The sequence below is a fragment of the Pseudomonas sp. App30 genome (assembly GCF_047947025.1).
In the GTDB taxonomy this organism is placed as follows: domain Bacteria; phylum Pseudomonadota; class Gammaproteobacteria; order Pseudomonadales; family Pseudomonadaceae; genus Aquipseudomonas.
Genome location: NZ_CP133165.1, coordinates 4735344 through 4790348, shown reverse-complemented (window position 1 = coordinate 4790348; position 55005 = coordinate 4735344). Strand labels below are relative to the sequence as shown.

General features: G+C 64.9%; 58 protein-coding genes, 1 tRNA gene, 1 pseudogene and 1 riboswitch (2 of these 61 running past the window's edge). Of the genes and pseudogenes, 33 read left to right on the top strand and 27 right to left on the bottom strand.

All coding sequences use genetic code 11. From position 1 onward, the window contains the following. Positions 1 to 346, top strand: partial view of a sulfate transporter CysZ gene (gene cysZ, locus RAM80_RS22130; protein WP_416422558.1) — the end only. It extends 383 nt beyond the left edge of the window; the window shows 346 of its 729 coding nt (coding positions 384-729); its start codon lies beyond the left edge, outside the window; the stop codon is at positions 344 to 346. A gap of 80 nt (positions 347 to 426) precedes the next feature. On the opposite strand, the gene RAM80_RS22125 is transcribed toward cysZ, so the two are convergent. Next, entirely contained in the window at positions 427 to 1002 is a 576-nt protein-coding gene (locus RAM80_RS22125; protein ID WP_416422557.1) for a hypothetical protein, read from the bottom strand. Between the two features lie 124 nt (positions 1003 to 1126). On the opposite strand from RAM80_RS22125, the gene RAM80_RS22120 reads away from it, so the two are divergent. After that, entirely contained in the window at positions 1127 to 2329 is a 1203-nt protein-coding gene (locus RAM80_RS22120) for a glycosyltransferase family 4 protein (RefSeq protein WP_416422556.1), read from the top strand. Here RAM80_RS22120 and RAM80_RS22115 read toward each other — a convergent pair. The 3 genes from RAM80_RS22115 to RAM80_RS22105 all read right to left on the bottom strand — a co-directional run bounded on the left by RAM80_RS22115 (position 2298) and on the right by RAM80_RS22105 (position 4651). Next, positions 2298 to 3401: an NADH:flavin oxidoreductase gene (locus RAM80_RS22115; RefSeq protein WP_416422555.1), complete on the bottom strand. Its 1104-nt coding sequence runs from the start codon at positions 3399 to 3401 to the stop codon at positions 2298 to 2300. The two genes, RAM80_RS22120 and RAM80_RS22115, sit on opposite strands and share 32 nt — an antisense overlap. 125 nt (positions 3402 to 3526) lie before the next feature. Then, complete coding sequence (locus RAM80_RS22110; RefSeq protein WP_416422554.1) at positions 3527 to 4009, bottom strand: glutathione peroxidase; 483 nt, start codon at positions 4007 to 4009, stop codon at positions 3527 to 3529. Between the two features lie 156 nt (positions 4010 to 4165). After that, complete coding sequence (locus tag RAM80_RS22105; protein WP_268145453.1) at positions 4166 to 4651, bottom strand: FKBP-type peptidyl-prolyl cis-trans isomerase; 486 nt, start codon at positions 4649 to 4651, stop codon at positions 4166 to 4168. A gap of 14 nt (positions 4652 to 4665) precedes the next feature. Here RAM80_RS22105 and RAM80_RS22100 point away from each other — a divergent pair. The 3 genes and pseudogenes from RAM80_RS22100 (at position 4666) to RAM80_RS22090 (ending at position 8012) form a co-directional block, all read left to right on the top strand. Beyond that, positions 4666 to 4958 (top strand): annotated as a pseudogene (locus tag RAM80_RS22100) (DUF3565 domain-containing protein). 58 nt (positions 4959 to 5016) lie between these two features. Further along, the gene (gene pta, locus RAM80_RS22095; protein ID WP_416422553.1) at positions 5017 to 7128 is read left to right on the top strand and encodes a phosphate acetyltransferase; all 2112 of its coding nucleotides are present in this window, start codon (positions 5017 to 5019) and stop codon (positions 7126 to 7128) included. Continuing rightward, the gene (locus RAM80_RS22090) at positions 7125 to 8012 is read left to right on the top strand and encodes an acyltransferase (protein WP_416422552.1); all 888 of its coding nucleotides are present in this window, start codon (positions 7125 to 7127) and stop codon (positions 8010 to 8012) included. Before pta ends, RAM80_RS22090 begins: the two co-directional genes overlap by 4 nt. A 102-nt stretch (positions 8013 to 8114) precedes the next feature. Here RAM80_RS22090 and RAM80_RS22085 read toward each other — a convergent pair whose 3' ends face one another. From RAM80_RS22085 to RAM80_RS22050, 8 genes are all read right to left on the bottom strand, one after another. After that, positions 8115 to 8801: an OmpA family protein gene (locus RAM80_RS22085; RefSeq protein WP_416422551.1), complete on the bottom strand. Its 687-nt coding sequence runs from the start codon at positions 8799 to 8801 to the stop codon at positions 8115 to 8117. 104 nt (positions 8802 to 8905) lie between these two features. Beyond that, a complete protein-coding gene (locus RAM80_RS22080; RefSeq protein WP_416422550.1) occupies positions 8906 to 9550 on the bottom strand; it encodes an MBL fold metallo-hydrolase in 645 nt (214 codons plus the stop codon). A gap of 139 nt (positions 9551 to 9689) precedes the next feature. Next, positions 9690 to 10859, bottom strand: a complete 1170-nt coding sequence (locus RAM80_RS22075; protein ID WP_416422549.1) for a phospholipase effector Tle1 domain-containing protein — start codon at positions 10857 to 10859, stop codon at positions 9690 to 9692. A 126-nt stretch (positions 10860 to 10985) separates the two neighbouring features. Then, positions 10986 to 12668, bottom strand: coding sequence for a fatty acid--CoA ligase (locus tag RAM80_RS22070; RefSeq protein ID WP_416422548.1), 1683 nt, complete (start codon positions 12666 to 12668; stop codon positions 10986 to 10988). A 126-nt stretch (positions 12669 to 12794) separates the two neighbouring features. Further along, entirely contained in the window at positions 12795 to 13424 is a 630-nt protein-coding gene (locus tag RAM80_RS22065; RefSeq protein WP_416422547.1) for a LysE family translocator, read from the bottom strand. Between the two features lie 177 nt (positions 13425 to 13601). After that, entirely contained in the window at positions 13602 to 14948 is a 1347-nt protein-coding gene (locus RAM80_RS22060; RefSeq protein WP_416422546.1) for a glutamine synthetase family protein, read from the bottom strand. A 22-nt stretch (positions 14949 to 14970) separates the two neighbouring features. Continuing rightward, complete coding sequence (locus RAM80_RS22055) at positions 14971 to 15528, bottom strand: helix-turn-helix domain-containing protein (protein WP_416422545.1); 558 nt, start codon at positions 15526 to 15528, stop codon at positions 14971 to 14973. A gap of 12 nt (positions 15529 to 15540) precedes the next feature. Beyond that, positions 15541 to 16830 (bottom strand): NAD(P)/FAD-dependent oxidoreductase, encoded by a 1290-nt coding sequence (locus RAM80_RS22050; protein ID WP_416422544.1) that lies wholly within the window; start codon positions 16828 to 16830, stop codon positions 15541 to 15543. A 131-nt stretch (positions 16831 to 16961) separates the two neighbouring features. On the opposite strand from RAM80_RS22050, the gene RAM80_RS22045 reads away from it, so the two are divergent. The 3 genes from RAM80_RS22045 to RAM80_RS22035 all read left to right on the top strand — a co-directional run bounded on the left by RAM80_RS22045 (position 16962) and on the right by RAM80_RS22035 (position 19815). After that, positions 16962 to 17927, top strand: coding sequence for a 2-hydroxyacid dehydrogenase (locus RAM80_RS22045; RefSeq protein ID WP_416422543.1), 966 nt, complete (start codon positions 16962 to 16964; stop codon positions 17925 to 17927). A gap of 50 nt (positions 17928 to 17977) precedes the next feature. After that, positions 17978 to 18973 carry a methyltransferase gene (locus RAM80_RS22040; protein ID WP_416422542.1) on the top strand — a complete coding sequence of 332 codons (996 nt, stop codon included), beginning with the start codon at positions 17978 to 17980 and terminating at the stop codon, positions 18971 to 18973. A 43-nt stretch (positions 18974 to 19016) separates the two neighbouring features. Beyond that, a riboswitch (yybP-ykoY riboswitch) is annotated at positions 19017 to 19138 on the top strand. An 89-nt stretch (positions 19139 to 19227) separates the two neighbouring features. Then, a complete protein-coding gene (locus RAM80_RS22035) occupies positions 19228 to 19815 on the top strand; it encodes a TMEM165/GDT1 family protein (RefSeq protein WP_027979127.1) in 588 nt (195 codons plus the stop codon). 59 nt (positions 19816 to 19874) lie between these two features. Here the strand turns inward: RAM80_RS22035 and RAM80_RS22030 are convergent, their stop codons facing one another. From RAM80_RS22030 to RAM80_RS22020, 3 genes are read right to left on the bottom strand one after another with little or no spacing between them, the layout of a single operon-like run. Next, entirely contained in the window at positions 19875 to 20495 is a 621-nt protein-coding gene (locus RAM80_RS22030; protein ID WP_416422541.1) for an SOS response-associated peptidase, read from the bottom strand. A gap of 36 nt (positions 20496 to 20531) precedes the next feature. Beyond that, positions 20532 to 20792, bottom strand: a complete 261-nt coding sequence (locus RAM80_RS22025; protein WP_416422540.1) for a putative signal transducing protein — start codon at positions 20790 to 20792, stop codon at positions 20532 to 20534. Beyond that, positions 20792 to 20980 carry a CPXCG motif-containing cysteine-rich protein gene (locus tag RAM80_RS22020; protein WP_008371118.1) on the bottom strand — a complete coding sequence of 63 codons (189 nt, stop codon included), beginning with the start codon at positions 20978 to 20980 and terminating at the stop codon, positions 20792 to 20794. The genes RAM80_RS22025 and RAM80_RS22020 overlap by 1 nt, the downstream gene beginning before the upstream one ends. A gap of 102 nt (positions 20981 to 21082) precedes the next feature. Between RAM80_RS22020 and RAM80_RS22015 the strand changes: the two genes are divergently transcribed. Both RAM80_RS22015 and RAM80_RS22010 read left to right on the top strand, forming a co-directional pair. Next, entirely contained in the window at positions 21083 to 22249 is a 1167-nt protein-coding gene (locus RAM80_RS22015; protein WP_416422539.1) for a 1-acyl-sn-glycerol-3-phosphate acyltransferase, read from the top strand. 161 nt (positions 22250 to 22410) lie between these two features. Continuing rightward, positions 22411 to 22617, top strand: coding sequence for a hypothetical protein (locus tag RAM80_RS22010; RefSeq protein ID WP_416422538.1), 207 nt, complete (start codon positions 22411 to 22413; stop codon positions 22615 to 22617). A gap of 66 nt (positions 22618 to 22683) precedes the next feature. On the opposite strand, the gene RAM80_RS22005 is transcribed toward RAM80_RS22010, so the two are convergent. After that, the gene (locus tag RAM80_RS22005) at positions 22684 to 23268 is read right to left on the bottom strand and encodes a YajG family lipoprotein (protein ID WP_416422537.1); all 585 of its coding nucleotides are present in this window, start codon (positions 23266 to 23268) and stop codon (positions 22684 to 22686) included. A gap of 778 nt (positions 23269 to 24046) precedes the next feature. Here RAM80_RS22005 and mqo point away from each other — a divergent pair. Next, complete coding sequence (gene mqo / locus RAM80_RS22000) at positions 24047 to 25561, top strand: malate dehydrogenase (quinone) (protein ID WP_416422536.1); 1515 nt, start codon at positions 24047 to 24049, stop codon at positions 25559 to 25561. 53 nt (positions 25562 to 25614) lie between these two features. On the opposite strand, the gene RAM80_RS21995 is transcribed toward mqo, so the two are convergent. The 3 genes from RAM80_RS21995 to RAM80_RS21985 all read right to left on the bottom strand — a co-directional run bounded on the left by RAM80_RS21995 (position 25615) and on the right by RAM80_RS21985 (position 27199). Next, positions 25615 to 25902, bottom strand: coding sequence for a PA4642 family protein (locus tag RAM80_RS21995; protein WP_416422535.1), 288 nt, complete (start codon positions 25900 to 25902; stop codon positions 25615 to 25617). Positions 25903 to 25991: 89 nt separating this feature from the next. Beyond that, positions 25992 to 26462: a hypothetical protein gene (locus RAM80_RS21990; RefSeq protein ID WP_416422534.1), complete on the bottom strand. Its 471-nt coding sequence runs from the start codon at positions 26460 to 26462 to the stop codon at positions 25992 to 25994. 179 nt (positions 26463 to 26641) lie between these two features. Beyond that, positions 26642 to 27199, bottom strand: a complete 558-nt coding sequence (locus tag RAM80_RS21985) for a hypoxanthine-guanine phosphoribosyltransferase (protein WP_416422533.1) — start codon at positions 27197 to 27199, stop codon at positions 26642 to 26644. A 164-nt stretch (positions 27200 to 27363) separates the two neighbouring features. Between RAM80_RS21985 and upp the strand changes: the two genes are divergently transcribed. The 3 genes from upp to RAM80_RS21970 all read left to right on the top strand — a co-directional run bounded on the left by upp (position 27364) and on the right by RAM80_RS21970 (position 29940). Further along, complete coding sequence (upp, locus tag RAM80_RS21980; RefSeq protein WP_416422532.1) at positions 27364 to 28002, top strand: uracil phosphoribosyltransferase; 639 nt, start codon at positions 27364 to 27366, stop codon at positions 28000 to 28002. Between the two features lie 2 nt (positions 28003 to 28004). Next, positions 28005 to 29267, top strand: coding sequence for a uracil-xanthine permease family protein (locus tag RAM80_RS21975; protein ID WP_416422531.1), 1263 nt, complete (start codon positions 28005 to 28007; stop codon positions 29265 to 29267). Positions 29268 to 29454: 187 nt separating this feature from the next. Further along, positions 29455 to 29940, top strand: a complete 486-nt coding sequence (locus tag RAM80_RS21970) for a hypothetical protein (RefSeq protein ID WP_416422530.1) — start codon at positions 29455 to 29457, stop codon at positions 29938 to 29940. Positions 29941 to 30155: 215 nt separating this feature from the next. Here the strand turns inward: RAM80_RS21970 and hemH are convergent, their stop codons facing one another. Then, positions 30156 to 31178 (bottom strand): ferrochelatase, encoded by a 1023-nt coding sequence (gene hemH, locus RAM80_RS21965; protein WP_416422529.1) that lies wholly within the window; start codon positions 31176 to 31178, stop codon positions 30156 to 30158. Positions 31179 to 31192: 14 nt separating this feature from the next. After that, on the bottom strand, positions 31193 to 32095 hold the full coding sequence (locus RAM80_RS21960) for a TIGR01777 family oxidoreductase (protein ID WP_416422528.1): 903 nt from the start codon (positions 32093 to 32095) through the stop codon (positions 31193 to 31195). 192 nt (positions 32096 to 32287) lie between these two features. Here RAM80_RS21960 and RAM80_RS21955 point away from each other — a divergent pair, with 192 nt between their 5' ends. From RAM80_RS21955 to RAM80_RS21910, 10 genes are all read left to right on the top strand, one after another. Next, complete coding sequence (locus RAM80_RS21955; RefSeq protein WP_416422527.1) at positions 32288 to 33274, top strand: NAD(P)/FAD-dependent oxidoreductase; 987 nt, start codon at positions 32288 to 32290, stop codon at positions 33272 to 33274. An 8-nt stretch (positions 33275 to 33282) separates the two neighbouring features. Continuing rightward, positions 33283 to 33498: a TIGR02450 family Trp-rich protein gene (locus RAM80_RS21950; protein WP_416427536.1), complete on the top strand. Its 216-nt coding sequence runs from the start codon at positions 33283 to 33285 to the stop codon at positions 33496 to 33498. A 246-nt stretch (positions 33499 to 33744) separates the two neighbouring features. Then, positions 33745 to 34701, top strand: coding sequence for a YbgA family protein (locus RAM80_RS21945; protein ID WP_416422526.1), 957 nt, complete (start codon positions 33745 to 33747; stop codon positions 34699 to 34701). Positions 34702 to 34705: 4 nt separating this feature from the next. Continuing rightward, positions 34706 to 35635, top strand: coding sequence for a MerR family transcriptional regulator (locus tag RAM80_RS21940; RefSeq protein ID WP_416422525.1), 930 nt, complete (start codon positions 34706 to 34708; stop codon positions 35633 to 35635). Positions 35636 to 35657: 22 nt separating this feature from the next. Beyond that, positions 35658 to 37103, top strand: coding sequence for a deoxyribodipyrimidine photo-lyase (gene phrB / locus RAM80_RS21935; protein ID WP_416422524.1), 1446 nt, complete (start codon positions 35658 to 35660; stop codon positions 37101 to 37103). After that, positions 37096 to 37872 carry an SDR family NAD(P)-dependent oxidoreductase gene (locus RAM80_RS21930; RefSeq protein ID WP_416422523.1) on the top strand — a complete coding sequence of 259 codons (777 nt, stop codon included), beginning with the start codon at positions 37096 to 37098 and terminating at the stop codon, positions 37870 to 37872. The genes phrB and RAM80_RS21930 overlap by 8 nt, the downstream gene beginning before the upstream one ends. Continuing rightward, entirely contained in the window at positions 37872 to 39116 is a 1245-nt protein-coding gene (locus tag RAM80_RS21925) for an NAD(P)/FAD-dependent oxidoreductase (protein WP_416422522.1), read from the top strand. Before RAM80_RS21930 ends, RAM80_RS21925 begins: the two co-directional genes overlap by 1 nt. Beyond that, complete coding sequence (locus RAM80_RS21920) at positions 39113 to 39907, top strand: DUF1365 domain-containing protein (RefSeq protein WP_416422521.1); 795 nt, start codon at positions 39113 to 39115, stop codon at positions 39905 to 39907. The genes RAM80_RS21925 and RAM80_RS21920 overlap by 4 nt, the downstream gene beginning before the upstream one ends. Next, positions 39900 to 41165, top strand: a complete 1266-nt coding sequence (locus RAM80_RS21915; RefSeq protein WP_416422520.1) for a class I SAM-dependent methyltransferase — start codon at positions 39900 to 39902, stop codon at positions 41163 to 41165. Before RAM80_RS21920 ends, RAM80_RS21915 begins: the two co-directional genes overlap by 8 nt. Next, positions 41158 to 41628: a DUF2878 domain-containing protein gene (locus RAM80_RS21910; protein WP_416422519.1), complete on the top strand. Its 471-nt coding sequence runs from the start codon at positions 41158 to 41160 to the stop codon at positions 41626 to 41628. The genes RAM80_RS21915 and RAM80_RS21910 overlap by 8 nt, the downstream gene beginning before the upstream one ends. A gap of 68 nt (positions 41629 to 41696) precedes the next feature. On the opposite strand, the gene RAM80_RS21905 is transcribed toward RAM80_RS21910, so the two are convergent. The 6 genes from RAM80_RS21905 to hemA form a co-directional block, all read right to left on the bottom strand. Next, entirely contained in the window at positions 41697 to 42224 is a 528-nt protein-coding gene (locus tag RAM80_RS21905) for an acyloxyacyl hydrolase (protein ID WP_416422518.1), read from the bottom strand. A 116-nt stretch (positions 42225 to 42340) separates the two neighbouring features. Then, positions 42341 to 43132, bottom strand: a complete 792-nt coding sequence (gene murI, locus RAM80_RS21900) for a glutamate racemase (protein ID WP_416422517.1) — start codon at positions 43130 to 43132, stop codon at positions 42341 to 42343. Then, positions 43125 to 43880 (bottom strand): molybdopterin-synthase adenylyltransferase MoeB, encoded by a 756-nt coding sequence (locus RAM80_RS21895; RefSeq protein WP_416422516.1) that lies wholly within the window; start codon positions 43878 to 43880, stop codon positions 43125 to 43127. Before RAM80_RS21895 ends, murI begins: the two co-directional genes overlap by 8 nt. Further along, positions 43874 to 44704: a peptide chain release factor N(5)-glutamine methyltransferase gene (gene prmC, locus RAM80_RS21890; protein ID WP_416422515.1), complete on the bottom strand. Its 831-nt coding sequence runs from the start codon at positions 44702 to 44704 to the stop codon at positions 43874 to 43876. Before prmC ends, RAM80_RS21895 begins: the two co-directional genes overlap by 7 nt. Further along, on the bottom strand, positions 44705 to 45787 hold the full coding sequence (gene prfA, locus RAM80_RS21885) for a peptide chain release factor 1 (RefSeq protein ID WP_416422514.1): 1083 nt from the start codon (positions 45785 to 45787) through the stop codon (positions 44705 to 44707). It abuts the gene before it with no gap. Beyond that, positions 45784 to 47061, bottom strand: a complete 1278-nt coding sequence (gene hemA / locus RAM80_RS21880) for a glutamyl-tRNA reductase (protein ID WP_416422513.1) — start codon at positions 47059 to 47061, stop codon at positions 45784 to 45786. Before hemA ends, prfA begins: the two co-directional genes overlap by 4 nt. A gap of 174 nt (positions 47062 to 47235) precedes the next feature. Between hemA and RAM80_RS21875 the strand changes: the two genes are divergently transcribed. The 9 genes from RAM80_RS21875 to RAM80_RS21835 all read left to right on the top strand — a co-directional run. After that, positions 47236 to 48963 (top strand): tetratricopeptide repeat protein, encoded by a 1728-nt coding sequence (locus RAM80_RS21875; protein ID WP_416422512.1) that lies wholly within the window; start codon positions 47236 to 47238, stop codon positions 48961 to 48963. A 4-nt stretch (positions 48964 to 48967) separates the two neighbouring features. After that, positions 48968 to 49585 carry a lipoprotein insertase outer membrane protein LolB gene (gene lolB, locus RAM80_RS21870; RefSeq protein WP_416422511.1) on the top strand — a complete coding sequence of 206 codons (618 nt, stop codon included), beginning with the start codon at positions 48968 to 48970 and terminating at the stop codon, positions 49583 to 49585. 1 nt (position 49586) lies between these two features. After that, positions 49587 to 50462, top strand: coding sequence for a 4-(cytidine 5'-diphospho)-2-C-methyl-D-erythritol kinase (gene ispE, locus RAM80_RS21865; RefSeq protein WP_416422510.1), 876 nt, complete (start codon positions 49587 to 49589; stop codon positions 50460 to 50462). 10 nt (positions 50463 to 50472) lie between these two features. Then, a tRNA-Gln gene (locus RAM80_RS21860) sits at positions 50473 to 50547 on the top strand. 48 nt (positions 50548 to 50595) lie between these two features. After that, on the top strand, positions 50596 to 51537 hold the full coding sequence (locus RAM80_RS21855) for a ribose-phosphate pyrophosphokinase (RefSeq protein WP_008373254.1): 942 nt from the start codon (positions 50596 to 50598) through the stop codon (positions 51535 to 51537). Between the two features lie 137 nt (positions 51538 to 51674). Then, positions 51675 to 52271 (top strand): 50S ribosomal protein L25/general stress protein Ctc, encoded by a 597-nt coding sequence (locus RAM80_RS21850; RefSeq protein WP_416422508.1) that lies wholly within the window; start codon positions 51675 to 51677, stop codon positions 52269 to 52271. A gap of 146 nt (positions 52272 to 52417) precedes the next feature. Continuing rightward, positions 52418 to 53002: an aminoacyl-tRNA hydrolase gene (pth, locus tag RAM80_RS21845; protein WP_416422506.1), complete on the top strand. Its 585-nt coding sequence runs from the start codon at positions 52418 to 52420 to the stop codon at positions 53000 to 53002. Positions 53003 to 53023: 21 nt separating this feature from the next. Beyond that, positions 53024 to 54124 carry a redox-regulated ATPase YchF gene (gene ychF / locus RAM80_RS21840; RefSeq protein WP_416422505.1) on the top strand — a complete coding sequence of 367 codons (1101 nt, stop codon included), beginning with the start codon at positions 53024 to 53026 and terminating at the stop codon, positions 54122 to 54124. A 509-nt stretch (positions 54125 to 54633) separates the two neighbouring features. Further along, a protein-coding gene (locus RAM80_RS21835) for an Abi family protein (RefSeq protein WP_416422504.1) crosses the window boundary here: on the top strand, positions 54634 to 55005 show its 5' portion. The gene runs 246 nt beyond the window's last position; 372 of the gene's 618 nt are visible here — the first part of the coding sequence; the start codon lies at positions 54634 to 54636; its stop codon lies beyond the right edge, outside the window.

Below are 55005 nucleotides of genomic sequence, written 5' to 3'. Positions count from 1 at the left end.
GGTGCCGCGCACCCTCAACCGCGAGCTACGCAAGCTGGGCTACTTCCTGCCGCGCACCCTGGCGCTGTTCGTGCTGTCGCTGATTCCGGTGGTGAACGTGGTGGCGGCGCCGCTGTGGCTGCTGTTCGGCGTGTGGATGATGGCCATCCAGTACATCGACTACCCGGCCGACAACCACAAGATGAGCTGGCCCGACATGCTCGCCTGGCTGCGCCAGAAGCGCTGGCAGAGCCTGGGTTTTGGCGGGATTGTCTACCTGGTGCTGCTGATACCGGTGGTGAACCTGCTGATGATGCCGGCCGCGGTAGCCGGCGCCACACTGTTCTGGGTGCGGGAACGCGGTTGACCCGTAATGTGGGAGCTGGCTTGCCAGCGAGCTTTTGAGGCCCGCACAGCTCGCTGGCAAGCCAGCTCCCACAAAAGCCGTTACGGCGTATCGGCCCAATACGCCAGCAGGATAAACACCCACAACAATATCCCCGGCACCATGCACACATAATCCACCCAGTGCAGCCGGGAATTGGCCTCGCCCAACGGGTCATCCGCGGCAAAGTTCAGCAACTGCTGCCCCTTGCACACCGCCAGCCCCTGCACCACCAGCGCCGCCAGGCAGCCCAGGTCGGTCAGCGGGTAGCCAATGCCCGCCCGCGCCATGCCGTTGAACAGCAGGCCCAGCACCGTCGCCACGACAAAGCGGTTGGCCCACACTTCGGGCGGCTCGATGGCGTGCATGCCGCGCGCCTGCAGCAGGTCCTCGGCGCGAAACAGCAGGGCGTGGGTGAAGAACAGCGGCAGCAGGCCGCGGGCCAGGGGCGAGACCTTGGCACCGGTGGCGCGCTGGTAGCGGCGCCAGTTCTTCCATGACCAATACACCAGGTAAAGCCCCAGGCTGGCGAAAAACAAGGTGAAAAACTTGCCATCCGAGACGGTGTAGAACGCGGGCTCCCTGACCGCTGGCATACGCAGATCCGCCTGAGGCGGCGCGTAAAGGTTATCGGTCATGGCGATCACCCGGTTGCGCGCAGGTTGTCTCTAAACACTAGGCGATTTATCGCCGGGCGTAGGCGTCATGAATTCGTCACGGGGGTGAAATACGCCCGCAATCCCCTGATCCGACACTGGTTCCATGACCACACCACCGCTGCGCATCACCCTGGTTACCGAAACCTTTCCATCCGAAATCAACGGTGTGGCCAATACCCTTGGCCGCCTGAGCGATGGCCTGCGGGCCCGCGGCCACCACGTCGAGATCGTGCGGCCGCGGCAAACTGTCGACGAACGGAATGGGGCAGACGACGAACTGATGCTCTGCCGCGGCTGGCCACTGCCCGGCTACCCCGGCCTGCAATGGGGCCAGGCGTCGATGCACAAGCTGCTGCGGCGCTGGCGCCGGGTGCGCCCCGACGTGCTGTACATCGCCACCGAAGGCCCGCTGGGCCTGAACGCCCTGCGCGCGGCGCGGCGCCTCAAGATCGCCGTGGTCAGTGGTTTCCACACCAATTTCCAGCAATACACCCGCGACTACGGCCTGGGCCTGCTGACACGCCTGCTCACCGGCTACCTGCGCTGGTTCCACAACCGCACCCAACTGACCCTGGTGCCCAGCGCCACCCAGCGCCACAGCCTCGAACGCCGCGGCTTCGAGCGCCTGGCGCTGCTGTCGCGCGGGGTGGACAGCCAGCTGTTCAACCCGGCACGGCGCAGTCAGGCCCTGCGCGACAGCTGGGGGCTGGGGCCGGACGATATTGCCTTGATCCATGTGGGCCGGCTGGCGCCGGAAAAGAACCTCGGCCTGCTCAAGCGCAGCCTGCAGACCCTGCAACTGCATTACCCGCTGCAGCGCATGCGGCTGGTGATCGTCGGTGATGGGCCGCAACGGGCGCAGCTTGAACAGGAGCTGCCCGAGGCGATTTTCTGTGGCGCCCAGCGCGGCGAGGAGCTGGCCATGCACTACGCCAGCGGCGACGTGTTCCTGTTCCCCAGCCTCAGCGAGACCTTCGGCAACGTGGTGCTCGAAGCCCTGGCCTCGGGCCTGGGCGTGGTGGCCTACGACGAGGCCGCCGCCGGCCAGCACATTCGCCACGGCCACAACGGCGCCCTGGCCATGCCGGGCGACGAAGAAGCCTTCATCGACGCCGCCGGCTGGCTACTGGAAGACAGCGAAACCCTGCGCCGCATCCGCCTCAACGCGCGCCAGCACGCCAGCCGCCAGGGCTGGGCGGCGATCATCGAGCAATTCGAAACCCAGCTTCGCGGCGCCTGTCAGGCCGCCGCGCAACGCATGGGCGGGTTTGCGATCAAACCAGGCTCGTCAACGCTTCCCGGCTGAAGGGCAGGATGTCCTGCTCGCGGCCGTCACGCACCTTGGCGGCCCAGTCCGGGTCCACCAGCAAGGCACGGCCCACCGCCACCAGGTCGAACTCCTCGGCGTTCAGGCGCTGCAGCAGGTTTTCCAGGCTGGCGGGCTGCGCCACCTTGTCGGTGTCGACCATGAACTGCAGGAACTCGCCGTCCAGGCCAACGCTGCCCACGGTGATGGTCGGCTTGCCGGTGAGCTGGCGGGTCCAGCCGGCCAGGTTGAGGTCGGAGCCTTCGAATTCCGGCTCCCAGAAACGCCGCGTCGAGCAGTGGAAAATGTCCACCCCGGCGTCAGCCAGCGGCTGCAGGAATTGCCCCAGGGCTTCCGGGGTCTGCACCAGGCGCGCGCTGTAGTCCTGCTGTTTCCACTGCGAGAAACGGAAGATGATCGGGAAGCCCGGCCCCACGGCGGCGCGCACGGCCTGGACGAGCTCGATGGCGAAGCGCGAGCGCTTGGCCAGGCTGCCGCCGTATTCGTCATCGCGTTGGTTGGTGCCTTCCCAGAAGAACTGGTCGATCAGGTAGCCATGGGCGCCATGGATCTCAACGCCGTCCATGCCGATGGCCTTGGCGTCGGCAGCGGCCTGGGCGAACGCGGCGATCACGTCGGCAATGTCCTGGTGGGTCATGCCATGGATCAGCACCTTGCCGTCCTTGACCTTGCCCTGGGGGCCGTAGCCCGGCACCGCGGCGTCAGGCTCGGTGCCCAGGCGCCGCACGTTGCCCACGTGCCACAGTTGCGGAACGATCTTGCCGCCCTCGGCGTGCACCGCGTCCACCACTTGCTTCCAGCCTGCCAACGCGTCGATGCCGTAGAAACGCGGCACGTGCGGGTAGCCGTTGGCGGCCTTGTGGCCCACGGTGGTGCCTTCGGTGACGATCAGGCCGACGCCGGCGGCGGCGCGACGGCGGTAGTACTCCACCACCTTGGCGGTAGGCACGCCACCGGGCGAGAACGAACGGGTCATGGGCGCCATCACCACGCGGCTCGGCAGCTGCAGGGCACCCAACTGGAACGGCTTGAACAGAGCGTTGACCGACATGCGCAGATCCTCTGAAAGATGGCTCAAAGACCCGCAGCATAAAACGCCGCCAGCGTGGCTGACAGCACTATTGATTGCAGTGATAAGCGCCGCTAGCCGGGCACGAGGGCCCGGCCACGTGGGCCTCAGCCCAGGGCTTTTTCGATGGCGTGGACCACCGTGGGATCGTCCGGCGCGGTGCGCGGCGAGAAACGCGCCAGCACGCGGCCATCCTTGCCCACCAGGAACTTCTCGAAGTTCCAGGTGATGTCACCGGGGAACTCCGCACCCTCGCCCGCCAGCAGCTGGTAGAGGCGGTGGCGGCCATGACCGTTCACCTCCAGCTTGGCGCTCAGGGGGAACGTCACCCCGTAGTTGAGGCTGCAGAACTGCTGGATCTCCTGCTCGCTGCCCGGTTCCTGCCCGGCAAACTGGTTGCACGGCAGGCCCAGCACGCTGAACCCCTTGTCCTTGAAGGTCTGGTACAGGTTCTCCAGGGCGGCGTATTGCGGCGTCAAGCCACATTTGGACGCCACGTTCACCACTAGCACCACCTTGCCCTTGAAGGGCGCCAGGGGCAGTTCCTGGCCGTCGAGCGCCTGCAGTTTAAGGTCGTGGAAAATACTCATGACTAACTCCCCTATTCCATATCCCTGTGGCGCAAAGGCGCTGTGCGAAACACTAGCAGACAAAAAAGGCGCCCGTCCAAGCCCGATGAGCACTCTTGCGAGATTTCATCAGGCCCAAACGGACGCCTTTTGGCTATCCGGGCTTACGCGCGCGGATTAATGGTGGTGACCACCTTCGCCGTGCACGTGACCGTGGGCGATTTCTTCCTGGCTGGCGTCACGGATGGCAACGATCTTGACCTGGAAGTTCAGGCGCTGGCCGGCCAGCGGGTGGTTGCCGTCGACGGTGACGTCGTCGCCGTCCAGGTCACGGATGGTGACGATTTGCATCTGGCCGTCCGGCGCGGAAGCGTGGAACTGCATGCCCACTTCCAGTTCGTCGACGCCTTCGAACATGCTGCGGCTCAGGGTGCTGACCAGTTCGGCCGAGTACTCGCCGTAGGCTTCTTCAGGTTCGATGGCAACGGTCAGTTCTTCACCGACGTCCTTGCCTTCCAGGGCCTTTTCCAGGCCTGGAATGATGTTACCTGCGCCTTGCAGGTACACCAGCGGCGCGCCGCCGGCGGAGCTGTCGATGACCTCACCAGCGTCGTTGGTCAGGGTATAGTCGATGGAGACAGCCTTGTTGGCAGCGATCGGCATGGGGCGACACCTTTTTGCATAAGAATGTAGAACGAACAAGTGTAACCAAGGCGTCGCCCGAAAGCGAACGCAACCCGGACCAACGGAACCGATGAGCGCCATCACAATCGTAGATTTCATCCGCGACGAACACGGCGACTGGGTCGCCGTGCTGTCCTGCGGCCACACCCAGCACCTGCGCCACCAGCCGCCCTGGCAGTCGCGCCCGTGGGTGCTGGACCCGCAACAACGCGCACAACAAATAGGCAAAAGCTTTCGCTGCGGCTGGTGTGCACGGCTGGAGGATAACGATACCCTTGGCAACTGATTTCGCGATCGGCCAGCCATAGGCCGACGCCCGCGCAGTGCTCATTCGGGAAGCTCGCATGCAGACATTTTTTATCGCGCCAACTGATTTCGGCGTCGGCCTCACTTCCATCAGCCTGGGCCTGGTGCGCACCCTGGAGCGTGCCGGCCTGACCGTCGGTTTCTTCAAGCCCATCGCCCAGCCGCACCCCGGTGACACCGGCCCGGAACGTTCCACCGAACTGATGGCGCGCACCCACGGCCTCAACCCGCCCAAGCCCCTGGGCCTGGCCCACGTCGAGCGCATGCTGGGCGACGGCCAGCTGGACGAACTGCTGGAGGAAATCATCACCCTGTACCAGCAGGCGTCGGTGGGCAAGGACGTGCTGATTGTCGAGGGCATGGTGCCCACCCGCCACGCCAGCTACGCGGCGCGGGTCAACCAGCACCTGGCCAAGAGCATGGACGCCGACGTGATCCTGGTGTCCGCCGCCAGCGAGACCGAAGTGCTGGCCGAGCTGTCCGGCCGGGTGGAGTTGCAGGCGCAATTGTTCGGCGGCCCGCGCGACCCGAAGGTGCTCGGGGTGATCCTCAACAAGGTGCGCACCGACGAGAGCCTGGAAGCCTTCGCAGCGCGCCTCAAGGAACACTCGCCGCTGCTGCGTGGCGGCGACTTCCGCCTGCTGGGCTGCATTCCCTACCAGGCCGACCTCAACGCCCCCCGCACCCGCGACGTGGCCGAGTTGCTGGGCGCCCAGGTGATCAACGCCGGCGACTATGAAACCCGGCGCATGTCGAAAATCATCATCTGCGCGCGCACCGTGCTCAACACCCTGCAGCTGCTCAAGCCCGGCGTGCTGGTGGTGACCCCCGGCGACCGCGACGACATCATCCTGGCGGTGAGCCTGGCCGCCCTCAACGGCGTGCCCCTGGCCGGCCTGCTGCTGACCAGCGACACCCTGCCCGACCCACGCCTGATGGAGCTGTGCCGCGGTGCGCTGCAGGCCGGGCTACCGGTGCTGTCGGTGAGCACCGGCTCCTACGACACCGCCACCCAGCTCAACCAGCTGAACAAGGAAATACCCATCGATGACCGCGAGCGCGCGGAGATCATCACCGACTTCGTCGCCAGCCACCTCGACGCCCACTGGCTGCACCAGCGCTGCGGCACCCCGCGCGAGCTGCGGCTGTCGCCGGCAGTGTTCCGCTACCAACTGATCCAGCGCGCCCAGCACGCCAACAAGCGCATCGTCCTGCCTGAAGGCGCCGAGCCGCTGATGGTGCAGGCGGCGGCCATCTGCCAGGCCCGCGGCATCGCCCGTTGCGTGCTGCTGGCCAAGCCTGCGGACGTGCACGCGGTGGCAAGCGCCCAGGGCATCGTGCTGCCCGAGGGGCTGGAGATCCTCGACCCGGAAGTGGTGCGCGAGCGCTACGTGGAACCCATGGTGGCGCTGCGCAAGAGCAAGAGCCTGAACGCGCCCATGGCCGAGCAGCAGCTGGAAGACAACGTGGTGATCGGCACCATGATGCTGGCCCTCGACGAGGTCGACGGCCTGGTGTCGGGCCTGGTGCACTCCACCGCCAACACCATCCGCCCGGCCCTGCAGCTGATCAAGACCGCGCCGGGCTGCAGCCTGGTGTCGTCGGTGTTCTTCATGCTGTTCCCCGACCAGGTGCTGGTGTACGGCGACTGCGTGATGAACCCGCACCCCAGCGCCGGCGAGCTGGCGGAAATCGCCCGGCAGAGCGCCGACTCGGCCGAGGCCTTCGGCATTCCCGCGCGCGTGGCGATGATCAGCTATTCCAGTGGCGACTCGGCCAGTGGCGACGACGTCGAGAAGGTGCGCGAAGCCACCCTGCTGGCCCGCGAGGCCCAGCGCGACCTGCTGATCGACGGCCCGCTGCAGTACGACGCCGCCGCCAACGAGACCATCGCCCGCCAGCTGGCCCCCAACAGCGAGGTGGCCGGGCGCGCCACGGTGTTCGTGTTCCCCGACCTGAACACCGGCAACACCACCCACAAGGCGGTGCAGCGCAGCGCCGACTGCGTCAGCCTGGGCCCCATGCTGCAAGGCCTGCGCAAGCCGGTCAACGACCTGCCGCGCGGCGCCCAGGTCGACGACATCGTCTACACCATCGCCCTCACCGCCATCCAGGCTCACCGCCGCGTGGCTAACCAGGAAACCCCATGAAACCGATTCCGGCGCCAGTGCGAGGCGTGATCGCCTCGCTGTTGTTGGCGTGCAACACCGTGCTGTGCTGCACCCCGCTGTTCATCGTCAGCCTGTTCAAGCTGTGCCTGCCCTTCCCGGCGGCGCAGCGCGTGACCGACGTGCTGATGCGTCACATCCACGAAGCCTGGATCACCCTGAACAAGGGCTGGATGAAACTGCTGTGCCGCACCCGCTGGCAGGTCAGTGGCCTGCAGGGGCTGGACTACCAGCACTCGTACCTGATCACCAGCAACCACCAGAGCTGGGTCGACATCCTGGCCCTGCAGTACGTGCTCAACCGGCGCATTCGGCCGCTGAAGTTCTTCCTCAAGCAGGAACTGATCTGGGTGCCGGTGATTGGCCTGGCCTGGTGGGCCCTGGGCTTCCCGTTCATGAAACGCTACTCCAAGGCCTACCTGGCCAAGCACCCGGAGAAGCAGGGCAAGGACCTGGAAACCACGCGCCGCACCTGCGCCCGCTTCGCCGGCAAGCCCACGGCCATCTTCAACTTCGCCGAGGGCACGCGCTTCACCCCGGCCAAGCACGCCCAGCAGCAGTCGCCGTTCAGGCACCTGCTCAAGCCCAAGGCCGGTGGCATCGCCTTCGTGCTGGATGCCATGGGCGAGCAGTTGGAGTCCATCGTCAACGTCACCATCGACTACCCGGGCGGCCGCCCAGGGTTCTGGGACCTGCTGTGCGGGCGGGTGCGCAACGTGACGGTGCAGCTGGAAGAGATCGCCATCCCGGCGCAGTTCATCGGCCGCAGCTACGACCAGGACGTGCAGTACCGGGCGCAGTTCCAGCAGTGGGTGAACGAGCTGTGGGTGGCGAAGGATGAAGCGCTGGACAAGATGAAACACTGACAGGTGGGAGCTGGCTTGCCAGCGAGTTTTTCGATGGGCCCAAAAGCTCGCTGGCAAGCCAGCTCCCACAAAAAAATCCCGCCATGAGGCGGGATTTTTCATTTACTGCTGCTGGTACTGCGCACCCGGCAGCGGCTTGAGGTTGACCTCTACCCGGCGGTTCTGCGCACGGCCGTTGGCATCGGCGTTGCTGGCGATGGGCTGGTCAGGGCCGGCACCGCGTACCGACACGTGGGACGGGTCCACGCCCTGGGAGGTCAGGTAGGTGGCCACGCTCTGGGCACGGGCCTGGGACAGGTCCATGTTGTGCTGGCGGCTGCCGGTGCTGTCGGTGTAGCCGACGATCTCGATCAGGTTCTGGTTGTACTGCTTGAACGAACCAGCCAGGTTGTTCAGCGGCGAGTAGAAGCTTGGCGCGATCGACGACGAGTCGGTGGCGAAGGTGATGTTGCCCGGCATGATCAGCTTGATCTGGTCGCCTTCACGCTGTACCTGCACGCCAGTGTTGGCCATGGAGGCACGCAGGGCCTTCTCCTGCTTGTCGGCGTAGTAGCCATAACCGGCGCCGCCGGCACCGCCCAATGCCGCGCCGATCAGCGCGCCCTTGCCGCGGTTGTTGTGGTCGATGGCAGCACCTGCCACCGCGCCGGCCAGGGCGCCCAGGCCGCCGTAGGTGGCGGTCTTGTTCACGCCAGAACCCTGGCTCTGGTTGTCATACGGGTTGTTTTGCGAGGCACAGCCGGCCAGCAGGGCAACGGCGGTGGCAGCAATAATCAGGCGACGCGACATTTCAGGAAACTCCTGTACTTGCAGTGGTAAAACAGCGGCTGTTGACGAGCAGACTGCTGCGCCAATTAGACACCTTAAATGGTCAGAATTCCGTGAAGTAACATTCAGACACGAACAAATGGATTCTCGCGCATCTCGTCCCCCAGGCGCGTGTCCGGGCCGTGCCCGGTGACCACCGTGGCGTCTTCGTCCAGGCGGTACAAACGCTCCTTGATGGAACGAACGATAGTCCGTTGATCGCCGCCCCACAAATCCGTGCGGCCGATGCCACGGCGGAACAGCGTGTCCCCGGCGATCAGCAGCTTGGCGTCGGCGAACCAGAAACTCATCGACCCGGGCGTGTGCCCAGGCGTATGCAGCGCCACTCCGCAACCGCAGGCCAGCTCTTCGTCATCGCCCAGCCAGCGGTCCGGCGGCGGCACTGGCGTGTAGGGCACGCCGAACATCTGGCATTGCATCTCCAGGTTGTCCCACAGGAACTGGTCGTCCTTGTGCAGGTGCAGCGTGGCCCCGGTCTTCTCCTTCAACTGGCCCGAGGCCAGGAAGTGGTCCAGGTGTGCATGGGTGTGGATGATGCTCACCACCTTCAGGCCATGGGCGTCCAGGCGTGCCATGATCAGGTCGGGGTTGCCGCCCGGATCGACGACGATGGCCTTTTTGCTGATGGGGTCGCCGATGATGGTGCAGTTGCACTGCAGGGGGCCGACCGGGAAGGTTTCGCGGATCAACGTAGGGTGGGTAGCGTTCATGGCTCTTTCTGCTGCCGTTCGATGCCTGCATTCTACCCCGTACACCCCCACCCGTAGCAGCTGCCGAAGGCTGCGTCATAAGCCAAACGAAGTACGCGCCGCTCGTGACGCGGCCTGGCGGCCACTGCTACAGGCTGCGTCAGTAACGCCGCCGCACACGCCTGCCGTTGGCCGCCGGGGCATTGATATACAACGCCGTGGCCCCCGAGCGCGGCTGATTGCCTTGCACTATCGCCGGCGCGGTCCAGTGGGCCGAAAGGTGGATGTACTGGAGCCGCAACCATTCCTCCTCCACCCGCGACAGGGAAAAATAGCCGCGCAGGAAACCCTGGCACAGCGGTTCAAGCTCCGCCGGCAGCGCACTCGCCACTGGCGCCAGCGGCACCCCGCGGGCAACCGCCCATTCGCGCATGACGCGCAGGTAGACCTGGGACAATTCCCCGCGCACCTCGCGCTCCAGCTGCACGCCGGCATACACCCGCTGTTGCGCAGGCTGCTGACGGTCGAGCACCGGCGTCGGTGCCGGTGCCAGTACCTTGAGGCAGTCCGCTGGCCAGCCCCGGCTCAACCATCCCGCCCTGAGCCGTTGGGCCTCGCGATAAATCGAGGTCGCCTCGACCGCCGTGCCCGCCGCCACCGTCAGCGCCTGCATGCGCCCCACCAACAATTGCTCCCGCTCCAGCGCGAAATAGCCCCCACCGACGTCGGCATGCGCCCCCGGCACTTCGATTTCCACATGCCCGGCGCACACCTGGGCCAAGGGGAAATGCGCCCGGTGTTCGTCGCGCGCCACCAGGTGCACCACGTTGGCAAAGCGTGCCGGGTCCAGGTGCAGTTGCAGGTTCACGGGGCCCGCTACCGCCGCCACGGTGTCGAACAAGCCGATGAAGCCAACGCTGACGCCCGGCACCTGCAGCAGCAGGTTGGCGCAATGGCGCGCGGCCGCGGCACCGCGGCTGAAGCCGAACAGGTCGACGATTACCGGCTTGCCGGTTAGCTGCCGGATAGCATTCAGCCCTTGCTCGGCCCGCGCCAGCACGCCCGAACGCCCGCGCCCCAGGGCGCTGTCCAGCAGGCTGTCAGGCTGGCCGGCCTGGGTGCCGATGCCCGGGATATACAACGCTTTTACCCCCGGGCCGCTATACAGCTGGCTGAGCTTGAAGATGTTGGTGGGGGCCGTGGCATGGCTGCCGCTGCGGTTGGCCGGCGGGGTGTCAGCGCAAGGCGCATTGGCCGCGTTGTTGCCGGTGCCGTCGAAGAACAGCCCGACGCGGGTGACCTGCGCGAATGGGGAGGAAGAAGGTTCCATACATATCCTTTTGCGTGGCAAAAGACTGAATGTATGGAGGTGGCAGGAAGCCGGCTGCCAGCCGGTTCAGCACAGCGTGTAGGAGACCCGTAGCCGCTGCCAGCGGCAGCGGCTACGGGGCAGGCGTTACAGCGTGGACAGCAGGCTGCTGTTGCTGGCTTGCCACTCGGCGATGTCGAGGCGGATTTTCTTCTTGTCCAGCTTGCCGACGCTGGTCTTGGGAATTTCCGGCACCACGGCGATCTGGCTGGGGATGGCCCACTTGTTGATGTGGCCAAGCTCGACGAACGGCTGCAGGTGGTCCTTGAGGGCGCGGGCATCGGCGCTTTGGCCTTCGTGCACCACCAACAGCGCGAACGGCCGCTCGCCCCACTGGGCGTCGGCGATGCCGACCACGGCCACTTCCTTGACCGCCGGGTGACGACTTATCAGGTCTTCCAGCTCCAGCGACGACACCCACTCGCCGCCGGTCTTGATCACGTCCTTGATGCGGTCGCGAATGTCGATGGCGCCGTTGCCATCCAGGGTGGCCACATCACCGGTGTGCAGCCAGCCGCCCTTCCACAGCTCGGCGCCCTTCTCGGGCTCGCGGTAGTAGCCCATGGTCAGCCAGGGTGCGCGCAGCACTAGCTCGCCCTGGGTCTCGCCGTCGTGGGGAAGGAAGTTGCCGTCGGCGTCGATGATCGCCGGTTCCACCAGCGGCACCGGCACGCCGGCCTTGATGCGGTAGGTGGTGCGCTCGTCTTCCAGGCCCGCCAGCAGCTCTTCGTTGATGTGCGCGGCGGAAATCAGCGGGCAGGTCTCGGACATGCCGTAGGCGGCGGTCAGCTGGATGCCGCGACCCTTGGCGGCCTCGTACAGCGCGCGGTTCAGCGAGCTGCCGCCGATGATGATCTTCCAGCCGCCGAAGTCCTGGCCCTGGCCGGTCTTGCAGTTGAGCAGCATCTGCAGGATGGTCGGCACGCAGTGGGAGAACGAGACCTTCTCACGCTTCCACAGCTCCACCAGCATTTCCGGCTCGTAGCGGCCCGGGTAGACCTGCTTGATGCCCAGCATGGTGGCCACGTAGGGCACGCCCCAGGCATGCACGTGGAACATTGGCGTGATGGGCATGTAGACATCGTTGGTGCCCATGAAGCGGGTGCTGTCGAGGCTGCCGGTGACGGTGGCCAGGCTCAGGGTGTGCAGCACCAGCTGGCGGTGGGTGAAGTACACGCCCTTGGGGTTGCCGGTGGTACCGGTGGTGTAGAAGGTGGTGGCCACCGAATTCTCGTCGAAATCGGGGAAGTCGTATTTCGGACTGGCCGCGGCCAGCAGTTGCTCATACTCGCCCACCAGGTTGGGCAACTCGGCAGTCTTCTGCGCGCCGTCGGTCAGCAGCAGGGTCTTCTCGACGGTGGTCAGGTGCGGCGCAATGGCCTGGTACAGGCCGACGAAGTCGCTGTTGACCAGCACCAGCTTGTCCACCGCGTGGTTCATGGTGAACAGGATCTGCTCGGGGGAAAGCCGCACGTTGACGGTGTGCACCACCGCGCCAATCATCGGAATGGCGAACATGGCCTCCAGGTAGCGATGGCTGTCCCAGTCCATCACTGCCACGGTGTCGCCCGCCTTTACCCCCGCCTCGGTCAGCACGTTGGCCAGGCGCGCGATGCGCTCGGAGAGCGTTGCATAGCTATAGCGCAACTGATCCCGGTAGACAATCTCGCGGGTTTTCTCGTAACGGCTGCCCGACATCAGCAGCCGCTTGATCAACAGAGGGTATTGGTAAGCACCATCGGCCGGCGGAATAACGCGAGTCTGCATCATGAGGATCCCTATTCTGAGTGCAAATGCATGGCAAATACTTTCACACTTTAGACCCTGCGGGGCACAGCATAATCATTGGAAATTATTTCCGATGATGGCATCCAGCCTGCCATGCCCCCGGGGGCTTCAGTGCATTTCAGTCAGAGCAATTTTCACGCCCAGGGCGATCAATACCGCACCCATGCCACGGTCGAACCAGTGGCCCAGGCGGGCGAAGCCGTCGCGCACGCGCTGCTGGCTGAACAACATGGCCACCAGGCAGAACCAGGCCGCGGTGGCGAATGCCAGATATACACCATAGCCTGCCTGCACCAGCAAGGGGGTGTGGGGATTGATGACCACGGTGAACAGCGACAGGAAGAACAGCGTGGCCTTGGGGTTCAGGCCGTTGGTCATGAAACCTGCGACGTAGGCAGCCTTGGGGCTGCGCTGCTGCGGCTCGGCCTTGAAGGCCTCGGCGCCTGGCGCTGCGGGCTTGGCGCGAATGGCCTTGAAGCCGATGTACAGCAGGTAGGCGGCGGCCAGCCATTTCAGGGCGTTGAACAGCACGATGGACTGCGACACGATCAGGCCGATGCCCAGCAGCGAATAGCCCACGTGGAGGAAAATCGCCGAGCCCACGCCCAGGGCCGTCCAGGTGCCGGCGCGCCGGCCGTGGGTCACGCTTTCACGCACCACCACGGCGAAATCGGGGCCGGGGCTGGCGACGGCCAGCAGGTGAATCAGCGCAACGGTGAGAAATTCCGTCCAGTACATCAGGGGCCTCCAAGGGCTTTTGTCATAGGCAGTTACAAAACCCCGAAGATAACAAAAAACCCTTGTAGCCGCTGCCGCCAGGCTGCGCTGGCCTTTGTGTACACTGGAAATCTGCAGTGAGGCACAAGGCCAGCGCAGCCTGCGGCAGCGGCTACGCAGGGCGGGGCGGCGTGTTTTTCAGAGGAACCAGCGGTACTCGCGCGCGGCTATCTCGTTGAGGAACGCCAGGTGGTCCTGGCGCTTGTTTTCGCAATAAACCATGACAAATTCACTACCCAGCCCCTCGCGCACCGCGGCATGGCCCTGCATGTGGCGCACGGCGTCGAGCATGTCCTTGGGAAAGTCGATGCCGCTCTGGCGGTTTTCATTGAGCGGGGCGATGGGTTCCAGCCCCGCCTCCAGGCCGTGTTCCATGCCAGTGAGGATGGCCGCCAGCACCAGGTACGGGTTGGCGTCGGCCCCGGCCAGGCGGTGTTCGATGCGCAGGTTGCGGGGGTCGGACTCAGGGATGCGGATGCACGCGTCGCGGTCCTCGAAGCCCCAGCTGGCGCGGCTGGCGGCGTTGACCATGGCGCCGTAGCGGCGGAAGGCGTTGTGGTTGGCCGCGAAGATCGGCATGCAATGGGGTAGCAGCGCCAGGCAACCGGCCACCGCGTGGCGCAGCGGCCGCTGGTCATCGGCGGCCAGCAGGTTGTTGCCGGCGGCGTCGTAGAGGCTGACGTGCACGTGCATGCCGCTGCCGGGCGCGTGCAGGTAGGGTTTGCTCATGAAACTGGCGCGGTGCCCATGCTTGAGCGCCACGCCGCGGGTGCTGCGGGCGAACAACGCGGCCCAGTCGGCGGCGCGCAGGCCGTCGTCGCAGTGGGCGAAGTTGATCTCGAACTGGCCCGGGCCCAGTTCGGCGGTGATGACGTTGGCCTCCACCCCTTGCTGGTTGGCGGTCTCGACCATGTCATGGAGCACCGCGGCGTAGCGCGACAGGCGCTCGATGTGCATGTTGGGCTGGTCGTCTGCATCGCCGGTGCTGGCGTCGCGGGGGAATTGCGGCAGGCCGTCCTTCAGCGCGCGGTCGAACAGGTAGAACTCCAGCTCGAAGGCCACCACCGGGCGAATGCCCTTGCGCGCCAGGCGCTGCATCACCTGCGCCAGCACCTCGCGCGGTTCGAACTCGATAGGCGCGGCGGTGCCATCCGAGCTGATCAGCATCTGCCCCAGGGGCTGGCCTTCCCAGCTCACCGGCTTGAGGGTGCCGGGAATCAGCCGGCGCGGCGCGTCCGGGTCGCCGTCGTTGAAGCAGTAATCGCCAATGGCATGCAGCCCGCCCTGGGCGCCCAGCAGCACGCAGTTCTGCGGCAGCTTGAGGGGGCCACCGGCCGCGACCTTTTCCAGCATTTCCACCGGGTAACGCTTGCCGTAGAAGTGCCCGGGGATGTCCAGGGCAATCAGGTCGACGTAACGCACCTGCGGATGGCTGGCGCGGAAGGCGCGCACTTCACTGAGCAGGTCGGGGGTGGCGGGGCTCATCGTTTTTTATCCTTGTTATCGATCAGTTGAACACCCACAACACGCGGGTGGCTTGGTCGGTACGGTTGGCGTAGCGAAACTGGGCGTGGGGCGGCAGCTGGAAGCTGTCGTTGGCGTGCAGGGTCACCGGCTCGGCGTCGCCGTCCAGCCATACGGTCAGCTCGCCTTCGAGCACGAACCCACCCTGCTCGGAACTGTCGTTGAGGTGCCCGTCACCGCTGGTGGCGCCCGGCGCCAGGTGGCTTTCAAGCATGGAAAAGCCGCCGGCGATGGTCGGCGAGGCCAGCACGTCGGTGATGCCGCCGGCGTAGTACAGGGTGCGGCGGTCACTGGGGCGGGTAACCCACTGGCGCGCGCGCGGGCGCTCCGGCGCGTAGAAATAGGTAGTGGGCACGCCCAGCGCCTCGCTGATGGCGGTGAGGTCGGCCACCGTCGGGCGCGACAGCCCGCGCTCCACTTGGGACAGAAAGCCCACCGAGCGGTCGATGCGCTTGGCCAGCTCGCCCAGGGTGAGGTTCTTGTGCTTGCGGAGGTCGCGAATCAGGATCGCGAGGCTGTCGATTTCTGCCTGCATGTTCATGGGAGATGCCCGTCAAATTACGTCACGAAGCCGGTACCAGGCCTTGCCGGCGGCTTCCAGGGGGGCGGCCAGCCAGCGGCCACCGGGAAAGCGCGGATTGTCGAGCGCCTGGTACAGGCGCAGCAACCGCGCGTCGCCGCCGATGGCGTCGGTTACCGCCTTCGCTGCCGCCAGGGTGGGCAGCACGCCGTGGCCGGAGAAGCCCTGCAGCCAGTAGCACTGGCCATCGCGGCCGACGTCGGGGGTGCGTTTCATGCTGATGTCGATATGGCCGCCCCAGGCGTAGTCCAGCGCCACGCCCTTGAGCTGCGGGAACGCGCGCTCCAGGTACGGCCGGGTGGCCGTGGCGACGTCCTTGGGAATGCCGCCCAGGTAGGTGCAGCCGCCGCCGAACAGCAGGCGGTGGTCCGGGGTCAGGCGGAAATAGTCCGGCACGAACTGGTTGTCGATCACGCAGCTGTTGCGCGGCAGCAGCGACTGCGCCAACGCCGGGGCCAGCGGTTCGGTGGCCACCTGGTACGAGCCTACCGGCAGCACGCGGCTGGAAATGCTGCGGTCCAGGCCGTCCAGATAGGCGTTGCAGGCCAGCACCAGCACGTCGCAGCTGACTTCACCGTGCTCGGTGCGGGCGACGAACCCCTCGCCGTGACGGCGGTAACCCAGCACCTGGCTCTGTTCGAACAGGCGGCCGCCGGCCTGCTCGATGGCGGCGGCCAGGCCCTGGGCCAGTTTCAACGGGTTGAGGTGGGCGCCGCGCGGGTCGAGCAGCGCGGCCTTGTAGCGTGGGCTGTCGATCCACTGGGGCAACTCGTCGCGGTCGATGAAGCGCACCTGGTCGTCGCCCCACTTCTCGCGCGCCTCGCGCTGGGCGTCGCGCAGCTGCTGCACGCGGCTGTCGCGCACCGCCGCCCACAGGCTGCCCAGGCGGTAGTCGACGTCGAAACCATGGCGGCCGGGCAGCTCGCGCAATTCCTGGCTGGCCCAGACCATGCTGTCCCACAGCTCGCGCGCCCCGGCCAGGCCCAGCCCGCGCTCAAGCGGGGCCATGTCGCACGACCAGCCCAGCAGCGCCTGGCCGCCGTTGCGCCCGGACGCCGCCCACGCCAGGCGGCTGGCCTCCAGCACCACCACCCGCTGGCCACTCAGGGCCAGGCGCAGTGCCGTGTGCAGGCCACTGAAGCCGCCGCCGATGATCAGCACATCGGCCTCAAGTGTGCCTTCCAGGCGCGGGCGCAAGGGCAGCCCCTGGGGGTAGGTCTGGGCGTAATAGCTTTGCACGTGCTGCGCGGATTGTTTGAACATGGACCGGCCCGTGAATTTTTATTGGATAATTTTCATGAAAATCTAGCACTGAATTTTCACAAAGCAAATCCACCGGAAAATTCGTGTAGGATTTTTCCCGCGTGAAACCTACCTCACATGGAGTCCGACCGATGACCGATCTGCGCCGCGCCGTGTTTCTCGACTACAGCTCGCTGGACCTGGGCGACCTCGACCTAACCCCCCTGCACCAGGCCTTCAACCCGCTGGACCTGCACGGTTCCACCCGCCCCGCAGAAGTCATCGAACGCTGCCGCGACGCCCAGGTGATCATCACCAACAAGGTGGTGGTGGACGCCGAAACCATCGCCGCCTGCCCCGACCTGCAACTGATCCTGATCACCGCCACCGGCACCAACAACGTCGACCTGGCCGCCGCCCGCGCCCGCGGCATCGCCGTGTGCAACTGCCAGGGCTACGGCACGCCGTCGGTGGCCCAGCACACGCTGATGCTGTTGCTGGCCCTGGCCACCCGCCTGCCGGACTACCAGAAGGCTATCGCCGCCGGCCAATGGCAGCGCTCCAGCCAGTTCTGCCTGCTGGACTTCCCCATCGTCGAGCTGGAAGGCAAGACCCTGGGCCTGCTGGGCCACGGCGAGCTGGGGAGCGCGGTGGCGCGCCTGGCCGAGGCGTTCGGCATGCGCGTGCTGCTGGGGCAACTGCCCGGCCGGCCGCCGCGCGAAGACCGCCTGGCGCTGGCCGAGCTGCTGCCGCAGGTCGACGCGCTGACCCTGCACTGCCCCCTCAACGAGCACACCCGCAACATGATCGGCGCCGCCGAGCTGGCGCTGCTCAAGCCCGGCGCGTTCGTGGTCAACACCGCCCGTGGCGGCATGATCGACGAACAGGCGCTGGCCGATGCCCTGCGCGCCGGCCACCTGGGCGGCGCCGCCACCGACGTGCTCAGCGTGGAACCGCCGGTGCACGGCAACCCGCTGCTGGCCGACGACATCCCGCGGCTGATCGTGACCCCGCACAGCGCCTGGGGCAGCCGCGAGGCGCGGCAGCGCATCGTCAGCCAGGTGGTGGAAAACGCCACGGCGCATTTCAGCGGCACGCCGTTGCGCCAGGTCAACTGACCCCGGGCGGCTCTGGTAGAATCGCCGGTTTTTGACCAGGAGCCCCCACCATGGACCCGCGCAGTGAAGTGCTGCTTCGCCAGGCCGACTTGTTCCAGGGCCGCCTGCTGCTGGCAGGCCTGCCCGCCGACGACCTGCTCGGCACGCTGCCCGACGCCCACGGCTGGTGCTGGCACGCCGGCGACCACAATGCCCTGAACGCCCGCTTCGGTGCCCGCAGCCACTTCGGCACCGAGGCGCCGGCCGGCGACTTCGACGCCGCTGTGCTGTTCCTGCCCAAGTCCCGGGAGCTGGCCAACTACCTGCTCAACGCCCTGGCCTCGCGCCTGGGCGGCAAGCCGCTGTTCCTGGTAGGGGAAAAACGCGGTGGCATCGAAGGCGCGGCCAAGCAGTTGCAGGCGCTGGGCAAGCCACGCAAGCTGGACAGCGCCCGCCACTGCCAGCTGTGGCAGGTCAACATCGACACGGCGCCCGCCGCCATCGAGCTGCACAGCCTGGCCCAGCGCTACGAACTGCCCCTGGCCGACGGCCCGCTGACGGTCATCACCCTGCCCGGCGTGTTCAGCCACGGCCGCCTCGACCGCGGCACCGCGCTGCTGCTGGAGCACCTGGACGGCCTGCCGCGCGGCCACGTGCTGGACTTCGGCTGCGGCGCCGGCGTGGTGGGGGCCAGCCTCAAGCGTCGCTACCCCGACAGCCAGCTGACCCTGCTGGACGTGGACGCCTTCGCTGCGGCCAGTAGCCGCATGACCCTGGCGGCAAACGGCCTGGAAGGCGAGGTGATCACCGGCGACGGCATCGACGCGGCGCCCCTGTACCTGGACGCGATCGTCAGCAACCCGCCGTTCCACACCGGGGTGCACACCAACTACCAGGCCTCGGAAAACCTGCTGCGAAAATCGGCACAACATCTGAAAAAAGGCGGCGAACTGCGCATTGTTGCCAATAGCTTCCTACGCTACCAACCGCTCATCGAAGAGCACCTGGGCAGCTGCCACGTGCGCGCCGAAGGCCAGGGTTTCAAGATTTACCAGGCAACGCGCTGATTAAATTCTTCGCTTGCCCAAATGAAATTCCCTAGGCAGAATCCGCTCCGTCCTAGGGGAGTAGTCTCCCGCAAGCAAACAGCTTGCATGGCATGCGTCAACATACTTGGTCCACAGACCATGGCGCATGCGACCTCACAGCCTGCATCAGACAGGCTCAGGGTTTGACAAGACCTATGACACGCACACCTTACCCGGGGCGGGGAGGCTGTACGTGTCATAGCCGTGTCGACCCGCCCCCATAGGAAATCCTGATGCTGGAATCACTTCTTGTCCCTACCGCGATCGTTGCCCTGGCGGAGATCGGCGACAAGACCCAATTGCTCGCCTTGATCCTGGCTGCGCGCTTCCGCAAGCCATGGCCGATCATCGCCGGTATCGTCGCCGCCACCCTCGCCAACCATGCCGCCGCCGGCGCCGTGGGGGCCTGGTTCGGCAGTTTCTTCTCGGATGCAACGTTGCACTGGATCCTGGCCGCCAGCTTCACCGCCACCGCGCTGTGGACCCTGGTGCCCGACAAGATGGACGACGACGAGGCCAGCACCGCACGCAAGTTCGGGCCGTTCCTGACCACCCTGATCGCGTTCTTCCTGGCGGAAATCGGTGACAAGACCCAGGTCGCTACCGTGATGCTGGCGGCGCAATACCCGCACCTGCTGCTGGTGATCCTGGGTACCACCCTGGGCATGCTGCTGGCCAACGTGCCGGTGGTGCTGGCGGGCAACTTCGCCGCCGAGAAACTGCCGCTCACCCTGATTCGTCGCCTGGCGGCCTGTGCGTTCTTCGTGCTGGCGGTGGTGGCGGTGTACAAGGCCATGCAGGTCAGCGGCTGGGTGGGCTGACGATCCGGGTCGCCTGGTGACGCCGCCTTCGGCAGCTGCTACGGGTGGGGGCGCGTCATTTACGCCGGGGTCAAGCACTCCGGCGCATTGAGCTTCGGATCGTTCACCAGGTTGGCCAGCGGCCGCTCGCGCAAGGCGACGGGGTTGCTGGCCAGCAACGACTGCAGCGCCGGCAACGGCGTTGCGGGGTCCAGCCACGCTGCCTGCCCCGCGGCATCCAGAATCAACGGCCGGCGCTGGCTCATGGCCGCCTGGGTCACCACCGCGGTGCTCAGCCACACCTGCTCCTGCACCGGATACGCCTCCCACACCGCCGCGAAAAACAGCGAACTGCCCTCCCCTGGCGTCAGCCAGAACGGCCGCTTGCGCACCGTGCCACGCCATTCGTAGAAGCCGTTGGCCGGCAGCAGGCAGCGACGCAGGCGCAGCGCATCACGAAACATCGGCTGTTCGGCCAGGGTTTCGGCGCGGCCCTGGGCCGGGGTGCGCGACAGGTCGGTGAGCCACGGCGGGGTCAGCCCCCAGCGGGCGCGGTCCAGTTGCAAGCGGCCGTCGAGGTTGCGCTGCATCAGCACTGAATCGCCGGGGGAAATGTTCCATTGCGCCTGCTGGTCGGCAGGAAAGCCGGGCAAGGCGGCAAAGGCCGGCGACCAGCGAAACAGCGCATAACGTCCACACATGGGGCAACAAGACTCTTCAGATGACGGGCGCGCGGCTCAACACACCAGCACGCCCTGGAAACTATCCGGTTCTTCGCCCGGCAGCGGCAAGGCGGCATTGTACGCGGCGATGAGCTGGCGTGCGTGCTCGGCCTGGTCATTGGCCACGGTCAGGCCCAGCAGGCCGATGGCCGGCAGGTCGCCGATGCCGCCCACCAGGTCGCGCCCCACCAGGTGCGCGGCCACGCCCTCGCTGTCGAGCATGCCCAACAGCATTTCCGCTTCCAGCAGGCTTTCCGGGTCATAGATACGTTGCATCAATCGTTCTCGCCTTTGACGTCGAGCATCCACTCATCATCGTGCACTTGCAGTATGAAGCGGATGGGCTTGCAACACACGGAACAATCTTCCACGTATTCCTGATCGCCGCCAGACAAGTCCAGCAGCACCGGAATCGTTTCACCACAGTAGGGGCACTCGATGTCTTCGCTTTCCTGGAACAGCATGACCGTCTCCCGGTAGTGACTTGTGCGTATAATCGCCGGTCTATTTGAAGGGCTATTGATATGCCCTTACTTCATTACCCTAGCCGTTTCCAACAAGAGAGCATGATGGGCGAATTCGATGCCATCCGACCGTACGACGACGCCGAGGTCCCTGCCGTTCTGGCACGCCTGCTCAGCGACCCGGCGTTCCTCGATATCCTCACCCACTTCCGCTTCCCGCGCCTGGCCGGTGCATTCGGCTGGCTGCTCAAACCTCTTATAGCTCATCGGCTGCGCCGCGAGTTCGCCGGCATCGAAAGTGTCGCGACCTTGCAGGATAAAGTCGAAGTCTACGTGGATCACACCATCGATCGTGCCACTGACGGTGTGACCTACACCGGCGTCGAGCAGTTCAAGTCCGGCAGTGCCTACCTGTTCCTGGCCAACCACCGCGACATCGTCATGGACCCGGCCTTCGTCAACTACGCCGTGTACCACGCCGGGCTGCCCACGCCGCGCATCGCCATTGGCGACAACCTGCTGCAGAAGCCCTTCGTCAGCGACCTGATGCGCCTGAACAAGAGCTTCATCGTGCACCGCTCCATCAGCGGCCGTCGCGAGAAGCTGGCGGCCTACCAGCTGCTGTCGGCGTACATCAACCACTCGATCCGCACCGACTGCCAGTCCATCTGGATCGCCCAGGCCGAGGGCCGCGCCAAGGACGGTGACGACCGCACCGACTCGGCGATCCTGAAGATGTTCCACATGAGCCGCAAGGACGAAGCCTTCGGCGAGGTGATCCAGTCGCTGAACCTGACCCCGGTGTCGATCAGCTACGAATACGACCCCTGCGACCTGGCCAAGGCCCGCGAGCTGTACACCCGCGCCACCACCGGCACCTACAAGAAGGCGCCGGGCGAGGATGACATCAGCATCGCCCAGGGCATCACCGGCTACAAAGGCCGCGTGCACATCAACTTCGCCCCGCCCATCAGCCAGGCGTTCGAGGACACCAAGCTGCTGGCGGCTGAGATTGACCGGCAGATCCTCGCTGGCTACCGCCTGTTCCCGGTGCATTACCTGGCCTACGCGCAATGGGCCGACGCCGACCCGAGCCTGGCCGTGCCGGCCGCCAGCGACGTGTTCGGCGCCGAGGAACTGGACAAAGCCCGCGCCGAATGGGCCCGCCGCCTGGAAGCCTGCCCGGCCGAGCAGCGCCCCTACCTGGTGCTGCAATACGCCACCCCGGTGCGCAACCAGTACCGCGTAAAAGCCGGCCTGCCGCTGTAACGCACGCCCCCATCGCGACCAAGGTCGGCTCCTACGCAGGCCCTGGTAGGAGCCGACCTTGGTCGCGATGAGGCCAGCACATCGATGCATTGACCTGCGTCACACCGCCGTCATCAGAACCCGTCACTCTGTGCACCCTCACCCACGACACGGAGCTGGTCATGTTGCATGCACAGAATCAGGATCGTCTGTATCTGGTTACCCAGAGTGAAGAGCAGGAAGCTCTGATCAACGGTTTATCGTTCAACGTTCACGACCGCCACTGGCTCGTCTATTGCGCCCTGGCCGGCTGCCCCCACGACGACTGCCCGGAGCTGGACGCCGACACCGGCATCAGCTTCCTGGAGCTGTACGCCGAAGCCGCCTGAACCTCGGCCATGAAAAAGCCCGCGCCCCTGTGAAGGAGCGCGGGCTTTTTCGTGACGACGCCTGGATCAGTTGCCCAGGGTGCGGCCGATGCTCGGGTCCTTGAACAGGCGGGTCAGGGCGTCGCTGAGCACGTCGCTGACCAGCTTGGTGTTGGTGTCCACGTTCGGCGCCATGCCGAAGCGCTGGTTCAGCGAGGCACCGTAGGCGCCAGCATAGTGGCGACCGTTGTTGTTGACGTCGGCACGGAAGTTGGCGCCGATGGTGGCCTCGGTCACGTACATGCCTTCTTTCGGCGACTGATAGGTGAGGCTGGCCAGGGTCACGGTCAGCACCGGCGCGCTGCCGTTGTTGGCCGACGGGGTGTAGCCCAGCAGGCGCACGGCGGCTTCAGCCTGGGCTTGCAGCTTGGGGATCACGTCGTTGGCGTTGACGGTCACCGCGCTGGTTTCCGGGTACAGGCCACCACGGGTGCCCAGGGTTGGCGAAGGACGACCATCCACCACGCGTACCACCACCGGCTGGCCCTGGCCAACGGGCGCCAGCTGCGCGTTCAGCACGGGTTGCGGGCTGAGTTGCTGCGGACTGTTGGCACAACCGGCCAGCGTCAGGGTGGTCACAGCGATCAAACCGAACAACAGGCGTTGCAGCATGCTCATCTCTCCAGGAATAGGCATTGATAGGGTGCCAGTATAACGGTGCGGGCCTGTCAGGAACCAGCATTCAACCTACCCGCGCAAATGTAGGAAAAGTCATGTAGCCAGCGCCGGCCAAACCCCGGAAGGGTGCGATAATCGGTCACGCGGCCACCGCTTGACGTGCCGCGCAAGAAAACTCCACGAATAAAGATCTTTTCTGCGCGTTTCATCGTTATAATCTCCCCCCGATTATAAGGACGTCTCCTGATCGGGCCCCGCAACACCGCTGATGCCTCGCATCCAGCCCTCCAAAGCCCACAGAGAGCCGCCCACACAGGCCAATTGAAGCCGGTGTGCCCGATGCTTTCGGCACTTTCGCCCTTCGCTGGACCTGCCGCTGCCCGCGTCTTCATGGCAGCCTTTTTGAGGTTCACGACTCCAAAAGAGCGTGAAAAAAACGGTTTTCACTACTTCACAAGAGTGTGGCGAGCAAATGAACAGTTTTGCATCTGTACATGCATTAACAACGTCCGGTTCAGCACCGTACGGTCGGCACTGCCGCGCCTGCCTGTCAGGAGCCTGAGGTCGATCACTGGCAACGCGGGCGCATTGACCTAAGTCGAATTGCCCACCGGGCCCGAAAATGAGTTCATAGGGACTTGTTGGACCGGTTGGTAGCGTCCGCACAAGCTTGCGTTTTTTGCGAAGAGTCGGACATGGCACTCCTGGCCTGCTGATGTGTACCGGGACGCCGTGCTGTCAATTTGGTGCTGAAGATTTTGGAGACGCGTTAATGGCGCATAACGAAGCAGTCGACGTGGTATTGGTAGGGGCCGGCATCATGAGCGCCACCCTGGCCGTACTGCTCAAAGAGCTGGACCCGACGATCAAGCTGGAAGTCGTCGAGCTGATGGACTCCGGTGCCGCGGAAAGTTCCAACCCGTGGAACAACGCCGGTACCGGCCACGCGGGCCTCTGCGAGCTGAACTACACGCCGCAGGCCAAGGATGGTTCGGTCGACATCAAGAAAGCCGTGCACATCAATGCCCAGTTCGAGGTGTCGAAGCAGTTCTGGGCGTACCTGGCCAAGCAGGGTACCTTCGGTTCGGCCCGTGCCTTCATCAACCCGGTCCCGCACCTGAGCTACGTCGAGGGTGACAAAGGCATCGACTTCCTGAAGAAGCGTTACGAGATGCTGAAACAGCATCACGCCTTCGCCGACATGGAGTACACCGAAGACAAGGCCAAGATGAACGAGTGGATGCCGCTGATGATGCCAGGTCGCCCCGCCGACCAGGCCATCGCCGCCACCCGCGTCATGCACGGCACCGACGTCAACTTCGGCGCCCTGACCAACAAGCTGCTCAAGCACCTGGCTGCCGGCCCGGATGCCCAGGTCAAGTACTGCAAGCGCGTCACCGACCTGACCCGCAACGGCAGCGGCTGGACCGTCACCATCAAGGACGTCAACAGCGGCAACAGCCGTAAGGTCGACGCCAAGTTCGTCTTCCTGGGCGCCGGTGGCGCTGCCCTGCCGCTGCTGCAGCAGTCGGGCATCGAGGAAGGCAAGGGCTTCGGCGGCTTCCCGGTCAGCGGCCAATGGCTGCGCTGCGACAACCCCGAGGTGGTCAAGCACCACCAGGCCAAGGTCTACAGCCAGGCCGCCGTGGGCTCGCCGCCCATGTCCGTGCCGCACCTGGACACCCGCGTCGTCGACGGCAAGACCTCCCTGCTGTTTGGCCCGTACGCCGGCTTCACCACCAAGTTCCTCAAGCATGGCTCGTTCATGGACCTGCCCAAGTCGGTACGTGCCGGCAACATCGGCCCGATGCTGGCCGTGGCGCGGGACAACATGGACCTCACCAAGTACCTGATGAGCGAAGTGATGCAGTCCATGGAGCAGCGCCTGGAATCCCTGCGCCGCTTCTACCCCGAGGCCAAGGCCGAGGACTGGCGCCTGGAAGTGGCCGGCCAGCGCGTGCAGATCATCAAGAAAGACGCGAAGAAAGGCGGCGTGCTGCAGTTCGGTACCGAACTGGTGTCGGCGGCCGACGGCTCGCTGGCGGCCCTGCTGGGTGCCTCGCCGGGCGCTTCGGTGACCGTGTCGATCATGCTGGAACTGATCGAGCGCTGCTTCCCCGAGAAGTACCGTTCCGAAGCCTGGACCACCAAGCTCAAGGAAATCTTCCCGGCCCGCGAGAAAGCCCTGGAAACCGACGCGGCCCTGTACCGCCGGGTCAGCGCCCAGAGCGACGCCGCGCTGGAACTGGCGCCGCAGGCGAACACCGCCGAGCAGCACCTGGCGTAAACGCCGCCCATGAAAAAACGCCCCTCGGGGCGTTTTTTTTGCGCTGACGGAAATCAGCCGCGGGCTTTCTCGACGATCTCGATGTAGTCCGGCGCGTTGCGCTGGTCACGGATCAGGGCGATGAAGTCGTTGCCGTGCTCGTCCTTGCCATCCAGGTCGTAGCCGGCTTCAAGGAAGAACCCCACGAAGCGCTCGAAATCGTCCACGCGCAGGCCGCGGTAGGCCTTGATCAGCTTGTGCAGCGACGGCGAAGTGGCGTCGACCGGTTCGAATTCCAGGAACAACTTGACCTGCTCGTCGCCGATCTCGTCACCAATCAGCTGCTTCTTGTCTTTACGCATTGCCCACTCCAACTCGCTGCTCTGGGAGGTGGGAGCTGGCTTGCCAGCTCCCACAAAGACAGCGAGTTTACCCCCGCGCGCCAGGCGGCTCAACGCGCGTGAACGGCGCCCGTGTGCAGGTCAGCCCAGATATGGCCATTGGGGTAGGTCAGGAACTGCACGTACACGGTGTCGTTGCGCAGCAGGTCCATGATGGTGCGGTACTGGCCCAGCGGGTAATTCAGCGTGAGGGTCTTGCTGGCGTCGTCGTAGTTGGGCTTCTTCAGGCTTTTGCTTTCGGCGTCGAAGGTCAGCAGCACCTGGCCGATGGTGGCGCCCTTGTTCAGTGGCTTGCCCTTGAGGCGCACCAGCACCGAGGAAGTCACCGGAATGGGCTGCTGGTTGGATAGCCGCTGGTTGCCCACCACCACGGAAAAATCGGTGATCTGCAGCAGTTGCTGTTGTTCGGGCTGTTCCTTGCGCAGGCCCAGGTCATCGGGCGGCAGGAACTGGGCGTGCAGGGGGGCGGCGGCGAGGGGCAGACTGGACAGCAGGACAAGTGCGGCAATCATCGAACGCATGGGCGAGCTCCTGGAAGGCAGCCCAGCACTCTAGCACACCCTCCTGGTGACGCGGCCGTTGGCCGCTGCTACACAACCCCTCGTAGCAGCGGCCGCCAGGCCGCGTCCGGGCCGAACGCGGTGTGCCAGGCATTGCGGCGGCGCCGGTGACGCGGCCTTTGGCCGCTGCTACGGGCGGGTTACATGCCTTTTACGGCGTAGATGCCCGCGGCATTGCGCCAGTAGCCCTTGTAGTCCATGCCATAACCGAAGATGTAGCGGTCGATGCACGGCAGGCCCGAATAGGTGGCCTTCAGGCCTGGGCTGGCCTTGCGGTCGTGGTCCTTGTCGATCAGCACGGCCGTGTGCACGGCGCGGGCGCCGGCGTGCTTGCAGAAGTCGATGATGGCGCTCAGGGTGTGACCTTCGTCGAGAATGTCGTCGATGATCAGCACGTCGCGGTCGATGAACGACACTTCAGGCTTGGCCTTCCAGAACAGGTCGCCGCCGCTGGTTTCATTGCGGTAGCGGGTGGCGTGCAGGTAGCTGGCTTCCAGCGGGAACTTCAGCTGGGTGAGCAGCTTGCCGGCGAAGATCAGGCCGCCGTTCATCACACAGAAGACCACCGGGTTGCTGTCGGCCATCTCGGCCGTGATCTGCGCGCCAACACGAACGATGGCAGCCTCTACTTCGGCTTCGGTGTACAGGCAGTCGGCCTCGTCCATGACTTGACGGATATGCTCGAGATCAGCGGACATGACGCTCTCCAAAGGGGGGGTGGTCTGAGAAAAGCGGGCAAAGGTACGCATCCGTTCGGGACAGATCAAGCTTTTCTGGACTAACGTCCAGTATGTCTGCACGACAGTGCCATCCGAATAGATTAATCTAGCGCGGTTTTTTTGCCCGCCCGGAGCCTTTCCCCATGCCAATCCTCGAGATTCGCCACCCGCTGATCCGCCACAAGCTCGGCCTCATGCGCCGTGCCGACATCAGCACCAAGAACTTTCGCGAGCTCGCCCAGGAAGTCGGCGCGCTGCTGACCTATGAGGCCACCAAGGACCTGCCGCTGGAAACCTACGACATCGACGGCTGGTGCGGTACTGTCCAGGTCGAGAAAATCGCCGGCAAGAAGATTACCGTCGTGCCTATCCTGCGCGCCGGCATCGGCATGCTCGAAGGCGTGCTCAGCCTGATCCCGGGCGCCAAGGTCAGCGCCGTGGGCGTTGCCCGCAACGAAGAGACCCTGGAAGCCCACACCTACCTGGAAAAACTGGTGCCCGAGATCGACGAGCGCCTGGCCATGATCATCGACCCGATGCTGGCCACCGGTGGCTCCATGGTCGCCACCATCGACCTGCTGAAGAAAGCCGGCTGCAAGGACATCCGCGCCATGGTGCTGGTGGCTGCGCCCGAAGGCATCGCCGTGGTCGAGAAGGCCCACCCGGACGTGAAAATCTACACCGCCTCGGTTGACCAGCGCCTGAACGAACACGGTTACATCATTCCTGGCCTGGGCGACGCCGGCGACAAGATCTTCGGCACCAAGCAGAAGGACGCTTGAGCATGGCCGACGAGTTCAACGACCCGCTGTGGCGCCAGATCCTCTCCGGTGCGCAAATGCTCTTCGTGGCATTCGGCGCGCTGGTGTTGATGCCGCTGATCACCGGCCTGGATCCCAATGTCGCGCTGTTTACCGCAGGTCTCGGGACTCTGCTGTTCCAGATCGTCACCGGGCGCAAGGTGCCGGTGTTCCTGGCCTCGAGCTTCGCCTTCATCACCCCCATCATCCTCGCCAAGGGCCAGTTCGGCCTGGCCGAGACCATGGGCGGGGTGATGGCGGCCGGCTTCGTCTACACCTTCCTGGGCCTGGCCGTGAAGATCAAGGGCACCGGTTTCATCGACCGCCTGCTGCCACCCGTGGTCATCGGCCCGGTGATCATCTCCATCGGCCTGGCCATGGCGCCGATCGCCGCCAACATGGCCATGGGCAAGGCCGGTGACGGCACCGAACTGCTGCCGTACAGCACCGCCATGTTCATCTCCATGCCGGCGCTGCTCACCACCCTGATCGTCGCCGTGTTCGGCAAGGGCATCTTCCGCCTGGTGCCGATCATCGCCGGCGTGCTGGTGGGCTTCGGCCTGTCGTTCGCCTTCGGCGTGGTCGACACCGCGAAGATCGCCGCCGCCTCCTGGCTGGCGCTGCCGCACTTCACCGCGCCGGCGTTCAACTGGCAGGCCATCCTGTTCATCGTGCCCGTCGCCCTGGCGCCGGCCATCGAACACATCGGCGGCGTCATCGCCGTGGGCAGCGTCACCGGCCGCGACTACCTGAAAACCCCGGGGCTGCACCGCACCCTGCTGGGCGACGGCATCGCCACCACCGCCGCCGGCCTGTTCGGCGGCCCGCCCAACACCACCTACGCCGAAGTGACCGGCGCGGTGATGCTGACCAAGGCCTACAACCCGAAAATCATGACCTGGGCGGCGATCTTCGCCATCAGCCTGGCGTTCATCGGCAAATTCGGCGCCCTGCTGCAAAGCATCCCGGTGCCGGTGATGGGCGGCATCCTCTGCCTGCTGTTCGGCTCCATCGCCGCGGTGGGCATGAACACCCTGATCCGCCACAAGATCGACCTCAGCGAGGCGCGCAACCTGGTGATCATCTCGGTGACCCTGGTGTTCGGCATCGGTGGCGTGCTGATCGGCACCGGTACCGGGCCGCATGACTTTGGCCTGAAAGGGATTGCGCTGTGCGCCGTGGTGGCGATTGCGCTGAACCTGATCCTGCCGGGGCATGGGGAGTGGAAGGAGAAGGTTGGGGAGTGATTTGCTGACCTGATGCTTTGCTGCATTCGACGCCGCTATCCGCCATTGAGGGGATAGCGGCGTTTTCATTTAGAATCCTTCACAACCAGAAACAATTGTTCCCTCTTCACATTCGCTACCCACAACAATCGGTTGCTTGCCCAGCGCTACAATGCCCTCCCCCACGATCAGGACGGCAGTCGTACCCATGCAATGGAAGGACTTGGTCTTTGGCGATACGACAAAAAGCATGGCCCACCTGCAGCCTTTCGAAATGATATTTGAGGTGGCAGCACAATCAGTCACGGTCAAATTCGAGTTCGGCTTTCATTGTTTCACTGATGACAAATGTCGCGGAGAACCCTTAACCCACAAGGGGGAGCGTCGATATTTTTGCCCCACTCGTTACTTTTACAGCAGCCAACTGCGCGATTACATCGAACGCCGTTTCATCGAAAGCATGGCCGTGCCCCACTACAGCCGCAAAGGTGGGCAACGTTATTTCTGTCTCGATTTGCATGAATACGCAATATTTTTTTCGATCAGCAAGCCAGTTGGCAGCCAAAACTACCTGCGCCTGCACGTGATATCCGCCTATGAGGTAGACAACTGGGGTCGTCATACCTTGCCCCGAGGCAAACCGTACAACGTCCGCTACATCCTCAAAATGCGTAACGATGGGAAATCGGTGTAGCAGGAAGCAAAAAACCCCAGGGCTTGCGCGCCTGGGGCTCTTGCTGAATCTGAAATCGGCCTGTTCTTTCGGTGTTACCACCTTATCCTGCTCACGGGCTAGGAGGGCTAGCGCCCCGAAATCAACACCCCTTCCGCGAAGGTTCCGGTCTGTGCTGACCGACTGATGATATCAAAAATACGCGGATGGGTGTCAATTAACGGCTATGAACCACCTCACGCCAACGCTGGCGCCCGCTCACAAAGCACCTTCAACGCCTCCCCCCACTGCCGGTTGTCATTCAAGCAAGGCACCAACACCAACTCCTCTCCCCCCGCCTCGACAAACTGCTCCTTGCCGCGGTCGCCAATCTCTTCCAGCGTCTCGATGCAATCGGCGACGAACGCCGGGCACATCACCAGCAGGCGTTTCACGCCCTGCTTGGCCAGCTCGTCGAGGCGCGCCTCGGTGTAGGGTTCGATCCATTTGTTCTTGCCCAAGCGCGACTGGAACGACACGGACCACTTGCCGTCCGGCAGGCCCATTTTTGCCGCGAAGGCGGCGGCGCTACGCATGCACTGGCCGCGGTAGCAGTTGGCGAGCACCTCGGGGCTGGACTCGGCGCAGCAGTCGGGGCGGCGTACGTCGTGGCCGGGGTTGAGCTTGGTCAGGTGGCGTTCGGGCAGGCCGTGGAAGCTCAGCAGCAGGTGGTCGAACGGCTGGGCGTCCAGGTACGGCCTGGCGCTGGCCACCAGGGCGTCGATGTACTCGGGCTGGTCGAAGAACGGCTGCAGCAGCTTGAAGCGCACCGGCAGTTTTTTCTCCTGCACCACCTTTTTCGCTTCCTCGATGACCGTGGTCACGGTGCTGTCGGCGAACTGTGGGTACAGCGGCGCCAGGGTAATGTCGCGCACGCCCTGGGCAGCCAGGCGGGTGAGCACGGTGTCCAGGGACGGCTCGCCGTAGCGCATGGCGATTTCCACCGGGCCGTGGCTCCACTGTTCGCGCATCACCGCTTCCAGGCGGCGGGTGAGCACGACCAGGGGCGAGCCTTCGTCCCACCAGATGCTGGCGTAGGCGTGGGCCGACTGCTCCGGGCGCTTGATCAGGATCAGCGACACCAGCAGCCGCCGCACCGGCCAGGGCAGGTCGATGACGTACGGGTCCATCAGGAACTGGTTGAGGTAGCGGCGCACGTCGGCCACGGAGGTGGAAGCTGGCGAACCCAGGTTGACCAGCAGCAGAGCGTGATCGGTCATGCAACGTCCTAATTTCAGAGGCGCGGGACGAGGTCGCCCAGCGCCGATTGCAGATCATTGAAACGGAAGGTAAACCCTGCCGCCAGTAAACGCACCGGGCGGGCACGTTGGCCGCCCAGCAATAAATCCGACATCTCGCCCAGGCCCACCCGCAGCACCAGCCCCGGCAAGGGCATGAACGCGGGCCGGTGCAGGGCACGGCCCAGGCGCCGGGCGAACTCGCGGTTGCGCACCGGCTCTGGCGCACAGGCATTATAAGGACCGCTGGCGTCGTCCTTGTGCAAAAGAAAATCAATCAGGCCGATTTGATCGTCGATGTGCACCCAGGGCATGAACTGCCGGCCACTGCCGATGGGCCCGCCCACACCCAGCTTGAACGGCACCTTCAGGCGCTTGAGCATGCCGCCCTCGCTGGCCAGCACCAGCCCGGTGCGCACCAGCACCACGCGTATGCCCAACTCTTCGGCACGCTGGGCCGTCTCTTCCCAGGCAATGCACAGGTCGCTGGCGAAGTCCTTGCGCACCGGTTGCGACTGCTCGGTAAGCTCGCGTTCGCCGCCGTCACCGTAGTAGCCCACCGCCGAGCCGGATATCAGCACCGGGGGGCGCTGCTGGCGCTGCTCCAGCCAGGCGATCAGTTGCTCGGTGAGGCCGACGCGGCTTTTCCACAGCAGCTGGCGACGGCGTTCCGTCCATGGCCGGTCGGCGATGGGCGCGCCGGCGAGGTTGATGACCGCGTCAACAGTCTCTTCACCCAGCTCGTCCAGACGGCCGATACCTGCCACCTCGCGGCCGCACAAACGCGCCACGCTCGTCGGCTGGCGGCTCCACACCGTGAGGCGGTGACCCTGCGCCAGCCAGTGCTGGCAGAGCCTGCGACCGATAAGGCCCGTACCGCCGGTCAGCAAAATGTGCATGACTGCTTCCTCGTGTAGCGTTGAAGGCAAATCGCTAGTCTATTTTTAAGAGAGACGGCACTTTTGCCCACGGACTGCTCTCACATAGACACAGAGCAAACGGAAAAAGGACGACAGTAACTTATACTAACAATGATTATTGTACAGGTTTGTCCTTAAGCGTAGTCTGTGCAAAGAAGTAACGAGGCCACCATGACAGTACCTATTGCGATCATCGGTACCGGCATTGCCGGACTCTCCGCTGCCCAGGCGTTGTTCAAGGCCGGGCACGCGCCACACCTCTTCGACAAAAGCCGCGGCCCGGGCGGCCGTGCGTCCAGCAAGCGCAGCGACGCCGGCTCCCTGGACCTGGGGGCGCAGTACTTCACCGCCCGCGACCGGCGCTTCGTCGACCAGGTGCAACGCTGGCAAAGCGTGGGCTGCGTGGAAGAATGGAAGCCGCAGCTGTTCAACGCCCGCGGCAGCCTGCTCAGCCCCTCCCCCGACGAACAGACCCGCTGGGTCGGCACCCCGCGCATGGGCTCGATCGCCAAGGCCATGCTCGGCGACATGAACGCGGTGTTCGGCTGCCGCATCACCGAGGTGTTCCGCGGCAAGCACCACTGGCACCTGCTGGACGCCGAAGGCTGCAGCCACGGCCCGTTCAGCCACGTGATCATCGCCCTGCCCGCGCCCCAGGCCACCGCCCTGCTGGCCGCCGCGCCAAAACTTGCCGGCGTGGCCGCCGGGGTGCAGATGGAGCCCACCTGGGCCATCGCCCTGGCGTTCGACAAGCCGCTGGAAACCGCCATGCAAGGCTGCTTCGTGCAAGACAGCCCCCTCGACTGGCTGGCCTGCAACCGCAGCAAGCCGGGGCGCGAAGCCACCCTGGACACCTGGGTGCTGCACGCCACCAGCAGCTGGAGCAAACAGCACATCGACCTGCCCAAGGAAGAGGTGATCGAGCAGCTGCACGGCGCCTTCGCCGAACTGGCCAACTGCGCCATGCCGGCGCCGGTGTTCAGCATCGCCCACCGCTGGCTCTACGCCCGCCCTGCGTCAGCGCACGAATGGGGCGCGCTGGCCGACGCCGACCTGGGGTTGTACGCCTGTGGCGACTGGTGCCTGTCCGGCCGGGTGGAAGGCGCCTGGCTCAGCGGCCTGGAAGCGGCCCGCCGGCTGCTTGAACACCTGGAATGACTGCCCCGCTGCACCGCCTTGACCCGCGCAAACTGCTGCTGTCCAAATGGACGGCAGCCCATCCCCGGCAACGGGAAAAACACTTCCTGGTGACCGAACTGTTTCGGGACGAGGAAGGCACCGTCCTCGAGATTGAACTGCAGGCCGTGCTGACCCGGCGCAGCGAACGAATGCCGTGGCAGGCGCTGCGCGATGCACAGACCTGGCTGATGGGCTGGCGCTGACACGCCACAGACCGCGCCAACCGCATAACGGCCGACGCAGCCTCACGGCAGCTGCTACGGACCACCAACCCGTAGCAGCGGCCGCTGGCCGCGTCCCTCCTGCCCACACCGCATGACGGCCGACGCAGCCTGCGGCAGCTGCTACGGGGGCTTAAATCTTGTACAAAATGTTTGACTCGTACAGCCTTCGTCCTACTATGAAGGTAAGTTGTACAAGATCACCTGCCTGTACAAGAGTGTACGCCCATGCCCAACTCTCCAAAGCCCCGCATCGGTATCAGCGCCTGCTTGCTCGGCGCCGAGGTGCGCTACAACGGCGGGCACAAGGAATCGCGCCTGTGCACCCACGCCCTGGCCGAACATTTCGATTTCGTCCCGGCCTGCCCTGAGGTCGCCATTGGCCTGGGCATCCCGCGCCAGCCCATCCGCCTGGTCGGCGACGCCCAGGCGCCCCGCGCGCTGGGCACTGTCGACGCCAGCATCGATGTCACCGAAGCATTGGCCGACTACGGCACACAAATGGCCGCGCAGATGGAAGACCTCAGCGGCTACATCTTCATGCACAAGTCGCCGTCCTGCGGCCTGGAGCGGGTCAAGGTCTACCGCGACAACGGCGCGCCACAGCACGAAGGCGGCCGCGGCATTTACGCCGAAGCGTTCTGCGCCGCGCGGCCCGACCTGCCGGTGGAAGAAGACGGGCGCCTGTGCGACGCCGTGCTGCGCGAAAACTTCATCGTCCGCGTGTACGCCTACGCCGACTGGCAGGCGCTGCTGCACGAAGGCCTGAGCCGTGGCGGCCTGATGCGCTTCCACTCGCGCTACAAGTACCAGCTGATGGCCAACAACCCGCTGCAATACAAAGTGCTGGGCAAGCTGCTGGGCACCATGGGCCGTGGCGACGCCAGTGAAATCGGCCCGCGCTATTTCAGCGAGCTGATGGAAGCGCTGAAACGCTGCGCCACCCGCGGCACCCACAGCAACGTGCTGCAGCACCTGAGCGGCTACTTCAAGCGCACCCTCAGCGACGGCGACCGCCAGGAAATGCAGCACCTGATCGAACAATACCGCCTGGGCATCGTGCCGCTGGTGGTGCCCCTTACCCTGCTCAAGCATCACCTGCGCCTGCACCCCGACCCTTATGTGAGCCAGCAGGTGTACCTGCAGCCGCACCCGGAAAATCTCAGCCTTCGAAATGCGATCTGACCCCATGAACACTCCAACCCCCGAGGGCGACGACGCCATCCAGGCGATGCGTGACGGCTGGCTGCCGATTCGCGAAGTGGCGCGCCAGACCGGCGTCAACCCGGTCACCCTGCGCGCCTGGGAGCGGCGCTACGGCCTGATCGTGCCGCACCGCACCGCCAAGGGCCACCGCCTGTACGGCGCCGAGCACGTGCAGCGCATTCAGCAGATCCTCACCTGGCTGGGCCGCGGCGTGGCCGTGGGCCAGGTCATGGCCCTGCTCGACAACGGCCAGGCGGCCACGCCCCAGGCCCATGACGGCGGCGACTGGCTGCCGCTGCGCGCCAGCCTGCTGCAGGCCATTGGCGAGCTGGCCGAGCGCCGCGTCGACGACACCTTCAATCAGGCCATGGCCCTGTACCCGCCGGTAACGTTGTGCGAGCACCTGCTGCTGCCCTTGCTGGAGGAACTGGAACAGCGCTGGCAAGGCCAGTTCGGCGCGCAGATGGAGCGGGTGTTCTTCCTGTCCTGGCTACGCAGCAAGCTGGGCGCGCGCATCTACCACAACAACCGCCAGCTCAACGGCGCGCCGCTGCTGCTGGTGAACCAGTCCGACCTGCCCCTGGAGCCCCACCTGTGGCTGTGCGCCTGGCTGGCCAGCAGCGCCGATTGCCCGGTGGAAGTGTTCGACTGGCCGCTGCCGCCCGGCGAACTGGCCCTGGCCGCCGAACGCCTGGGCGCACGGGCGGTGCTGTTGTACTCGGCCAGGCCGCTGAACCTTGCGCAGCTGCCGCGGCTGCTGGCCGGGTTGGACGGAGAAACCCTGATAGTCGGACCAACGGTATGCATCCATCAACACGACTGGCCCGTACATAACCTCGAGACCGGGCGCCTGCACCTGCTCGATACCCCGCTGGCAGCCCAGCAATGCCTGCAGCGCCTGGGGGTGCTCTGACATGACTACACACGGAAAACTCATGCAACTGATCTGGTTCCGCACTGACCTGCGCCTGCACGACAACACCGCCCTGGCCGCCGCCTGCGCCAAGGGCCCGACCCTGGCCGTGTGGCTGGTGAGCCCTGGCCAGTGGCAACAGCACGACGACGCCGCCTGCAAGGTCGACTTCTGGCTGCGCAACGTACAACAACTCAGCGAACAGCTGGCGCAAAAGCATATTCCCCTGCTGATCCGCACCATCGACACCTGGGGCCAGGCGCCCGAGGCCCTGCTGCAACTGTGCCAACAGCACCACGTCGAGCACGTGCACTGCAACGAGGAATACGGCGTCAACGAAAGCCGCCGCGACGCTGCCGTGGCCCAGGCGCTGGACGCCGCCGGCATCGGCTTCGACAGCCACCTTGACCAGTTGCTGTTCCAGCCCGGCAGCATCCTCACCAAGACCGGCAACTACTTCCAGGTGTTCAGCCAGTTCCGCAAGGTCTGCTACGAGCGCCTGCACCACGGCATTCCCGCCGTGGTCCGCGCGCCCAAGGCCCAGGCGCCCGTGCACATTGCCCGCGACAAAGTGCCGGCCGAAGTGCAGGGTTTCCCCACCCCCAGCGCCGCGCTGCAAGCGCTGTGGCCGGCCGGCGAGGACGAGGCCAAGCACCGCTTGGACCAGTTCGTCGACGAGCCCATCGAGTACTACCAGCACGAGCGCGACATCCCCTCGCGGCCGGGCACCAGCCAGCTCTCGGCCTACCTGGCCGCCGGGGTGATCTCGCCGCGCCAGTGCCTGCACGCCGCGCTCAACCACAACCATGGCGAGTTCGACAGCGGCAACGTCGGCGCGGTGACCTGGATCAACGAGCTGCTGTGGCGCGAGTTCTACAAGCACATCCTGGTGGGCTACCCGCGGGTGTCCATGCACCGCGCCTTCCGCAGCGAAACCGAGGCCCTGGCCTGGCGCCATGCCCCCAAGGAGCTGGAAGCCTGGCAGCGCGGCCGCACCGGTATCCCGATCATCGACGCGGCCATGCGCCAGTTGCTCGAAACCGGCTGGATGCACAACCGCCTGCGCATGGTGGTGGCCATGTTCCTGACCAAGAACCTGCTGATCGACTGGCGCGAAGGCGAGCGCTTCTTCATGCGCCACCTGATCGACGGCGACCTGGCCGCCAACAACGGCGGCTGGCAATGGAGCGCCTCCACCGGTACCGACGCGGCGCCCTACTTCCGTATCTTCAACCCCCACAGCCAGTCGGCGCGTTTCGACGAGCACGGGGTGTTCCTCAAGGAATGGCTGCCGGAACTGGCGGACCTGGGCAGCAAGGAAATCCATAACCCCGCCGGCGCCGGCGGCTTATTCGGCCCGGCGGATTACCCGCGCCCCATCGTCGACCTGGGCAAGAGCCGCGACCGCGCCCTCACCGCGTTCAAGAACCTGCCGCAGCGCCAGGTCAGTGGAGGCCATCATGGCTGACGTGCCCCGCCGCATCTGGCTGACCGGCGCCAGCAGCGGCCTGGGCGAGGCCATGGCCGAAGCCCTGCTGCTGGAAGGTGCGCAGGTGGCGGTCAGCGCCCGCTCCGAAGGGCCGTTGCGCCTGCTGGAACGGCGCTTTCCCGGCCAGGTGCTGGTGGTGCCCGGCGACCTCACCGACCACGACCAGGTCAAGGCCATCGGCGCCAGCATCGGGCAGGCCTGGGGCGCGCTGGACAGCGTGATCCTCAACGCCGGCACCTGCGAATACGTCGACGCCCAGCACTTCGACGCGCTGATTTTCGAGCGGGTGATCCGCACCAACCTGTTCGCCAGCAGCTACTGCATCGAGGCGGCCCTGCCGCTGCTGCGCAAGGGCGTGCGCCCGCACCTCACCGGCGTCGCCAGCGCGGTCACCTACCTGCCGCTGCCGCGCTCGGAGGCCTACGGCGCCTCCAAGGCGGGGCTGCGCTACCTGTTCGAATCCCTGCGGGTGGACCTGGCCCAGGAGCACATCGACGTCACCGTGGTCAGCCCCGGCTTCGTCGACACGCCGCTGACGCAGAAAAACGATTTCCCCATGCCGATGATGATCAGCGCCGAAGAGGCCGCCCGACACATCGTCGAGCGCCTGGACAAGCGGCCGCTGGAAATCGCCTTCCCGGCGCTGTTCATGACCGCCCTGTGGCCGCTGTCACGGCTGCCGGCGCGGCTCAAGCTGATCATCGGCAAGCGCATGGTGCGCCCGAACCCACTGGAAGGGGACAACTGATGAAAATCGCCGTGATCGGCAGCGGCATCGCCGGCCTGACCTGCGCCTATCTGCTCAGCCGTGAGCACCAGGTGGAGGTGTTCGAAGCCTCCTCGTGGATCGGCGGGCACACCCATACCCTGGACATCGAGCACCAGGGCCGGCACTACGCGATCGATACCGGCTTCATTGTCTTCAACGAGTGGACCTACCCCAACTTCATTGCCCTGCTGGACCAACTGGGCGTGCCCTTCAAGGCCACCGAGATGAGTTTCTCGGTCAGCGACCCGGGTAGCGGCCTGGAATACAACGGCAACAACCTCAACAGCCTGTTCGCCCAGCGCGGCAACCTGGTCTCCCCCGGCTTCTGGGGCATGCTCAAGGACATCCTGCGCTTCAACCGCGAAGCCGTGGCCGACCTTGCCAGCCACCGCATCACCGCACAGACCACCCTGGGCCAGTACCTGCGCACCAAGGGCTACGGCCAGCGTTTCATCAATCACTACATCGTGCCCATGGGCGCGGCCATCTGGTCCATGTCGCTGCAGGACATGCTGGGTTTTCCGCTGCAGTTCTTCGTGCGTTTCTTCAAGAACCACGGCCTGCTCTCGGTCACCCACCGGCCGCAGTGGTTCGTGGTGGAAGGTGGCTCCAGCCGCTACATCGCGCCGCTCACCGCAGGCTTCGCCGAGCATATTCACCTGGACTGCGCCGTCAGCCGCGTGGAACGTGACGCCGACGGCGTGACCCTGCACAGCCCGCGTGGCGCCGAGCGGTTCGACAAGGTGGTGTTCGCCTGCCACAGCGACCAGGCCCTGGCGCTGCTGGCTGCGCCCAGCGAGGCCGAGCAACAGATCCTCGGCGCCCTGCCCTACGCCGACAACGATGTGGTGCTGCACACCGACACCCGTCTGCTGCCCACCCGGCCCCTGGCTTGGGCCAGTTGGAACTACCGCCTCGACGGCAGCGGCCAGGCCGCCGCCGTCACCTACGACATGAACATCCTGCAAGGCCTGCAAGGCCCCACCACCTTCTGCGTCAGCCTCAACCAGAGCGCCGCCATCGACCCGGCCCAAGTGCTGGCGCGCTACACCTACGCCCACCCGCAATACAGCCTGGCCGGCATGGCCGCGCAGGCGCGCTGGCAGGAACTGCACGGCGTGCAGCACACCTACTATTGCGGCGCCTACTGGGCCAACGGCTTCCACGAAGACGGGGTCACCAGCGCCCTGCGCGTGGCTCACGCGTTCGGGCAGGCGTTATGAACAGCGCCCTGTACAGCGGCTGGGTCAGCCACCGGCGGTTCGCCCCGCGCGGCCACCAGTTCCGCTACCGCATCGGCCTGCTGTACCTGGACCTGGCCGAGCAGGCCCAGGTGCTGGGGCTGTCGCCGCTGGCAGGGCACAGCCGCTGGGCCCCGTTCGCCTTTCGCGAAAGCGACTACCTGCGCGAACACACCGCCAGCGGCCAGCCCCTGGCCGACGCCGTGCGCCAGTGCGTGGCGCGGGCCCTGGGCTTCAGCCCCGACGGCGCGATCCGCCTGCTGACCCAGGCGCGCAGCTTCGGCCTGGCGTTCAACCCGGTCAGTTTCTTCTACTGCTTCAACGCCCAGGAGCAGCTGGTGGCCATCCTCTGCGAGGTTACCAACACCCCCTGGCGCGAGCGCTATCACTACGTGCTGCCGGCCGAGGGCGAAGGTTTCCAGCACTTCGCCGTGGCCAAGGCCTTCCACGTCTCGCCGTTCCTGCCCCGCGACCTGGAATACCGCATGAGCTTCAGCCCCCCGGCGCAGCGCCTGGGCGTGCACATGGCCGACTGGCAGGGCGAGACCAAGGTCTTCGACGCCACCTTGACCCTGCACCGCCACGCCATGAGCCGCGGCAACCTGCATCGCCAACTGCTGGCGTTTCCCTGGATGACCGCCAAGACCTGCCTGGCCATCTACTGGCAGGCCCTGCGCCTGGCGCTTAAACGCATTCCCATCGTCAACCACAGTCGCGCGCAGGGTTCATATCGCGCCGCCACCGCCCACGCAAAGGAACGACGCCATGAATAGTTTCGAGGCCAAGGCCACACCGTTCAGCACTTACGGCATGACCAGCGCTTTGCTGCGCCGTGGCGTGCTGCGGCAACTGAACTCGCTGCGCCACGGCCAGTTGCTGGTGGTGGAAGGCGACGAGCACCTGCGGTTCGGCAACCCTGCCTCGCCGCTGGTGGGAGAAATTCACGTGCAGGACGCCTCGGCCTGGGGGCTGGTGGCCAGCGGCGGCTCCATCGGCGCCGGCGAAGCCTTTATCCACGGCTACTGGACCAGCCCGGACCTGACCGCGGTAATTCGCGTGTTTGTCAGCAACCTCGACGTGCTGGACGCCATGGAGGGCGGACTGGCGCGCCTCAGCCGGCCGCTGGTGCGTGGCCTGCACTGGCTCAACCGCAACACCCGCAAGGGCTCGCAGAAGAACATCGCCGCCCACTACGACCTGGGCAATGACCTGTTCGAGCAATTCCTCGACCCGACCATGATGTATTCGGCCGCGCAGTTCACCCGCACCGACGACAGCCTGGAACAGGCGCAGCTGAACAAGCTGGAACGCATCTGCCAGAAACTGGCGCTGACCCCCGGCGACCACCTGCTGGAAATCGGCACCGGCTGGGGCAGCATGGCGCTGTACGCGGCCAGCCACTACGGCTGCCGGGTGACCACCACCACGCTGTCGAAAGAGCAGTACGACTACACCCGCCAGCGCATCGAGGCCCAGGGCCTGCAAGACCGCGTGACCCTGCTGCTGTCCGACTACCGCGACCTGACCGGCAGCTACGACAAGCTGGTGTCCATCGAGATGATCGAGGCCGTGGGCCACCGTTTCCTGCCCACCTACTTCCAGAAATGCGCGGCGCTGCTCAAGCCCGACGGGGTGATGCTGCTGCAGGCCATCACCATTCGCGAGCAGCGCTACGAGCAGGCGCGGCACAGCGTCGATTTCATCCAGCGCTACATCTTCCCCGGCGGCGCGCTGCCTTCCGTGCAGGCGATGCTGCAGATCGTCGGCCGCGACACCGACATGAACCTGCTGCACATGGAAGACTTCGGCCTGCACTACGCGCGCACCCTGCGCCTGTGGCACGACAACTTCCGCCGCGCCCACAACCGCCTGCGTGAACTGGGCTACGACGAGTATTTCCTGCGCCTGTGGGAGTTCTACCTGTGCTACTGCGAGGGCGGCTTCCTGGAGCGCACCATCGGCACCGCGCAACTGCTGCTGGCCAAGCCGGCGGCGCAACCGCAGCCGCTGCTCGGGCGCTTCGATGCTTGAGAAGCTGGCCAACGCCGTGCTGTTCCAGGCCGGCTGGCTGGCCTGCGTACTGGGCGGCAACAGCGGTTGGTTGATCGTGGTGCTGGTGATTCTGGTCGGGCACTGGTGCTGGCACGGCGACGGGCGCCTGATGGTCGAGGCGTTCGTGCTGGGCGTGGCGCTGGACAGCGGCCTGATGTGGCTGGACGTCTACGACTTTCACCCCAATGGCAGGCTGTTGCCCATGTGGCTGGCCCTGCTGTGGCCGTTGCTGGCCACCACCCTGCGCCATTGCCTGGCCTGGACGGCCCGGCCCTGGTGGCTGGCGGCGGGGTTGGGCGCGGTGGCAGGGCCGCTGTCGTATTACGCTGGCGGACGGATGGCGGGAGTGGGGTTTCCGTATGGGCTGGTGCCGACGATGCTGGGGTTGGGGGTGCTGTGGGCGGCGGTGTTCGTTGGGCTGCAACGCCGGGCTAACCGCTGACGCGGCCTGCGGCCGCTGCTACGCAAGCCCGTAGCAGCTGCCGAAGGCGGCGTCCGGCCGCAAACCGATCAGAACCCCAACGGCATCCGATAATTGATCGAATAGGCCTGGATACCGTCGTTCGGTTCCTTGATGCCGCCGTTGGAATAATGGATCGCGCGAATCGACACTTCCTGATTGCCCGCGAAGCGCAGGCCGAAGCCGATGCGGTCTTCGAAGTTGAAGGAAGTGCCCAGCTTGTTGTCATCGATCTGCAACTTCGAGAACACCGACACGCCAATACCGGCCTCGACGAACGGCTTCACCGCACCGCCATCGAATTCATAGCGAAACACCGGGGCGAACGACAGGGTGTTGTTCGACGGGCCACGGTTGGACGAAGTCCAGTAGGTGTAGCCGCCGTCCCAGTAGCCGGTCAGGCGCCCGGTGCTGGTCTGGAACCAGCTCTGGTCCCAATCCGACTGCAGCCCCAGGCGGTAGACCATCGAGCCCTCCCCCGTGGTCCCCACCGACACCGAACCATCCAGTGCGTGTGCTGCCATGCTCTGTCCCAGGGTAAACGCTGCAAGCGCAGCCAAGCCGAACAGTTTCTTCATCAGGAACATCCTATGTCTAATGCCGTTTTTTGGTTTTATACGTCTTGAATGACGAAACTATAGAAATCCGGACATCGATGATGGTTCATCGCCACATTAGGAGTTTGTACGATTATTTATCGTACAAATCCACTAACAATGTCAGATTTTTCCCAAAGCATAGGCAGGATATTCTGGAAGTGCTGGGGATCACCGCTGGTCCAGAAGTGCGCGGGGGTGGCCGGGCCAGCCGCCAGCAGGCCGCGCTGGTCCAGCAGGCGCTGCAGTTGGCGGGCCACGGCGGCGCCGGTATCAATGAGGATAACGTTGCCGGGGATCATTTCCCGCAACAGCGGCTTGAGGAAGGGGTAGTGCGTGCAGCCCAGGATCAGCGTGTCGCAGCCAGCGGCCAGCAGCGGCGTCACGTAGTGCTGCAGCAAGGTGCGCAGGGCATCGCTGTGCAACTGGCCGGTCTCGATCAGCTCCACCAGGCCCGGGCAGGGTTGGGTCACCACCTTCACGTCGTTGGCAAAGCGGTCCAGCAGCGCGGCGAACTTGGCGCTCTGCAGGGTGCCCGTGGTGGCCAGCACGCCCACCACGCCGCTGCGGGTGGCCGCGGCGGCAGGTTTCACCGCCGGTTCCATGCCCACGATGGGCCAGTCGGGGTAGCGTTCGCGCAGGTCCGCCACCGCCGCCACCGTGGCGGTGTTGCAGGCCAGCACCAGGGCCTTGGCGCCCTGCTCGCGGAAGAACTCGGCCACGGCCACGCAGCGCTCGCGAATGAACGCTGGGGACTTCTCGCCGTAGGGAATGTGGCCGCAGTCGGCCACGTACAGCAGGGATTCGTGGGGCAACAGGGCGCGGATTTCACCGAGCACCGACAGCCCGCCGACGCCGGAATCGAAGACCCCGACCGGCGCTTCAGCCACGGGCCGGGCCACAGACGCTGCACGCCGGGTCGCGCTTGACCCGCAGCTCACGGAAGCGGCTGCCCAGGGCGTCCACCAACAGCAGGCGGCCCACCAGCGGGTCGCCGAAACCGGCCAGCAGTTTCAAGGCTTCCAGGGCTTGCAGGCTGCCCACCAGGCCCACCAGCGGGCCGACCACGCCAGCCTCGCTGCAGGTCAGTTCGGCCTCGCTGCCGTGGCCGTACAGGCAGTGGTAACACGGGCTTTCCGGGCGGCGCGGGTCAAACACCGACAGTTGCCCTTCGAGGCGGATGGCGGCGCCGCTGACCAATGGCTTGCCGGCTGCCACGCACGCGGCGTTGACCGCCTCGCGGGTGCCGAAGTTGTCGGAGCAGTCCAGCACCAGGTCCACCGCCGCCACGGCGGCGGCCAGTGAATCTTCATCCAGCGCCGCGCGGTGGGCCACCAGCTTGACCTTGGGGTTGATCGCCTCCAGGCGTTGCAGGGCCGAATCGACCTTGCTCATGCCCACGGTGGAGGTGTCATGCAACACCTGGCGCTGCAGGTTGGTGAGGTCCACGGTGTCGAAGTCGGCCAGGTGCAGCTCACCCACCCCGGCGGCCGCCAGGTACAGGGCCACGGGCGAGCCGAGGCCACCCAGGCCGACGATCAGCGCGCGGCTGGCCTTGAGTTTCAACTGGCCGTCGATGTCCACTTGGGACAGCAGTACCTGGCGGCTGTAGCGCAGCAGTTCCTCGTCGCTCAGCATGCCAGGCGCCCGAGGGTGATGCGTTCGTGGCCGCCGAGGTCTTCGCGGCTCTCGATCTGTTCGAAATCATGCTTGGCCAGCAGCTCGCGCACGACGGCGGCCTGGTCGTAGCCGTGTTCCAGCAGCAGCCAGCCACCGGCCTCCAGGTGGGCCGGCGCCTGGGCAATGATGGTGCGCAGGTCGTCGAGGCCATCGTCGCCGGCCACCAGCGCGCTGGCCGGCTCGAAACGCACGTCGCCCGCCACCAGGTGCGGGTCGGCGGCGCGGATGTACGGCGGGTTGCTGATGATCATCTGGAAACGCTCGCCCTGCAGCGCGCCGAACCAGTGGCTTTCCAGCACCCGCACGTTGCCCAGCCGCAGGCGCTCTCGGTTGCGCTCGGCCAGGGCTACGGCCTCGGCCACGCGGTCCACCGCGGTCACCTGCCAGCCACCGCGCTCGCTGGCCAGGGCCAGGGCGATGGCGCCGGTGCCGGTGCCCAGGTCGAGCACCTTGGCTGGCGTGGCGGGCAGCAGTTCCAGGGCCGTTTCCACCAGCAGCTCGGTGTCGGGCCGCGGGATCAGCGTGTGCGGCGCCACTTCCAGGTCCAGCTTCCAGAAGCCCTGCTGGCCGAGGATGTAGGCCACCGGCTCGCCCTGGCGGCGCCGTTGCAGGTAGCTGTCGAAGGTGGCCGCCGCCTCGGTGGTGACGATGCGCTCCGGCCAGGTGTGCAGGTAGCTGCGGTTCTTGCCCAGGGCCGCCGCCAGCAGCAATTCGATGTCCAGGCGCGCCGTCGGGGACTCCGGCAGTTCGGCGCTTCTGAGCAGACTGGCAATGATCGTCATTTACTCACCCAATGCCGCAAGTTGATCCGCCTGGTATTCGGCCAGCAGCGGTTCGATCACCGCGTCGACACCACCGGCCATGATTTCGTCCAGGGAATACAGGGTCAGGTTGACACGGTGGTCGGTCACCCGGCCCTGCGGGAAGTTGTAGGTACGGATGCGCTCGGAGCGGTCGCCCGAGCCCACCAGCAGCTTGCGCTCGCTGGCGATGGCGTTGGCCGCGGCGCTGGTCTGCATGTCGTTGAGCTTGGCCGACAGCCAGGCCATGGCGCGCGCACGGTTCTTGTGCTGCGAGCGCTCTTCCTGGCATTCCACCACCGTGCCGGTGGGCAAGTGGGTGATACGGATGGCCGAGTCGGTGGTGTTGACGTGCTGGCCGCCGGCGCCCGAGGAGCGGAAGGTGTCGACGCGCAGGTCGGCCGGGTTGATCTCGATGGCCACGCGCTCATCGGGTTCGGCCAGCACGGCCACGGTGCAGGCCGAGGTGTGGATACGGCCCTGGGACTCGGTTTCCGGCACACGCTGCACGCGATGGGCACCGGACTCGAACTTCAGCTTGCCGTAGACGTTCTCGCCCTCGACCCGGGCGATCACCTCTTTATAGCCGCCGTGCTCACCCTCGTTCTCCGAGAGGATCTCGACCCGCCAGCCACGCTTCTCGGCGTAGCGCGAATACATGCGGAACAGGTCGCCGGAGAAGATCGCCGCCTCGTCGCCACCGGTGCCGGCGCGGATCTCGAGGAACACGTTGCGGCTGTCGTTGGGGTCCTTGGGCAGCAGCATGCGCTGCAGGTCGCCTTCCAGCACCTGCAGTTGCTCCTTGGCTTCGCGCACTTCCTCGACGGCCATCTCGCGCATGTCGGGGTCACTGTCCTTGAGCAGCGCCTGGGCGCCTTCCAGGTCGTCCTGCACCTTGCACCAGGCCTGGTAGCCGGCCACGATCGGCTCCAGCTCCGCGTATTCACGGGAGAAGGCGCGGAAACGGGCCTGATCGGAAATGATCTCGGCGTCGCCCAACAGGGCGGTCAGTTCCTCGAAACGATCCTGGATCGTGTCCAGTTTATTGAGCAGTGACGCTTTCATTGCGGGGGTTTATCCGTGGGGCCCTCGTTGAGGGCAAAGAGTTCCTGGGCCATGGCCAGCGCATCGAGGCGGCCTTCGGCAGACAGCTTTTTAAGCTGCACGCTCGGCGCATGCAGCAATTTATTGGTCAGCCCGCGGGCCAGTTGCACCAGCACTTCCTCGGCACTGCTGCCATTGGCCAGCAACCGCTGGGCCTTTTGCAATTCTTCGTCGCGCAGGCGCTCGCTTTGCTGGCGGTACGCCTTGAGCACGTCCACCGCCGCCAACTCGCGCAGGCGCGCCATGAAATCGTCGACGCCACCGCTGACCAGTTGCTCGGCGGCCTGGGCAGCGCCCTGGCGGCTCTTGAGGTTCTCGGCCACCACGTCGTGGAGGTCGTCGACGCTGTACAGGTAAACGTCGTCCAACTCGCCGACTTCTGGCTCGATATCGCGCGGTACGGCGATGTCGACCATAAAGATCGGCTTGTGCTTGCGCAGCTTCAGCGCGCTTTCCACCGCGCCCTTGCCCAGGATCGGCAACTGGCTGGCAGTGGAGCTGATGACGATGTCGCTGTTGACCAGTTCCTGCGGGATGTCGGACAGCAACACCGCATGGGCACCGAACTGCGCGGCCAGGGTGCTAGCACGCTCCAGGGTCCGGTTGGCCACCACGATGCGCTTCACGCCCTGCTCGTGCAGGTGCCGCGCGACCAGGGTAATGGTCTCGCCGGCGCCGATCAGCAGCGCCTGGCTGCGCTGCAAATCGCTGAATATCTGCTTGGCCAGGCTTACTGCGGCGAACGCCACCGACACCGGGTTCTCGCCGATGGCGGTGTCGGTGCGCACCTGCTTGGCGGCACTGAACGTGGCCTGGAACAACCGGCCCAGCAGCGGGCCAATGGTACCTGCCTCGCGGGCCACGGCATAGGCGGACTTCATCTGCCCGAGGATCTGCGGTTCGCCCAGCACCAGCGAGTCGAGGCCCGAGGCCACGCGCATCATGTGGCGCACGGCCGCGTCGTCCTCGTGCACGTAGGCACTGGCACGCAATTCGTCGTAGCTGAGCTTGTGATAGTCGGCCAGCCAGCGCAGCACAGTCTCTGCGGCCAGGTGGTCCTGTTCTATATAAAGCTCGCTACGGTTGCAGGTAGAGAGGATCGCAGCTTCGCGGCTGTCGGTCAGGCGGCAGAGCTGCTGCAAGGCTTCGACCAGCTGCTCGGGGGTGAAAGCCACGCGTTCGCGCACATCCACCGAGGCAGTCTTATGGTTGATACCGAGGGCAAGGAAGGCCATTCAAGGTCGCTGATGATGTCGATAAGCCGACAATTGTCCTACTTAGTCCGCCCCAGAACAACTACCGCAGTCTATTGTCCTAATAGTCTGCCCCCGCAGGTGCCATCGCTTATGGGTTTGCCCACAGGCTTGTGTCATGATGATCCGACCGCAGGTAAGTCGCCAAAACTCCCTATGAATAGATCCTCCGCGTTGTTCCTTGCTTTTGTCTTGCTCAATGGTTGCCAGGCCTGGCACCCCGGCAAGCCACAAGACGCCGCTGCCGTCCAGGACAGCACTCCAAAGCCTGCCGAGAAACCGGTGGTGTATGGCTCGTTCACTGAAGACACGGTCTTCAGCCTGTTGACGGCGGAGCTGGCCGGCCAGCGCAACCGCTTCGACATCGCCCTGGACAACTACGTGGATCAGGCGCGCAAGACCGGTGACCCCGGCGTTTCCGAACGTGCGTACCGCATTGCCGAGTACGTGGGCGCCGACCAGGCCGCCCTGGACACGGCGCTGATGTGGGCGAAAAACGCCCCTGCCGATCTGGACGCCCAACGCACCGCGGCCATCCAGCTGGCGCGCAATGGCCGTTACGACGAATCCATGGTGTACATGGAAAAAGTCCTGCAGGGCCAGGGCGACACCCATTTCGATTTCCTCGCGCTGTCGGCCGCCGACACCGACCAGGACACCCGCAATGGCCTGTTGCAAAGTTTCGACCGGCTGCTGGTGAAGTACCCACGCAACAGCCAGTTGCTGTTCGGCAAGGCCTTGCTGCTGCAACAGGACGGCGACAACCAGGGTGCGCTGACGCTGCTGGAGAAGAACCCGCCGCAGGACGGCGAAATCGCCCCTATCCTGCTGCACGCGCGCCTGCTGCAACTGCTGGACCGCGGCAAGGAAGCGGTGCCGCTGCTGGAAAAAAGCCTGCGCAAATACCCTGACGACAAGCGCCTGCGCCTGACCTACGCGCGCATGCTGGTGGAACAGAACCGCATGGCCGACGCCAAGGTGCAGTTCGCCAGCCTGGTGCAGCAGTACCCCGAGGACGACGAGCTGCGCTACTCCCTGGCGCTGGTGTGCCTGGAAGCCAAGGCCTGGGACGAGGCCGCCGACTACCTGCACGAGCTGGTGGACCGCGGCGCCCACGTCGACTCCGCGCACCTGAACCTGGGCCGCATCGCCGAGGAAAAAGGCGACCCGCAGGGCGCCCTCGAGGAATACGCCCAGGTCGGTGGCGGCAACGACTACCTGCCCGCCCAGCTGCGCCAGGCCGACATCCTGATGGCCAGCGGCCGCGTCGACGAGGCGCGCAAACGCCTGGCCGCCGCCCGCGAAGCCCAACCCGACTACGCCATCCAGCTGTACCTGGTGGAGGCCGAGACCCTGGCCAACAACAACCAGCAGGACGCCGCCTGGCAATTGCTGGCCAAGGCATTGACGCTCTACCCCGACGACCTGAACCTGCTGTACACCCGCGCCATGCTCGCGGAAAAACGCAACGACCTGCAGCAGATGGAGGCCGACCTGCGCGCCATCATCAAGCGCGAGCCGAACAACGCCATGGCCCTCAACGCCCTGGGCTACACCCTGTCGGACCGCACCACGCGCTACGCCGAGGCCAAGCAGCTGATCGAGCGCGCCCACAGCATCAACCCCGACGACCCCGCCGTGCTCGACAGCCTGGGCTGGGTCAACTACCGCCTGGGCAACCTCAACGAAGCCGAGCGCCTGCTGCGCCAGGCCCTGGCCGCCTTCCCCGACCAGGAAGTGGCCGCCCACCTGGGCGAAGTGCTGTGGGCCAACGGCAAGCAGCGCGAAGCCCGCGAAGTCTGGGCCAAGTACCTGAAAGAACCCGCCGAGAGCCCTACCCTGCGCGCCACCGTGCTGCGCCTGACCGGATCCGAGACTCTATAACCTTATGTTTTTGCGCCACGTCATCACCTTCAGCCTGATCGCCCTGCTCGCCGGCTGTGCCGGCTTCGGTTCCCGCGAGGCCCTGCAGGGCCAGGGCAACCCGCAACAATGGAGCGCCCACAAGGCGCAACTGACCCAGCTGGACGGCTGGCAGATCGACGGCAAGGTCGGCATCCGCGCGCCCAAGGACTCGGGCAGCGGCACCCTGTTCTGGCTGCAACGCCAGGACTACTACGACATTCGCCTGTCCGGCCCGCTGGGCCGCGGTGCCGCGCGCCTGACCGGGCGCCCGGGCCAGGTGGTGCTGGAAGTCGCCAACCAGGGCCGCTATGAAGCAGCCACCCCCGAGCAACTGCTGGGCGAACAGCTGGGCTGGAACCTGCCGGTGTCGCACCTGGTGTGGTGGGTGCGCGGCCTGCCCGCCCCGGACACCAAGAGCAAGCTGACCCTGGACGGCGACAGCCGCCTGGCCAGCCTGGAACAGGATGGCTGGAGCGTCGAATACCTCAGCTACACCGAACAGAACGGCTACGCCCTGCCCGAGCGCATCAAGCTGCACGGCCAGGACCTGGACGTGACCCTGGTGGTCAAGTCCTGGCAGCCACGGCAGCTGGGGCACTGACATGACCCAGCCACGCCTGACCCTGCCCGCCCCGGCCAAGCTCAACCTGATGCTGCACATCCTGGGCCGCCGCGCCGACGGCTACCACGAACTGCAGACCCTGTTCCAATTCCTCGACCACGGCGACGAACTGCAATTCGCCGTGCGCCAGGACGGCGAGATCCGCCTGCACACCGACATCGAGGGCGTGCCCCACGACAGCAACCTGATCGTGAAAGCCGCGCGCAAGCTGCAGGCGCTGACCGGCACCGCGCTGGGCGCCGACATCTGGCTGCATAAAGTGCTGCCCATGGGCGGCGGCATCGGCGGCGGCAGTTCCGACGCCGCCACCACCCTGCTGGGCCTGGACCATTTGTGGAACACCGGCGCCGGCATCGACCGCCTGGCCGAGCTGGGCCTTTCCCTGGGCGCCGACGTACCGGTTTTCGTCCGCGGGCACGCGGCGTTCGCCGAGGGCGTGGGCGAAATCCTTACCCCGGCCGAGCCCGAGGAACCCTGGTACCTGGTGCTCGTCCCGCAAGTCTCTGTTAGTACAGCAGAAATTTTTTCAGATCCGTTGTTGACACGCGATTCACTTCCCATTAAAGTGCGCCCCGTTCCCAAGGGAAACAGCAGAAATGACTGCGAAGCGGTAGTCACAAGACGTTATCCAGAAGTACTTAACGCCTTGAATTCACTGAAGAAATTTGGTGATGGACGACTCACCGGAACTGGAAGTTGTGTGTTTGGGGCCTTCCCAAGCAAAGCGGAAGCTGATAGAGTTTCGCACCTTCTTGCAGATACCCTTACAGGGTTTGTAGCCAAAGGCAGCAACATCTCAATGTTGCACCGCAAACTACAGAGTCTGTCACAGGAAACGAGTGCTGGGCACTCGTAGCAACAGATACAGGGGCGTCGCCAAGCGGTAAGGCAGCAGGTTTTGATCCTGCCATGCGTTGGTTCGAATCCAGCCGCCCCTGCCATTTTCCTTATACTCATCCAGGTATACCCTCAGCCGGCAGGTACTGCGCGTGTCCAAGATGATGGTCTTTACGGGGAACGCTAACCCCGATCTGGCTCGGCGTGTAGTACGTCAGCTGCATATCCCACTGGGTGATGTCTCTGTCGGTAAGTTCTCCGACGGCGAAATCAGCACTGAGATTAATGAAAACGTCCGCGGTAAGGACGTCTTTATCATTCAGCCGACTTGCGCTCCGACGAACGATAACCTGATGGAACTGGTTGTGATGGCCGATGCCTTCCGCCGCTCCTCAGCGTCCCGAATCACTGCGGTGATTCCTTACTTTGGTTATGCCCGCCAGGATCGCCGCCCGCGTTCCGCACGTGTTGCCATCAGCGCGAAAGTCGTCGCTGACATGCTCACCGTGGTGGGGATCGACCGTGTTCTCACGGTGGATCTGCATGCTGACCAAATCCAGGGTTTCTTCGATATTCCGGTAGATAACATCTACGGCTCCCCAGTATTGGTGGATGACATCGAGGATCAACGCTTCGAGAACCTGATGATCGTGTCCCCGGACATCGGCGGCGTCGTGCGTGCACGTGCTGTTGCCAAGTCCCTGGGCGTTGATCTGGGTATCATCGACAAGCGCCGTGAGAAAGCCAATCACTCCGAAGTGATGCATATCATCGGCGACGTCGAAGGGCGTACCTGTATTCTGGTCGATGACATGGTCGACACCGCCGGCACCCTGTGCCACGCGGCGAAAGCCCTGAAAGAGCATGGCGCTGCCAAGGTCTTTGCCTACTGCACACACCCTGTGCTGTCGGGCCGGGCGATCGAGAACATTGAAAATTCCGTGCTGGACGAGCTGGTGGTCACTAACACCATCCCGCTGTCCGCTGCAGCACAAGCCTGTGTACGTATCCGTCAACTGGATATCGCACCGGTAGTTGCCGAGGCGGTCCGCCGCATCAGCAATGAAGAATCGATCAGCGCGATGTTCCGCTAAGGGCCCTGCCCTGCGAACACCTCGTTGACGAAAAGCGCCCCGCCCCAACACTTCCGTTGGGGCGGGGCTTTTTTGCCCATCCCGGTTTGACGCTGGTCGCAAACGTTACCCGGGCATGGCTATTTTGGAGATGTAAAATGACTGATTTCATCCTGAACGCCCAAGCGCGTACCGACCTGGGGAAAGGTGCGAGCCGCCGCCTGCGTCGTCTCGCCGCCCAAGTCCCAGCCGTAATCTACGGTGGCGACAAAGAAGCTGAATCCGTAAGCATCCTGGCTAAAGAAATCGCCAAGCTGTTCGAAAACGAAGCTGCTTTCAGCCACGTTATCGAACTGAACGTTGACGGCACCAAGCAAAACGTCGTGGTCAAGGCCATGCAGCGTCACCCAGCCAAGCAGTTCATCATGCACGCTGACTTCGTCCGCGTTGTTGCTGGCCAGAAACTGACCGCTATCGTTCCTGTGCACTTCGTCAACGAAGAAGCTCCAGTGAAGAAAGGCGGCGAGATCTCCCACGTTGTCAACGAGATCGAAGTTTCCTGCGAAGCCAAGGACCTGCCTGAGTTCATCGAAGTCGACCTGGCCAACGCCGAAATCGGTTCGATCGTTCACCTGTCCGACCTCAAGGCCCCTAAAGGCGTTGAGTTCGTAGCCCTGGCTCACGGCAACGACCTGGCTGTTGCCAACGTCCACGCTCCACGTGTAGCTCCAGAAGCTGAAGGCGCTGCAGAGTAATTTTACTCGGCACGCCGGAGTTGTAATGACATCGCGGTAGCATAAGCGGACGAGATCGCGAAGTTTACACAACCGACCTCGTCCCCTCATGCCACCGGCCAGCCCGGTGGCGATGTTCAATTCGATTCCAAGGAAGAGCCCCTGTCGTGACCGCCATTCAACTGATCGTTGGCCTGGGAAACCCTGGCCAGGAATACGAACAGACCCGGCATAACGCAGGGGCTCTTTTCGTTGAGCGCATCGCTGCCAAACAAGGCGTCAGCCTGGTAGCCGATCGCAAGTATTTCGGCCTGACGGCGCGTTTCAGCCATCAGGGCCATGATGTTCGCCTGTTGATCCCCACCACCTACATGAACCGTAGCGGCCAGGCCGTGGCGGCATTGGCGAATTTCTTCCGCATTCCGGTAGACGCCATTCTGGTGGCCCACGACGAACTCGACCTGCCCCCCGGCGTCGCCAAGCTCAAGTTGGGCGGCGGCCATGGCGGGCACAACGGCTTGCGCGACATCATCGCGCAGCTGGGCAACAACAACGGCTTCCACCGTCTGCGGCTTGGCATTGGCCACCCGGGTGTGGCCAGTCAGGTATCCAACTTTGTCCTGGGCCGGGCGCCACGCGCCGAGCAGGACAAACTGGACGCCAGTATCGATTTTGCCCTCGGCGTGTTGCCGGATATCTTCGCCGGCGAGTGGAATCGCGCGATGAAAAACCTGCACAGCCAAAAGGCCTGACTCCACGAAGAGGGAATCACCATGGGTTTCAATTGCGGTATCGTCGGCCTGCCCAACGTCGGCAAGTCCACACTGTTCAACGCCCTGACCAAATCGGGTATCGCGGCCGAGAACTTCCCCTTCTGCACCATCGAGCCCAACAGCGGTATCGTGCCGATGCCGGACCCGCGCCTGGCTGCCCTGGCTGCCATCGTCAACCCCAAGCGCATCCTGCCGACCACCATGGAATTCGTCGACATCGCAGGCCTGGTGGCCGGCGCCTCGAAAGGTGAAGGCCTGGGCAACAAGTTCCTGGCCAACATCCGCGAAACCGACGCCATCGCCCACGTGGTCCGCTGCTTCGAAGACGAGAACGTGATTCACGTCTCCAACAGCGTCGACCCCAAGCGCGACATCGAGATCATCGACCTGGAACTGATCTTCGCCGACCTGGACAGCTGCGAGAAGCAACTGCAGAAGGTTGCGCGCAACGCCAAGGGTGGCGACAAGGACGCCGTGGTCCAGAAAGGCCTGCTGGAGCAACTGATCGCCCACTTCACCGACGGCAAGCCTGCGCGCAGCCTGATGAAGAACATGGGTGTTGACGAGAAGGCGGTCATCCGCGGCTTCCACCTGCTGACCTCGAAGCCGGTCATGTACATCGCCAACGTCGCCGAAGACGGCTTCGAAGGCAACCCGCACCTGGACGTGGTCCGCGCCATCGCCGAAGAAGAAGGCGCCATCGTGGTGCCGGTGTGCAACAAGATCGAAGCCGAAATCGCCGAGCTGGACGACGGCGAAGAGAAGGACATGTTCCTCGAGGCCCTGGGCCTGGAAGAGCCTGGCCTGAACCGCGTGATCCGCGCCGGCTACGAACTGCTGAACCTGCAGACCTACTTCACCGCCGGCGTCGAGGAAGTCCGCGCCTGGACCGTCAAGGTCGGCGCCACCGCGCCACAGGCCGCTGGCGTGATCCACACCGACTTCGAAAAAGGCTTCATCCGCGCCGAAGTGATCGCCTACAACGACTTCATCCAGTACAACGGTGAAGCGGGCACCAAGGAAGCCGGCAAATGGCGCCTGGAAGGCAAGGAATACATCGTCAAGGACGGCGATGTGATGCACTTCCGCTTTAACGTGTAAGCGCGTTACGGCCATTCAAGAAGCCCCGGTCTCGCAAGAGCCGGGGCTTTTTCGTGTTTTCTGACCATTGAGGTCAGCCGATGCCAGTCATCTTTCGTAACCCAGTTTTCCTTGACGGAAAATGGGGCTGGCGGCACTATTCTCTTCAATCGCGCCCGATCCTCTGGTGCTGGCTTAGTCCGGCATTACGTTCGGGCCTTCTTATTTCTGGAGACATGGAAGTTGTTGACTCCAAAACCTTTCCGGAGCTATCCAGACCTCGTCACCCTCCTTACCGAGCGCAATATGCTCGTGGCTGACCCGGCCCGCGCAGAGCGAAAACTCGCCCAGTTAGGCTACTACCGCCTAAGCGGTTACTGGTATCCGGCACGCGAATTCGACAGAGATGCTGGAACGGGCCTGGCAAAATCATGCCCTGCTTCCGGCAAGCCGCTACGCAAGAATCTATTCGCAACGGGCACAACGTTTGAGGAACGGTGATCGCTCATGTAGTGGGCTATCACCACCCCATGGCCTATACCGATGCCACATTCATCCAGCCCAAGCATGCCAATGACTTCATATCGCGCGGCAAAGTCAGGAACAAATGGATCGAATGGTCGACTCACCAACAGGTATTGCTAAAGCGCAGCACGGAAGACTCGATCGAGTGGCATCGTCGATCGGGGCGCCCAATCCCATTTTGGGTCGCCGTAGAAGCCTGGGACTTCGGCGCGCTTTCTCGCTATTTCGAAATACTGAAGGGCACGTACCAAAACCAGATCCTGGAACGGTTTGGTCTCAGCGACGCGCGAGTCTTCGCGCGTTGGCTGCAAGAGATAAACCTGCTCAGAAACCGCTGCGCCCATCACACTCGTATCTGGAACCAGGTCTCTCCCAAT

Coding starts and splice junctions, on each gene's coding strand:
- hemH (WP_416422529.1), bottom strand. CDS start 31,178: ATGACCGATCACGCTCTGCTGCTGGTCAACCTGGGTTCGCCAGCTTCC.
- RAM80_RS21920 (WP_416422521.1), top strand. CDS start 39,113: ATGAACAGCGCCCTGTACAGCGGCTGGGTCAGCCACCGGCGGTTCGCC.
- RAM80_RS22045 (WP_416422543.1), top strand. CDS start 16,962: ATGACCGATCTGCGCCGCGCCGTGTTTCTCGACTACAGCTCGCTGGAC.
- RAM80_RS22080 (WP_416422550.1), bottom strand. CDS start 9,550: ATGAACGCTACCCACCCTACGTTGATCCGCGAAACCTTCCCGGTCGGC.
- RAM80_RS22025 (WP_416422540.1), bottom strand. CDS start 20,792: ATGCAACGTATCTATGACCCGGAAAGCCTGCTGGAAGCGGAAATGCTG.
- RAM80_RS22075 (WP_416422549.1), bottom strand. CDS start 10,859: ATGGAACCTTCTTCCTCCCCATTCGCGCAGGTCACCCGCGTCGGGCTG.
- RAM80_RS21960 (WP_416422528.1), bottom strand. CDS start 32,095: ATGCACATTTTGCTGACCGGCGGTACGGGCCTTATCGGTCGCAGGCTC.
- RAM80_RS21945 (WP_416422526.1), top strand. CDS start 33,745: ATGCCCAACTCTCCAAAGCCCCGCATCGGTATCAGCGCCTGCTTGCTC.
- RAM80_RS22110 (WP_416422554.1), bottom strand. CDS start 4,009: ATGAGTATTTTCCACGACCTTAAACTGCAGGCGCTCGACGGCCAGGAA.
- hemA (WP_416422513.1), bottom strand. CDS start 47,061: ATGGCCTTCCTTGCCCTCGGTATCAACCATAAGACTGCCTCGGTGGAT.
- RAM80_RS22070 (WP_416422548.1), bottom strand. CDS start 12,668: ATGATGCAGACTCGCGTTATTCCGCCGGCCGATGGTGCTTACCAATAC.
- RAM80_RS21955 (WP_416422527.1), top strand. CDS start 32,288: ATGACAGTACCTATTGCGATCATCGGTACCGGCATTGCCGGACTCTCC.
- RAM80_RS22090 (WP_416422552.1), top strand. CDS start 7,125: ATGAAACCGATTCCGGCGCCAGTGCGAGGCGTGATCGCCTCGCTGTTG.
- RAM80_RS22010 (WP_416422538.1), top strand. CDS start 22,411: ATGTTGCATGCACAGAATCAGGATCGTCTGTATCTGGTTACCCAGAGT.
- RAM80_RS21910 (WP_416422519.1), top strand. CDS start 41,158: ATGCTTGAGAAGCTGGCCAACGCCGTGCTGTTCCAGGCCGGCTGGCTG.
- RAM80_RS22035 (WP_027979127.1), top strand. CDS start 19,228: ATGCTGGAATCACTTCTTGTCCCTACCGCGATCGTTGCCCTGGCGGAG.
- prmC (WP_416422515.1), bottom strand. CDS start 44,704: ATGACGATCATTGCCAGTCTGCTCAGAAGCGCCGAACTGCCGGAGTCC.
- RAM80_RS21930 (WP_416422523.1), top strand. CDS start 37,096: ATGGCTGACGTGCCCCGCCGCATCTGGCTGACCGGCGCCAGCAGCGGC.
- upp (WP_416422532.1), top strand. CDS start 27,364: ATGCCAATCCTCGAGATTCGCCACCCGCTGATCCGCCACAAGCTCGGC.
- RAM80_RS22005 (WP_416422537.1), bottom strand. CDS start 23,268: ATGCTGCAACGCCTGTTGTTCGGTTTGATCGCTGTGACCACCCTGACG.
- RAM80_RS21970 (WP_416422530.1), top strand. CDS start 29,455: ATGCAATGGAAGGACTTGGTCTTTGGCGATACGACAAAAAGCATGGCC.
- RAM80_RS22115 (WP_416422555.1), bottom strand. CDS start 3,401: ATGTCGGTCAACGCTCTGTTCAAGCCGTTCCAGTTGGGTGCCCTGCAG.
- mqo (WP_416422536.1), top strand. CDS start 24,047: ATGGCGCATAACGAAGCAGTCGACGTGGTATTGGTAGGGGCCGGCATC.
- pta (WP_416422553.1), top strand. CDS start 5,017: ATGCAGACATTTTTTATCGCGCCAACTGATTTCGGCGTCGGCCTCACT.
- RAM80_RS21850 (WP_416422508.1), top strand. CDS start 51,675: ATGACTGATTTCATCCTGAACGCCCAAGCGCGTACCGACCTGGGGAAA.
- RAM80_RS22040 (WP_416422542.1), top strand. CDS start 17,978: ATGGACCCGCGCAGTGAAGTGCTGCTTCGCCAGGCCGACTTGTTCCAG.
- prfA (WP_416422514.1), bottom strand. CDS start 45,787: ATGAAAGCGTCACTGCTCAATAAACTGGACACGATCCAGGATCGTTTC.
- RAM80_RS22030 (WP_416422541.1), bottom strand. CDS start 20,495: ATGTGTGGACGTTATGCGCTGTTTCGCTGGTCGCCGGCCTTTGCCGCC.
- RAM80_RS21875 (WP_416422512.1), top strand. CDS start 47,236: ATGAATAGATCCTCCGCGTTGTTCCTTGCTTTTGTCTTGCTCAATGGT.
- RAM80_RS22065 (WP_416422547.1), bottom strand. CDS start 13,424: ATGTACTGGACGGAATTTCTCACCGTTGCGCTGATTCACCTGCTGGCC.
- RAM80_RS21925 (WP_416422522.1), top strand. CDS start 37,872: ATGAAAATCGCCGTGATCGGCAGCGGCATCGCCGGCCTGACCTGCGCC.
- phrB (WP_416422524.1), top strand. CDS start 35,658: ATGCAACTGATCTGGTTCCGCACTGACCTGCGCCTGCACGACAACACC.
- RAM80_RS22055 (WP_416422545.1), bottom strand. CDS start 15,528: ATGAACATGCAGGCAGAAATCGACAGCCTCGCGATCCTGATTCGCGAC.
- RAM80_RS21940 (WP_416422525.1), top strand. CDS start 34,706: ATGAACACTCCAACCCCCGAGGGCGACGACGCCATCCAGGCGATGCGT.
- RAM80_RS22015 (WP_416422539.1), top strand. CDS start 21,083: ATGATGGGCGAATTCGATGCCATCCGACCGTACGACGACGCCGAGGTC.
- ispE (WP_416422510.1), top strand. CDS start 49,587: ATGACCCAGCCACGCCTGACCCTGCCCGCCCCGGCCAAGCTCAACCTG.
- lolB (WP_416422511.1), top strand. CDS start 48,968: ATGTTTTTGCGCCACGTCATCACCTTCAGCCTGATCGCCCTGCTCGCC.
- RAM80_RS22050 (WP_416422544.1), bottom strand. CDS start 16,830: ATGTTCAAACAATCCGCGCAGCACGTGCAAAGCTATTACGCCCAGACC.
- RAM80_RS21985 (WP_416422533.1), bottom strand. CDS start 27,199: ATGTCCGCTGATCTCGAGCATATCCGTCAAGTCATGGACGAGGCCGAC.
- RAM80_RS22060 (WP_416422546.1), bottom strand. CDS start 14,948: ATGAGCCCCGCCACCCCCGACCTGCTCAGTGAAGTGCGCGCCTTCCGC.
- RAM80_RS22020 (WP_008371118.1), bottom strand. CDS start 20,980: ATGCTGTTCCAGGAAAGCGAAGACATCGAGTGCCCCTACTGTGGTGAA.
- RAM80_RS21975 (WP_416422531.1), top strand. CDS start 28,005: ATGGCCGACGAGTTCAACGACCCGCTGTGGCGCCAGATCCTCTCCGGT.
- RAM80_RS21990 (WP_416422534.1), bottom strand. CDS start 26,462: ATGCGTTCGATGATTGCCGCACTTGTCCTGCTGTCCAGTCTGCCCCTC.
- RAM80_RS21915 (WP_416422520.1), top strand. CDS start 39,900: ATGAATAGTTTCGAGGCCAAGGCCACACCGTTCAGCACTTACGGCATG.
- RAM80_RS22105 (WP_268145453.1), bottom strand. CDS start 4,651: ATGCCGATCGCTGCCAACAAGGCTGTCTCCATCGACTATACCCTGACC.
- RAM80_RS22125 (WP_416422557.1), bottom strand. CDS start 1,002: ATGACCGATAACCTTTACGCGCCGCCTCAGGCGGATCTGCGTATGCCA.
- RAM80_RS22120 (WP_416422556.1), top strand. CDS start 1,127: ATGACCACACCACCGCTGCGCATCACCCTGGTTACCGAAACCTTTCCA.
- RAM80_RS21995 (WP_416422535.1), bottom strand. CDS start 25,902: ATGCGTAAAGACAAGAAGCAGCTGATTGGTGACGAGATCGGCGACGAG.
- ychF (WP_416422505.1), top strand. CDS start 53,024: ATGGGTTTCAATTGCGGTATCGTCGGCCTGCCCAACGTCGGCAAGTCC.
- RAM80_RS22085 (WP_416422551.1), bottom strand. CDS start 8,801: ATGTCGCGTCGCCTGATTATTGCTGCCACCGCCGTTGCCCTGCTGGCC.
- RAM80_RS21905 (WP_416422518.1), bottom strand. CDS start 42,224: ATGAAGAAACTGTTCGGCTTGGCTGCGCTTGCAGCGTTTACCCTGGGA.
- RAM80_RS21895 (WP_416422516.1), bottom strand. CDS start 43,880: ATGCTGAGCGACGAGGAACTGCTGCGCTACAGCCGCCAGGTACTGCTG.